This window comes from Azospirillum sp. Sh1 (genome assembly GCF_008365135.1).
In the GTDB taxonomy this organism is placed as follows: domain Bacteria; phylum Pseudomonadota; class Alphaproteobacteria; order Azospirillales; family Azospirillaceae; genus Azospirillum; species Azospirillum oryzae.
The window spans coordinates 53310-103316 of record NZ_VTTK01000022.1 but is presented as its reverse complement, the minus strand read 5'-3'; the positions used below and the strand labels follow the sequence as shown (position 1 = coordinate 103316).

At 63.0% G+C, this 50007-nt stretch carries 80 protein-coding genes (2 of these 80 running past the window's edge); 8 read left to right on the top strand and 72 right to left on the bottom strand.

Going from position 1 to position 50007, the window contains the following annotated elements:
* Together FZ029_RS21145 and FZ029_RS21140 are read left to right on the top strand one after the other, a co-directional pair.
* Positions 1-54, top strand: the 3' portion of a protein-coding gene (locus FZ029_RS21145) for a hypothetical protein (RefSeq protein ID WP_149271716.1). Its footprint begins 300 nt before the window's first position; 54 of the gene's 354 nt are visible here — the last part of the coding sequence; its start codon lies off the left edge, out of view; its stop codon occupies positions 52-54.
* 41 nt (positions 55-95) lie between these two features.
* On the top strand, positions 96-299 hold the full coding sequence (locus FZ029_RS21140; protein WP_149271714.1) for a hypothetical protein: 204 nt from the start codon (positions 96-98) through the stop codon (positions 297-299).
* Between the two features lie 68 nt (positions 300-367).
* Here the strand turns inward: FZ029_RS21140 and FZ029_RS21135 are convergent, their stop codons facing one another.
* From FZ029_RS21135 to FZ029_RS21105, 8 genes are all read right to left on the bottom strand, one after another.
* On the bottom strand, positions 368-958 hold the full coding sequence (locus FZ029_RS21135; protein WP_149271712.1) for a hypothetical protein: 591 nt from the start codon (positions 956-958) through the stop codon (positions 368-370).
* A 225-nt stretch (positions 959-1183) separates the two neighbouring features.
* Positions 1184-1375, bottom strand: a complete 192-nt coding sequence (locus FZ029_RS21130) for a hypothetical protein (protein ID WP_149271710.1) — start codon at positions 1373-1375, stop codon at positions 1184-1186.
* A gap of 369 nt (positions 1376-1744) precedes the next feature.
* Positions 1745-2317, bottom strand: coding sequence for a hypothetical protein (locus FZ029_RS21125; RefSeq protein WP_149271708.1), 573 nt, complete (start codon positions 2315-2317; stop codon positions 1745-1747).
* 633 nt (positions 2318-2950) lie between these two features.
* Positions 2951-3088 carry a hypothetical protein gene (locus tag FZ029_RS33095; RefSeq protein WP_188052010.1) on the bottom strand — a complete coding sequence of 46 codons (138 nt, stop codon included), beginning with the start codon at positions 3086-3088 and terminating at the stop codon, positions 2951-2953.
* Positions 3088-3270, bottom strand: coding sequence for a hypothetical protein (locus FZ029_RS21120; RefSeq protein ID WP_149271706.1), 183 nt, complete (start codon positions 3268-3270; stop codon positions 3088-3090). The genes FZ029_RS33095 and FZ029_RS21120 overlap by 1 nt, the downstream gene beginning before the upstream one ends.
* Positions 3271-3348: 78 nt before the next feature.
* The gene (locus FZ029_RS21115; protein ID WP_149271704.1) at positions 3349-3723 is read right to left on the bottom strand and encodes a hypothetical protein; all 375 of its coding nucleotides are present in this window, start codon (positions 3721-3723) and stop codon (positions 3349-3351) included.
* Positions 3724-3836: 113 nt separating this feature from the next.
* Positions 3837-4025 (bottom strand): hypothetical protein, encoded by a 189-nt coding sequence (locus FZ029_RS21110; protein WP_149271702.1) that lies wholly within the window; start codon positions 4023-4025, stop codon positions 3837-3839.
* Between the two features lie 8 nt (positions 4026-4033).
* Entirely contained in the window at positions 4034-4240 is a 207-nt protein-coding gene (locus FZ029_RS21105) for a hypothetical protein (RefSeq protein ID WP_149271700.1), read from the bottom strand.
* A gap of 724 nt (positions 4241-4964) precedes the next feature.
* On the opposite strand from FZ029_RS21105, the gene FZ029_RS21100 reads away from it, so the two are divergent.
* Positions 4965-5156, top strand: a complete 192-nt coding sequence (locus tag FZ029_RS21100) for a DUF2158 domain-containing protein (protein ID WP_149271698.1) — start codon at positions 4965-4967, stop codon at positions 5154-5156.
* Positions 5153-5422 carry a hypothetical protein gene (locus tag FZ029_RS21095; protein WP_211104186.1) on the top strand — a complete coding sequence of 90 codons (270 nt, stop codon included), beginning with the start codon at positions 5153-5155 and terminating at the stop codon, positions 5420-5422. The genes FZ029_RS21100 and FZ029_RS21095 overlap by 4 nt, the downstream gene beginning before the upstream one ends.
* A gap of 827 nt (positions 5423-6249) precedes the next feature.
* Here the strand turns inward: FZ029_RS21095 and FZ029_RS33090 are convergent.
* The 20 genes from FZ029_RS33090 to FZ029_RS21005 form a co-directional block, all read right to left on the bottom strand.
* A complete protein-coding gene (locus FZ029_RS33090) occupies positions 6250-6411 on the bottom strand; it encodes a hypothetical protein (RefSeq protein WP_188052009.1) in 162 nt (53 codons plus the stop codon).
* Between the two features lie 309 nt (positions 6412-6720).
* The gene (locus tag FZ029_RS21090) at positions 6721-7191 is read right to left on the bottom strand and encodes a hypothetical protein (RefSeq protein WP_149271696.1); all 471 of its coding nucleotides are present in this window, start codon (positions 7189-7191) and stop codon (positions 6721-6723) included.
* Positions 7192-7359: 168 nt separating this feature from the next.
* Positions 7360-8259, bottom strand: a complete 900-nt coding sequence (locus FZ029_RS21085; RefSeq protein WP_149271695.1) for a restriction endonuclease — start codon at positions 8257-8259, stop codon at positions 7360-7362.
* A 109-nt stretch (positions 8260-8368) separates the two neighbouring features.
* Positions 8369-8626, bottom strand: coding sequence for a hypothetical protein (locus FZ029_RS21080; RefSeq protein ID WP_149271693.1), 258 nt, complete (start codon positions 8624-8626; stop codon positions 8369-8371).
* Positions 8627-8630: 4 nt separating this feature from the next.
* Entirely contained in the window at positions 8631-8861 is a 231-nt protein-coding gene (locus tag FZ029_RS21075; protein WP_149271691.1) for a hypothetical protein, read from the bottom strand.
* Positions 8839-9015: a hypothetical protein gene (locus FZ029_RS33085; RefSeq protein ID WP_188052008.1), complete on the bottom strand. Its 177-nt coding sequence runs from the start codon at positions 9013-9015 to the stop codon at positions 8839-8841. Before FZ029_RS33085 ends, FZ029_RS21075 begins: the two co-directional genes overlap by 23 nt.
* A 90-nt stretch (positions 9016-9105) precedes the next feature.
* Positions 9106-9348 (bottom strand): hypothetical protein, encoded by a 243-nt coding sequence (locus FZ029_RS21070; protein WP_149271688.1) that lies wholly within the window; start codon positions 9346-9348, stop codon positions 9106-9108.
* Positions 9345-9581 (bottom strand): hypothetical protein, encoded by a 237-nt coding sequence (locus FZ029_RS21065; RefSeq protein WP_149271686.1) that lies wholly within the window; start codon positions 9579-9581, stop codon positions 9345-9347. Before FZ029_RS21065 ends, FZ029_RS21070 begins: the two co-directional genes overlap by 4 nt.
* Positions 9582-9583: 2 nt before the next feature.
* The gene (locus FZ029_RS21060; protein ID WP_149271684.1) at positions 9584-9814 is read right to left on the bottom strand and encodes a hypothetical protein; all 231 of its coding nucleotides are present in this window, start codon (positions 9812-9814) and stop codon (positions 9584-9586) included.
* Between the two features lie 23 nt (positions 9815-9837).
* A complete protein-coding gene (locus FZ029_RS21055) occupies positions 9838-10116 on the bottom strand; it encodes a hypothetical protein (RefSeq protein ID WP_188052007.1) in 279 nt (92 codons plus the stop codon).
* A 480-nt stretch (positions 10117-10596) separates the two neighbouring features.
* Positions 10597-11679, bottom strand: coding sequence for a BsuBI/PstI family type II restriction endonuclease (locus FZ029_RS21050; RefSeq protein WP_149271682.1), 1083 nt, complete (start codon positions 11677-11679; stop codon positions 10597-10599).
* Positions 11676-13493: an N-6 DNA methylase gene (locus FZ029_RS21045; RefSeq protein WP_247892419.1), complete on the bottom strand. Its 1818-nt coding sequence runs from the start codon at positions 13491-13493 to the stop codon at positions 11676-11678. Before FZ029_RS21045 ends, FZ029_RS21050 begins: the two co-directional genes overlap by 4 nt.
* Positions 13494-13571: 78 nt before the next feature.
* The gene (locus FZ029_RS21040) at positions 13572-14126 is read right to left on the bottom strand and encodes a phosphohydrolase (RefSeq protein WP_149271680.1); all 555 of its coding nucleotides are present in this window, start codon (positions 14124-14126) and stop codon (positions 13572-13574) included.
* 5 nt (positions 14127-14131) lie between these two features.
* The gene (locus FZ029_RS21035) at positions 14132-14461 is read right to left on the bottom strand and encodes a hypothetical protein (protein ID WP_149271678.1); all 330 of its coding nucleotides are present in this window, start codon (positions 14459-14461) and stop codon (positions 14132-14134) included.
* Between the two features lie 89 nt (positions 14462-14550).
* Entirely contained in the window at positions 14551-14760 is a 210-nt protein-coding gene (locus FZ029_RS21030; protein ID WP_149271676.1) for a hypothetical protein, read from the bottom strand.
* A 122-nt stretch (positions 14761-14882) separates the two neighbouring features.
* Entirely contained in the window at positions 14883-15113 is a 231-nt protein-coding gene (locus FZ029_RS21025) for a hypothetical protein (protein ID WP_149271674.1), read from the bottom strand.
* On the bottom strand, positions 15110-15478 hold the full coding sequence (locus FZ029_RS21020) for a helix-turn-helix transcriptional regulator (protein WP_149271672.1): 369 nt from the start codon (positions 15476-15478) through the stop codon (positions 15110-15112). Before FZ029_RS21020 ends, FZ029_RS21025 begins: the two co-directional genes overlap by 4 nt.
* A 14-nt stretch (positions 15479-15492) precedes the next feature.
* Positions 15493-15780, bottom strand: coding sequence for a hypothetical protein (locus FZ029_RS21015; RefSeq protein ID WP_149271670.1), 288 nt, complete (start codon positions 15778-15780; stop codon positions 15493-15495).
* On the bottom strand, positions 15777-16166 hold the full coding sequence (locus tag FZ029_RS21010) for a hypothetical protein (RefSeq protein ID WP_149271668.1): 390 nt from the start codon (positions 16164-16166) through the stop codon (positions 15777-15779). The genes FZ029_RS21015 and FZ029_RS21010 overlap by 4 nt, the downstream gene beginning before the upstream one ends.
* Before the next feature lie 459 nt (positions 16167-16625).
* On the bottom strand, positions 16626-16931 hold the full coding sequence (locus FZ029_RS21005) for a hypothetical protein (protein ID WP_211104185.1): 306 nt from the start codon (positions 16929-16931) through the stop codon (positions 16626-16628).
* Between the two features lie 163 nt (positions 16932-17094).
* On the opposite strand from FZ029_RS21005, the gene FZ029_RS21000 reads away from it, so the two are divergent.
* A complete protein-coding gene (locus tag FZ029_RS21000; protein WP_149271664.1) occupies positions 17095-17322 on the top strand; it encodes a hypothetical protein in 228 nt (75 codons plus the stop codon).
* 16 nt (positions 17323-17338) lie between these two features.
* Here the strand turns inward: FZ029_RS21000 and FZ029_RS20995 are convergent, their stop codons facing one another.
* From FZ029_RS20995 to FZ029_RS20965, 7 genes are all read right to left on the bottom strand, one after another.
* Complete coding sequence (locus FZ029_RS20995) at positions 17339-17791, bottom strand: hypothetical protein (RefSeq protein ID WP_149271662.1); 453 nt, start codon at positions 17789-17791, stop codon at positions 17339-17341.
* Positions 17792-17814: 23 nt separating this feature from the next.
* Positions 17815-18075, bottom strand: coding sequence for a ribbon-helix-helix domain-containing protein (locus FZ029_RS20990; RefSeq protein ID WP_149271660.1), 261 nt, complete (start codon positions 18073-18075; stop codon positions 17815-17817).
* Positions 18076-18345: 270 nt separating this feature from the next.
* Entirely contained in the window at positions 18346-18666 is a 321-nt protein-coding gene (locus FZ029_RS20985; RefSeq protein WP_149271658.1) for a hypothetical protein, read from the bottom strand.
* Positions 18666-19139: a LuxR C-terminal-related transcriptional regulator gene (locus FZ029_RS20980; RefSeq protein WP_149271657.1), complete on the bottom strand. Its 474-nt coding sequence runs from the start codon at positions 19137-19139 to the stop codon at positions 18666-18668. Before FZ029_RS20980 ends, FZ029_RS20985 begins: the two co-directional genes overlap by 1 nt.
* A 28-nt stretch (positions 19140-19167) precedes the next feature.
* Complete coding sequence (locus FZ029_RS20975) at positions 19168-19350, bottom strand: hypothetical protein (RefSeq protein WP_149271655.1); 183 nt, start codon at positions 19348-19350, stop codon at positions 19168-19170.
* 112 nt (positions 19351-19462) lie between these two features.
* A complete protein-coding gene (locus tag FZ029_RS20970) occupies positions 19463-19876 on the bottom strand; it encodes a hypothetical protein (RefSeq protein WP_149271653.1) in 414 nt (137 codons plus the stop codon).
* Positions 19873-20073, bottom strand: a complete 201-nt coding sequence (locus tag FZ029_RS20965) for a hypothetical protein (RefSeq protein WP_149271651.1) — start codon at positions 20071-20073, stop codon at positions 19873-19875. Before FZ029_RS20965 ends, FZ029_RS20970 begins: the two co-directional genes overlap by 4 nt.
* Positions 20074-20247: 174 nt before the next feature.
* Between FZ029_RS20965 and FZ029_RS20960 the strand changes: the two genes are divergently transcribed.
* Positions 20248-20745, top strand: coding sequence for a hypothetical protein (locus FZ029_RS20960; RefSeq protein ID WP_149271650.1), 498 nt, complete (start codon positions 20248-20250; stop codon positions 20743-20745).
* Positions 20746-20828: 83 nt separating this feature from the next.
* Here the strand turns inward: FZ029_RS20960 and FZ029_RS20955 are convergent, their stop codons facing one another.
* A complete protein-coding gene (locus tag FZ029_RS20955; RefSeq protein WP_149271648.1) occupies positions 20829-22085 on the bottom strand; it encodes a hypothetical protein in 1257 nt (418 codons plus the stop codon).
* 377 nt (positions 22086-22462) lie between these two features.
* On the opposite strand from FZ029_RS20955, the gene FZ029_RS20950 reads away from it, so the two are divergent.
* Entirely contained in the window at positions 22463-23131 is a 669-nt protein-coding gene (locus FZ029_RS20950; RefSeq protein ID WP_149271646.1) for a hypothetical protein, read from the top strand.
* Positions 23131-23688, top strand: a complete 558-nt coding sequence (locus FZ029_RS20945) for a PIN domain-containing protein (RefSeq protein WP_149271644.1) — start codon at positions 23131-23133, stop codon at positions 23686-23688. Before FZ029_RS20950 ends, FZ029_RS20945 begins: the two co-directional genes overlap by 1 nt.
* 120 nt (positions 23689-23808) lie before the next feature.
* On the opposite strand, the gene FZ029_RS20940 is transcribed toward FZ029_RS20945, so the two are convergent.
* The 36 genes from FZ029_RS20940 to FZ029_RS20775 form a co-directional block, all read right to left on the bottom strand.
* Positions 23809-24141, bottom strand: coding sequence for an HU family DNA-binding protein (locus tag FZ029_RS20940; protein ID WP_188052006.1), 333 nt, complete (start codon positions 24139-24141; stop codon positions 23809-23811).
* Positions 24089-24736, bottom strand: a complete 648-nt coding sequence (locus tag FZ029_RS20935; RefSeq protein WP_149271640.1) for an AAA family ATPase — start codon at positions 24734-24736, stop codon at positions 24089-24091. The genes FZ029_RS20940 and FZ029_RS20935 overlap by 53 nt, the downstream gene beginning before the upstream one ends.
* A complete protein-coding gene (locus FZ029_RS33080) occupies positions 24736-24882 on the bottom strand; it encodes a hypothetical protein (RefSeq protein WP_188052005.1) in 147 nt (48 codons plus the stop codon). Before FZ029_RS33080 ends, FZ029_RS20935 begins: the two co-directional genes overlap by 1 nt.
* Complete coding sequence (locus tag FZ029_RS20930) at positions 24882-25064, bottom strand: hypothetical protein (RefSeq protein ID WP_149271638.1); 183 nt, start codon at positions 25062-25064, stop codon at positions 24882-24884. Before FZ029_RS20930 ends, FZ029_RS33080 begins: the two co-directional genes overlap by 1 nt.
* On the bottom strand, positions 25064-25453 hold the full coding sequence (locus FZ029_RS20925) for a hypothetical protein (RefSeq protein ID WP_149271636.1): 390 nt from the start codon (positions 25451-25453) through the stop codon (positions 25064-25066). The genes FZ029_RS20930 and FZ029_RS20925 overlap by 1 nt, the downstream gene beginning before the upstream one ends.
* Positions 25454-25465: 12 nt before the next feature.
* Positions 25466-25714 (bottom strand): hypothetical protein, encoded by a 249-nt coding sequence (locus FZ029_RS20920; RefSeq protein WP_149271634.1) that lies wholly within the window; start codon positions 25712-25714, stop codon positions 25466-25468.
* Positions 25711-26217 carry a dihydrofolate reductase gene (locus FZ029_RS20915; RefSeq protein ID WP_149271632.1) on the bottom strand — a complete coding sequence of 169 codons (507 nt, stop codon included), beginning with the start codon at positions 26215-26217 and terminating at the stop codon, positions 25711-25713. Before FZ029_RS20915 ends, FZ029_RS20920 begins: the two co-directional genes overlap by 4 nt.
* Positions 26217-27257: a thymidylate synthase gene (gene thyA / locus FZ029_RS20910; RefSeq protein ID WP_149271630.1), complete on the bottom strand. Its 1041-nt coding sequence runs from the start codon at positions 27255-27257 to the stop codon at positions 26217-26219. The genes FZ029_RS20915 and thyA overlap by 1 nt, the downstream gene beginning before the upstream one ends.
* The gene (locus tag FZ029_RS20905; protein ID WP_149271628.1) at positions 27257-27520 is read right to left on the bottom strand and encodes a hypothetical protein; all 264 of its coding nucleotides are present in this window, start codon (positions 27518-27520) and stop codon (positions 27257-27259) included. The genes thyA and FZ029_RS20905 overlap by 1 nt, the downstream gene beginning before the upstream one ends.
* Positions 27517-28059 (bottom strand): hypothetical protein, encoded by a 543-nt coding sequence (locus FZ029_RS20900; protein WP_149271627.1) that lies wholly within the window; start codon positions 28057-28059, stop codon positions 27517-27519. Before FZ029_RS20900 ends, FZ029_RS20905 begins: the two co-directional genes overlap by 4 nt.
* Positions 28060-28208: 149 nt before the next feature.
* Entirely contained in the window at positions 28209-28484 is a 276-nt protein-coding gene (locus tag FZ029_RS20895; RefSeq protein ID WP_149271625.1) for a hypothetical protein, read from the bottom strand.
* A gap of 122 nt (positions 28485-28606) precedes the next feature.
* Positions 28607-29827 carry a ribonucleotide-diphosphate reductase subunit beta gene (locus FZ029_RS20890; RefSeq protein WP_188052004.1) on the bottom strand — a complete coding sequence of 407 codons (1221 nt, stop codon included), beginning with the start codon at positions 29825-29827 and terminating at the stop codon, positions 28607-28609.
* 7 nt (positions 29828-29834) lie between these two features.
* Entirely contained in the window at positions 29835-31616 is a 1782-nt protein-coding gene (locus tag FZ029_RS20885) for a ribonucleoside-diphosphate reductase subunit alpha (RefSeq protein WP_149271623.1), read from the bottom strand.
* Between the two features lie 87 nt (positions 31617-31703).
* Positions 31704-32294, bottom strand: a complete 591-nt coding sequence (locus tag FZ029_RS20880) for a crossover junction endodeoxyribonuclease RuvC (protein WP_149271621.1) — start codon at positions 32292-32294, stop codon at positions 31704-31706.
* A 76-nt stretch (positions 32295-32370) separates the two neighbouring features.
* Positions 32371-32565: a hypothetical protein gene (locus tag FZ029_RS20875; protein WP_149271619.1), complete on the bottom strand. Its 195-nt coding sequence runs from the start codon at positions 32563-32565 to the stop codon at positions 32371-32373.
* 216 nt (positions 32566-32781) lie between these two features.
* A complete protein-coding gene (locus FZ029_RS20870; protein ID WP_149271617.1) occupies positions 32782-33087 on the bottom strand; it encodes a hypothetical protein in 306 nt (101 codons plus the stop codon).
* 1 nt (position 33088) lies between these two features.
* Positions 33089-35212 carry an SMC family ATPase gene (locus tag FZ029_RS20865; protein ID WP_149271615.1) on the bottom strand — a complete coding sequence of 708 codons (2124 nt, stop codon included), beginning with the start codon at positions 35210-35212 and terminating at the stop codon, positions 33089-33091.
* Positions 35213-35264: 52 nt separating this feature from the next.
* Positions 35265-35606: a hypothetical protein gene (locus FZ029_RS20860; RefSeq protein WP_149271613.1), complete on the bottom strand. Its 342-nt coding sequence runs from the start codon at positions 35604-35606 to the stop codon at positions 35265-35267.
* A gap of 20 nt (positions 35607-35626) precedes the next feature.
* Positions 35627-35785 carry a hypothetical protein gene (locus tag FZ029_RS33075; RefSeq protein ID WP_188052003.1) on the bottom strand — a complete coding sequence of 53 codons (159 nt, stop codon included), beginning with the start codon at positions 35783-35785 and terminating at the stop codon, positions 35627-35629.
* A 101-nt stretch (positions 35786-35886) separates the two neighbouring features.
* Complete coding sequence (locus FZ029_RS20855; protein WP_188052002.1) at positions 35887-36339, bottom strand: NADAR family protein; 453 nt, start codon at positions 36337-36339, stop codon at positions 35887-35889.
* Positions 36333-36641, bottom strand: a complete 309-nt coding sequence (locus FZ029_RS20850) for a hypothetical protein (RefSeq protein ID WP_149271609.1) — start codon at positions 36639-36641, stop codon at positions 36333-36335. The genes FZ029_RS20855 and FZ029_RS20850 overlap by 7 nt, the downstream gene beginning before the upstream one ends.
* The gene (locus FZ029_RS20845) at positions 36641-37108 is read right to left on the bottom strand and encodes a hypothetical protein (RefSeq protein ID WP_149271607.1); all 468 of its coding nucleotides are present in this window, start codon (positions 37106-37108) and stop codon (positions 36641-36643) included. The genes FZ029_RS20850 and FZ029_RS20845 overlap by 1 nt, the downstream gene beginning before the upstream one ends.
* A 60-nt stretch (positions 37109-37168) precedes the next feature.
* Positions 37169-38290 carry a metallophosphoesterase gene (locus FZ029_RS20840; RefSeq protein ID WP_149271605.1) on the bottom strand — a complete coding sequence of 374 codons (1122 nt, stop codon included), beginning with the start codon at positions 38288-38290 and terminating at the stop codon, positions 37169-37171.
* A gap of 11 nt (positions 38291-38301) precedes the next feature.
* Positions 38302-38670 carry a hypothetical protein gene (locus FZ029_RS20835; RefSeq protein WP_149271603.1) on the bottom strand — a complete coding sequence of 123 codons (369 nt, stop codon included), beginning with the start codon at positions 38668-38670 and terminating at the stop codon, positions 38302-38304.
* A 73-nt stretch (positions 38671-38743) separates the two neighbouring features.
* Positions 38744-39733: a hypothetical protein gene (locus tag FZ029_RS20830; protein WP_149271601.1), complete on the bottom strand. Its 990-nt coding sequence runs from the start codon at positions 39731-39733 to the stop codon at positions 38744-38746.
* A 143-nt stretch (positions 39734-39876) separates the two neighbouring features.
* Positions 39877-41076 (bottom strand): hypothetical protein, encoded by a 1200-nt coding sequence (locus tag FZ029_RS20825; protein WP_149271599.1) that lies wholly within the window; start codon positions 41074-41076, stop codon positions 39877-39879.
* 31 nt (positions 41077-41107) lie between these two features.
* Positions 41108-42034 carry a hypothetical protein gene (locus FZ029_RS20820; RefSeq protein ID WP_149271597.1) on the bottom strand — a complete coding sequence of 309 codons (927 nt, stop codon included), beginning with the start codon at positions 42032-42034 and terminating at the stop codon, positions 41108-41110.
* A 66-nt stretch (positions 42035-42100) separates the two neighbouring features.
* Positions 42101-43330 (bottom strand): hypothetical protein, encoded by a 1230-nt coding sequence (locus tag FZ029_RS20815; protein ID WP_149271594.1) that lies wholly within the window; start codon positions 43328-43330, stop codon positions 42101-42103.
* A 156-nt stretch (positions 43331-43486) separates the two neighbouring features.
* A complete protein-coding gene (locus tag FZ029_RS20810; protein WP_149271592.1) occupies positions 43487-43954 on the bottom strand; it encodes a hypothetical protein in 468 nt (155 codons plus the stop codon).
* A 235-nt stretch (positions 43955-44189) separates the two neighbouring features.
* Positions 44190-44432 (bottom strand): hypothetical protein, encoded by a 243-nt coding sequence (locus tag FZ029_RS20805; protein ID WP_149271590.1) that lies wholly within the window; start codon positions 44430-44432, stop codon positions 44190-44192.
* Positions 44432-44926 carry a hypothetical protein gene (locus FZ029_RS20800; protein WP_149271588.1) on the bottom strand — a complete coding sequence of 165 codons (495 nt, stop codon included), beginning with the start codon at positions 44924-44926 and terminating at the stop codon, positions 44432-44434. The genes FZ029_RS20805 and FZ029_RS20800 overlap by 1 nt, the downstream gene beginning before the upstream one ends.
* Before the next feature lie 2 nt (positions 44927-44928).
* Complete coding sequence (locus FZ029_RS20795) at positions 44929-45315, bottom strand: hypothetical protein (RefSeq protein ID WP_149271586.1); 387 nt, start codon at positions 45313-45315, stop codon at positions 44929-44931.
* Complete coding sequence (locus FZ029_RS20790) at positions 45312-45731, bottom strand: hypothetical protein (RefSeq protein WP_149271585.1); 420 nt, start codon at positions 45729-45731, stop codon at positions 45312-45314. The genes FZ029_RS20795 and FZ029_RS20790 overlap by 4 nt, the downstream gene beginning before the upstream one ends.
* A 3-nt stretch (positions 45732-45734) precedes the next feature.
* On the bottom strand, positions 45735-46025 hold the full coding sequence (locus FZ029_RS20785) for a hypothetical protein (protein WP_149271583.1): 291 nt from the start codon (positions 46023-46025) through the stop codon (positions 45735-45737).
* A gap of 41 nt (positions 46026-46066) precedes the next feature.
* The gene (gene dnaE / locus FZ029_RS20780) at positions 46067-49447 is read right to left on the bottom strand and encodes a DNA polymerase III subunit alpha (protein WP_149271581.1); all 3381 of its coding nucleotides are present in this window, start codon (positions 49445-49447) and stop codon (positions 46067-46069) included.
* 234 nt (positions 49448-49681) lie between these two features.
* A protein-coding gene (locus FZ029_RS20775) for a hypothetical protein (RefSeq protein ID WP_149271579.1) crosses the window boundary here: on the bottom strand, positions 49682-50007 show its end. Its footprint extends 505 nt past the window's final position; only the last 326 of its 831 coding nucleotides appear in the window; the start codon falls outside the window, past its right edge; the stop codon is at positions 49682-49684.

Genomic DNA, 50007 nt, shown 5'->3' with positions numbered 1-50007 from the left:
GTTCGCGGAGATGAGATCTATGATCTTCAGCCTGTGGATCCCCGTCAGAAATAGCCGGCAAAAGAAACTTCAGATTATCATTGAGGAGAAGCGCTATGAACGTTCCCGGATATACGACGCAGTCTTTGTTGATGATGCATGGCGCTATCGCTAATGCACTGGCGGTCGATGACAACACGCCGGCAGGGCAGGACAAGCCGTTTATGGTCCGCACGTTTCCTGATTGGAAGCTGCAAGCTGATGAAATCGAGGCTGAACTGACCAAGCGCGGTGTGAGTTACACAAAGATCGGTCTTTAAGGATCCATGAAGGGCATGTGAAATGTATGTCGAAATGGGGCGTCCATGATGGACGCCCCATTTCGATGTCAGCCCTTCTTCTTGGTCTTAACGACGAAGAGCTTCTTAGCTGCGATCCGCTGCTGGCGCTCTTCCCTTTGCTTGTTCAGCGCTGCCCTTGCCATTCTCTGAGGCTCAAACATACGATCGGCGGCAGCCTTCATTGCCTGAGCGTGCGGGCTGTCGACATTGGCGAAGAAGTCGCCGCTGCCATAGCCCCTGTTCATCTCATCAATGAATTCTTGGGATTCTGCCGTGCCGAGAAGATTAAATGTTCCTGGAGCTAGATCCCCATTTTCCAGCACGAGAGGGCGGCGAATCAGCGGTGGTTTCTTGTATCCTGAGCCGCAGAACTTTATCATCACCGGCGCAAGCTGCTCATCAGGAAGAGAGTCAGAGAGAATCGTCATAAGCGATGTCTGGAATTGATAGTTGTCAACCTCCAGACGCTCGTCGTTCTTGAGGGCCTGTACCAGTTCATGCCAGCCCGAGAACTTCGGGTTGGCCGCCTGAGCGATTACGTCCAGGCAATCGCTATGCGGTGCCTCGACGCCTATAGCGTCAAGAGCCTTGCCAAGTGCTTTAGCTCGCGCCTTGGCTCCTTTAAGATTGCAGAACATGCCGAACCTCCGGCGTGGCCATGCTTGTGTAATGCGCTGCTCATTACCTTCGGCCACGTTGGGATTGGCGTGGTTAAGGTGTTTCAACCATAACTATTGATGCTACTGGATCTAGCGATCCTTTGAGCAATACGCGGACTGCGCGATAAGCGTCAGGGTGCGTATGGCAGCGACAAGTGCCCGTAGCGAAAGCAAGTATGGCTATGCCACGATCAATCTAAGGAGTCAACAGGCCATTGCAGCGTCACCGTTGATGGTCATCACCAACCCTCCGCCCAGCCTCCGGCCGCTGTCAGCACGTCCTCCCAGCGCACCGCCGCCAGCCGTTCCGTTCCGTCCGTAGTGCTGAATCTCCACCGCGCCGGCCGCCCGCATCTGTACGAACCACTGCCTGACCCTGTCCGCGATCACGTCCATCGGCCACCTCTTGCCAGTCCACACGGGGCAAAGGCCCTGGCTTCACCCCACCAGGCCCCACCCAGCGGTCAGCACCCACCCTGCCACCTTCCACACGGCCACCCTCCCACCTGCCACACTGCGCAGCGAACGGCGGGGTATTGCGCACGGAGTAAAGGCCTTAATTAAATCCGCCGCGCGGGGAAACGACCGCATCCCACTTCGACAGCACCCCCGCTTTTTTTTACCGCTCCCAAGATTACGTGCCGTGTCAACAAGAAAAATCTCTTGACAATCGAGTGGAAAAACTTGAGTTGCGCTTGTGCAACATTGTCTGTGAAGTGAAGCGCGAGACGCTAACTCACGTCTCGCGCTCACTGTCAAGAGATTTTACGCTTTCGCGACAATCTCAATTGCCTTCGGGTCAGTTGCCTGGAAACGAGTGCGGCTCACGTTGACTTTCACAGTGTCACGCTTTGCCAGTCCAAACATGCACAGATCAATGAGCGTTGAACGGACAGCTTCGTTAAACCACTTCAACTTGCTCATGTCCGCGTTCTTCTTAGCCACAGCCTGCATAATTTCACAAGCCAGAAGCGGAGTTTTGGACTTGCTCAGGACTTCCCAAACTTGCGGCGCAACGGGCAGGAGATGGCGATAGCTTTCCAGGGTAACGACAGTGTCGGTATTGCTGATATCAGCATACGGGTTCTTTCCGCTCTTAGCCAACTCCACATTGGGCATGCGACCAATGTAGGAAGACTTTGCCTTGCCACCGACTTGATGATTGTAGAGAAATTCGTCATCAATTTCCGTGCCGTGCGGCAGATATTGCTCGGCAGTGTCAAAGTAGAAGTAAACAGGCTTGGGCAGCTTGTTCATGCGCGGCTGCATGGCAACTTTGGCGCTTTCGACGGCGACCAGCTCGACGGCCTTAAATTCAACGCTCTTGACGTCCGACATAGTGTGCTCCGTTGGAAAGAGTGGATCAGGGAGGGAGTTCCCTGACCGTCAACGCAACGCGCTAACAACGTCTTTATACTAAGCGCTTACTGATAACACAAGAGATTTATTCCAGAGGAATTTCACTAGGGACTGACAATTTTGTCTTGACAGGAAAGCCATGCTATGATCTCGCAAAAGTGATTTGAAAGATGCCTAGTGTTAAAGATTATCTTTGAAACTGACAATTACGAGTGAAACACGTTTTTTCGATAAGAAGAAACATTAGGAAATCAATAGGAAAGTATTCAGGATCCAAGTTCGACAGCTTCACAGATAAGAGCCTCCTGTCAAGAGGAATCGTCGCCGCCGGCGCAGCCACACCCCCTCCTCCCCATAGGCCCGCCGGCGGGCCACCGACAGGACCACGGGCCGGCCGGAGGCCGGGCGGGCAGGGCCGCCGGGGCGAGGGAGCGCCGGGGTGGGGCGGCCGGAGGGCCGTGGGCAGGGGGAGGGCCTCCCGCGGCCCGGCTATTCCCGCGCGCGTCCACCCGCCCGTCTATTCCCAGCCCTCGGGGGCGGGCCAGCTATTCCCGTGCGCAGGCAGGCGGGCCAGCGATTCCCAGCCCCACCACACCGGCCGCTATTCCCGTGTCAGCGCCGGCCAGCGAACAGCGCCAGACAGATGCCGACGAAGACGGAGACGGGATCAGGGACGGTTAGGCCGCGCACGATGCCCATGACGATGCCGAGCGCACAGACGCCGGCCCACAGCTCGATCAGCAAATCCATTACTGGACCAGCTCCAGCGGCATGGTGGCGATCAGCCGGCGCACGGCCTGGTCGAGGCGGCGGCGCAGCATTAGGGCACGGTTCTGCCGGGGCCGGTGATGGGTCTTGGAGGCGAGCCGGAGGCGACGGTCGTTGACGCGGTCGAGGTCGATCAGGATGTCGAGGGGAATGGTCTTCTTCATGCTCCGCTCCGTGAGAGACAGTTGCGGGGCGGACGCCATCACAGCGCCGCCCCGCTCGGATCAGCTACGCGGCCGGAATCAGGTCGGCAGGATGCCGAACTCGTCGCCGAAGTCGATGTCGACGCGCTGCTCGGGTTGCTGGAGGGGCTGCTGCGGCTCGTCGACGACGCGGGTCATCGTCCGGATCGTGATGCCGCCGCCCGTCTTCGCCGCCGCCAGCGCCTGCTTGCGCCCTGCGCCGATCTGCTCCATTACCGCCTGGATGTAGTCGCCGGAGTAGGCGGCGAGCTGGACGCCGTGGCGCTTGGCCAGCTCGGAAGCGTCGCGGCAGCGATCGGCGATCACGCTGGCGAGCTTGTTGGCGAGGCTCGGCTTGGCATGGCGGGCGTTCTCCCAAGCCCGGCCCATCTCGGCGATCTCGGCAAGGGCGATGGCGATCTTGTCGTTGGTCATGATGCTGTGCTCCAGAGTTGAGGTTGCGTGTTGATGTCAGTCACTGCTGACAGATGAAGACTCGCACGACGCGCTGCCGATCGGCGAGAGAAAGCGCGCCGTGCCGGTGTCGATCAGCGCTCCGTCCAGTCGATATGCTCGGCCAGCCCGAGCTGGGTCAGCCGGGCCTTCAGCGTCTCGCGGGCCTCGTCGAAGGCCCGGGCGCGGTGCATCGCGTTCAGGCTGGTGACGATCCGGGCACTCTCGCCCTGGAACGCGGCAAAGGCAGCGAAGACGTCCTCGATGTTGGGCTTGGCGGTCATGGCGATCCTCATGCGGCGCAGGCGTAGGCGCTGGTCAGGTTGCGCTGCTCGATGAACAGGTCGTAGGAGATCAGCTCGCGGCAGTCGGCATGGCCGAGTAGCTCATGCGGGACGGTGCGGCCGTCCGGCTCGGTGATCGTGTAGCGGTAGCTGATGCCCTCGCGGGTCACGCTGAAGCGGCGGCCGGTCGGGCTGGTGATCGTCATCTCGGACATTGCTCTGTGCTCCGGGCTGTCGTTGTCGATGACTCATCATCGCTCGATGACAGCGCACGGAAAAGCAACTTTGTCCATTACCTTCACTGATTACTTGAATCAGGCGAGCCGTCTGCATATGCTCCCACCCGTCCCCCTGGGAGCGAAGCTGGCAGCGCCCTTGGGGACCGAGTTCCCGGTCTTGCCCTAGGCTCGTGTCGGGTTCCGGTAAAAAGCCAGGCCTACCTCTTGCCCCGCGGAGGTGAAATGCGGGGCCGGCGCGGGCATCTTCACCAGACCGGAGGGTCTGGGCTTCCGTGCCTCCCGACGGCCGGGCTGGGCCTGGGGAGTAGGTGGGACTTTGAACCGTGGACGTGGGTGCTCCACCCTGCCGGCGATCCTTGCGAGGACCGGCCAAACGAAGACGGGACGGTGTGGCGAGCCGGTGAAAATCGCATCCCACCGATACGCGCCTGAGACAGCCCCTCCCAGTTCCGCTTCCAATGGCCCGGCCGATGGTTCGGGCCTACGGGGAGATAGCGGAAGGCGGAGCTTTGCCTACACCTCCCCTGCGGCCCAGCGAGTCCCTGCTCGGGGCGGGTATTGCGGTTTCCATTTGAAACCGCAATACGGAGCTGGACGCGGCGATTCTTCCCGACTGGATGGTCGGGAAGACGCTTCTCCCCCTTATTGTAGCGACATTTGGTATAGTGCAGGCACCAACCTTCAAAAAGGAATATGGAAAATGAGCAATAGCAAACAATTTCCGGTCGGCACAATTGTCAAGCTGAAGTCGGGCGGCCCAGAAATGACAGTAAGGACCAAGACGGACGGTGGCTTCCTTTACGCCCAGTGGTTTGCGGGCAAGAAGTTGGAGCAGGGCCATTTTCCGGTCGACTCGTTGGAGGAAATTAAGCCGACGCCCAAGGCCGAATGATGACGCCCGCCACGGTCGCGGCTTGGATGCTTGCGCAGATCGAGCGCGAAGGCTGCATCTACCAGGATGACGTGGTGGACTACCTCGTGAAGGCAAAGAGGGAGGACTTGCTGACCGAAAACGCTGACGGCAATCAGGTTGTCGGCAAGGCGGTTCTTGCTGCCTTTCAGGCGCTGACGCCAACCACGGTGGTTTGGGTTAAGCCCGAGCGGTATTGGCGTTGGCGGGTCGACGAGGATGAACCAGGGCGCACGGCTCGTGGATAGCCTTGGTGTTGGCCACGGCTCGGCAGGAGGCCGAACAGCAGCCTCCTGTCCCAGCGGCTGAGGCCCACCGGCGGCAAGTCCCAGGGCCTCCACCCGCCCGGCTATTCCCTGCTCCGGCCGCCTCAATGAACAGGACCGCAGCCCCCGGGCGAGCGCGGCTCACAAAAAGACGCGATACCCCTCTCGCCTATCGAGTAGTTCCGTCCCCCTGTCGCATCCCTCATATCTCACCTCTCGGGTAGCCTCGTGTCCTCGTATCGCGCCTCCTGGACGACCCTGTGTTTTCTATGTCCCGAGCCTCTATACGAGCCGCTCCCTATGCGCTGTGCCCTCCCCCGCGCTATTCCCGGCAGCTCATAGGCGCGTCGTGGAGATGCCCGGTCGATCATGCTGCTCTCGCGTTGATGCGCTTGCGTTTCCGGGCTTATCCAGCGCGATCCTGCGAGCGCCTTGCACGTATCTGCAAAAGCGTTCTGCGTGTCGTCGAGCGGCTATGCGCTGTGATCTCTCCTGGCGCTCACCGGGCGTCTACATAGACGGAATCGGCTGTCTTCTGCGGGGTGATCCATAGGCGGAATCGACAGATCGGGCTAGGGCGATAGCCTGTTTCTGCGGAGCGTGGGCTAACGCATTGATCCACAATGGGTTTGCGAGGTTGTTTGCCTGGGAGTGATCGGAAATGCCATCACGATAACCGGAAGATGGCCGTCTATGGGGCTGGAAGCGTTGATTTGCCTGGAGTTTGCGGGCTTCCGGGTGGGCAATGAAAAAGGCCGGGAGCGGTTATCGCTCACCGGCCTCGAATGGGGCTTCGGTTAAGGCGACGATCACTTGGCGAGGAGTTGCTCACGCAGGCGGAAGAAGGCTTCGCGGCAGGATGCGTTGACGGCGCTGCGGAGTGGTTCCGGCAGACGGCCATCATGTGCAGCCACGTAGTCCATCAGGCTTTCGCGCTCGCCCGCCTGGGGCTTACGTTGCGCGTTGGCCATGTTCGCCTCCTCGTGTTCAGCAGCCAGCATGACGGCTGCGGTATCATCGCTATGACGATCCGTCATAAGATACATTGGTCAACACGCGAGCGCTAGGGTTGTTCACGAGACTTGCTTGGTTTAGCGGATTTTCTCGCCGATATCAGCAATGCGGGCGTTATGGGAAATCGGGGAATTGGTTGATTCTCAAGCCGATATCAGGGGCACGTGAGGTTGTTGCCTTTGCCAAGTTCCTCGCTGATATCAGGTTGCCATTGCCAAGTTCCTCGCTGATATCAGCAATACGGGCGTTATGGGAAATCAGTGTTATTACGGAAGTTCCTGCCGTTCGCATTCCCAGTGCCAGCGATCCTCTTCGTCTTGATAGAGGAATTGCCGCTTATAGCCCTGGCTCTCCAGGAAGCGGATCGTCTCCTGGAAGCGCGCGGGCAATTCGCCGAGGGGCGTCGGCTCTTCAGTGCGGCAGACGACCTGCTGGGGCTTGTAGCGCTCCAGCAACAGCCGTGTGCCCTCGTGCAGAAGATCGAGCACTGCAGGCTTCACGTCGGGATGATACGCATCCTTTGCCCTTCGCCGGTCGTAGTGCGTCCAGCCGTCATCGAGGTCCACGTCGTAGACGTGAATGCCGTGGAGCAGCTCGCTGGTCCGGGAATCGAGGAGCGCCGCCGCCGAGATGATCTGGTTGAGTTCCAGGTCGATCGAGATGTCCGTCATGCACATGCGGTACGGATCTTTGTCGATGAATCGGAACTCGTAAGGAGGCGGCAGCGGCTGGACCACGGGCGGTTCTCTCGGTTGTGTTTACCCCGATCAACTTACCCCAACAGGAGCGGGGGCGGGAGTGAACAATTGGGTCTCCTCCAAAAGGGCAGCGATACAACCCTGTAATTTCCCCATTATATCAATGCCTTATTTAGTCGACAAAGCAACAATATGTTGATTCTTCCTCTAAATGTGGTCGGCGATCTGCGGCAGATCGTCATGGTGCAACAGCACGACGCCGGTGCTCGCGGCCAGGTCACGGGCTGCTGGGGTGAAGCCGAGCGGGGCGACGACGACGGCATGGGTGGCGCGGTAGTGGGTGCGGGCAGCAGCGGCTTCCTGGACAGCCTTGTTGCCGACCGGGCGCTTGTAGAGCTTGCACTGGACGACCAGCGTCTCGCCGCCGAGCGTGGCGATGACGTCGGCACCCTGGTCGCCGGACGCGCCGGTCACGCTCGTATCCCAGCCGGCCTCGTCCAGCAGGCGGGCGCACAGGCGCTCATACTCGGCCGGGGTGATGTTCTCGATGCTGGCCGCGCCATTCTTCAGTGCGACGACCTCGGCCAGAACGATTTCGTCGAAGGCCTCCAGGAACACGTCCTTCAGCGTCACCCCGTCGGCCCGGTTGAGCAGCTCCAGCTCCTCGTCGGACAGCCGCGGAGACAGCACGCGCGCCACGAAATGATCCTCTTCCTTGAACCAGGCGGAGAAGTCATTCGCCCCATAGGCGTCCACCTTGGTTTTCGTCAGGTACTGCCGGGCGAGCGCCTTGGCATGCGTGCGGACGATCTCGTTGACGTGGGCGATGGCAGCTTCGGTCCTGGCGGCGCGGTCGCGTTCCCACTCCATCCGTTCCCGCATCTCGCGCTCTTTGCGGCGCTGGCGGAGGATTGCCCGGATCACCACGATGACGATCGGCGTCGCGGCACCGATGAGCATTCCGAAAAGCCCGCCCAGGCCGGAGCCGGCCGGATTCTCCTTCCCGCCGCCCATATTCACGCCGATCCCCGTACCGACGACGGCCGAGACGGCGACCACGACAACGAACAGCACCAGCTTCCGCACGAATTTCAGGAAGTCACGCATACCTCGCTCCTCCAAGCGATTTCGAGTTGCTCTACCACCAACGGAACGTGGCAGAAGCCTTCATCCCCGCGGCCTGTCAAGGGCTTCGCTTGCACACATCTGCCAGCGCCTACCAGCCGTCGGCGAAGAAGGCCGCCTCGGCGATCTCCCGGAGGATCATTGCCCGCTCCGGCCGATCCAGATCGCCGAAGCGATAGCTCGACCACGGCCCGCCCTCGGCCATCAAGCGCTGCATCTTCACGGCCGGCGGGAGGGCGACGAAGCCGGCGTCGCTCGCCGCATCGGCAAGCCCAGGCCAGCGCCGGAGCCGCGCCTGGGCGATCGCCCGGAACGCCCGTAGGCGCTCCTCCTGCGGAACGACCGCCATCGGCTCAGCTCGCGAGCACTTTGCCGTCGCCGGCGGCGTCGCCGCGGCGGTTGTCCCATTTCATGCTGTCCCGGCTGACCAGCGGAATGTGCTGCAGGACCATGTCGGTGATCCGGTCGGCCATGTAGGAACGGACGGCGAACTGGCGCTCGTTGAGCGGCTTCTCCGGGTAGAAGGCAGCCTGAACGCGGTCGGCGAGCTGGTCCGGAATCTCAATCAGCGGCATGAAGAGCATCGGTGAACTTCTCCCATTCGCTCCAGAGGTTGTCGATCGGCCGGCCGAGGCCGCGGGCATAGCGCACGCAATTCGCAGTGCCGCCCTGCGAGCCATCCCACAGCGCCAGCAGCCGGTCGCTGTGATCGACCATCCATTCGTTGCGGGTGTTCATCTTCCAGCCCTCGTAGGGGCCGGGGCTGATGACGTGAAACTCGGCGGCGCGGTGCAGCAGGATCCGATAGAAGGCGCGGCTCTCGGCCGGCTAGGTCGCATCCTGGGCGTCGCAGGGGACGGCCGCCACCAGCGGGATGCCGGCGGCGATCGCCGCGATCGCCATTGCCTGATCCCAGCCCAGCGCCATGCCGGAGATGATCTTGTCGGGCCGGCCGTGGGTCTGGATGAAGTGACGGAGCCGGAACGACGCGAAGACGGCGAGCTTGCGGCGTAGCGCCGGCGAGTGGCCGCCCAGCTTCTCGGGTCGGTGCCCGGTGACGGCGAGGATCATGGCGATAGCGGCGTATTCAGGAGGATCGAGAACGGGACGTGAATGCCGCCCCGCAGCGGATACCAGCGGCCCTCGAACTGCACCTTCCAGCCGTTGTCTTCGAGCGGCCGTGGCCGGGCGGTGAAGAACTTCGCGTCAGGCTTCGGCTGGAAGGAGGCGTCCCAGGGCTTGTCGTCCAGGCTCTTCCGGACGTAGCCGGTGATGGCCTTGCCGGGCCAGGGGGCGCGGCTCATGGTCAGTCCACCGCCCAGCCGGCCGCGATCAGCTCGTCGACCGTATCGAAGCGCAGCGGCGCGCGGCCGGGACCGAGGTGGATGAAGAACGGGGCGGTGGAACTGCGGATATCGCCGAACTCCACGATGCAGCCCTCCTCGATGCGCTTCATCGCAAGGACGGTGCCGGGCCAGGTTGTCTTGTCGGGGAGCATGCGACGGACGCGGGCTGCGCGAACAGGATCGAGTGCCATTGCTCTATTGCTCCATTGGCTCATTACGCGAAGACGGCATCGAGCGCCCGGGCGCTGGCCGGGCGGGCGGGAGCCGTGGGTTTGGCGCGCTGGGAGACGAGGACGTCGACATAGGCATCGAGCGCGGCCAGGCACTCCGGGATGCTGCCGCTCGCGACCGCCGTGCAGTCCTCGAAGAGGTCGGCCGCGGGGCGGGTCCAGTGGGTGACGTATGCGCCGGTGCCGGTCAGGGTGAGGTGAAAGTCGTCGCCAGTCAGGCGGATCGCGCGCTGAAGGGCGGCTTGCAGGGCTTCGACGTTCATCGCTCATTCCTCGTCGTTGTCGATCAGCGATGAATGATAGTCGCATGCGGCGCGCTTCCGCGGAAATGAAAGCGCGCCGCTTACGGAGAAGAAATCAGATGCGCTTTGCCAGGAGCCTGCGGCACATGCCCAGCTCTTCGGCGATTTTGCGCAGCGACTTGACTTGTACCTTCTCCACGCAGACCGAATCGAAGTTACGCTCACACTAGAAACGCGCAGTGGGCACTCACAAACAACGCTAGCTGTGAACTGAACCAGAAAGATGGCTTGCGGGCGGCATTCAGCCTAACTAGCCAGAAAGAATATTTTCAATATTATCTTGAGTTGCCAGGAAGCATTCCATAAGCGGAGGTTTCCTGACAACTCAAGATGATGGAGATTTATTTTATAAGCTCGATAAAGGATAGTGATATTGGCCAGCCTTATTTTAGCTTTCTCATTTCATTACCACCGCATCTGCTCCAAAGTCGGTTATCTCTATTATGTTTTTATCACCGCATCCAAGAGTCGAAAACTCGTCTCGCCGTCACGCATGTGAATAATACCTTTCGGCTCGGAGACTAACCAAGCAAATGACCCCCACGCAAGCCCCGCCACCGTCTTCTTGAATCCAGCGGACTCCCGGTCCTGGTAGGCTGTTAAAAAGGCGATCTGGGTGCGCGGAAAGCCGGCTGCATCCGTCAACTCTAGCATAGCTTCCTTTCGCCTTTTGGTCATTGCGCCGTCTGTTGCCACCACTTCGACAAATACAATGAGCGGGTCGGCCGGTCCAAGATCCGCCAGAATCAGATCTGGAAGATTTTTGTCAGCCTCTATCTTCAAACCAATGGCTGCTGCAAGTTTATCGTCTTTAGCAACCACCTTATTTCCGCTTTCGCTCAACCAAAGCACGGCAGGCTTATCAAGGAAGTGCGCGGAAAATACTTCGATAACGTCTTTAGAGATAATTGAGCTTGGCCCCGGAGCCAGCGTTCTTGTCTCCTTGTTGGGAAAGGTGACAAGAACTCCACCCTCTTTCCCAGCAGCTCCAGCAAGAATGATGGATATCCTCGCTAAAGCGCTTTTGCTGAGGTGCGTTGCTTGGAAATTAGCAATGGCCTTCTCCAGACCTTCTCCCTCGAGAGCTGGATCAAAAAGCCCAGCAAAACTTCCCTTGAGTTGATAACGCGGCAACCCGGACGTGGTCGGCAGATCCTCACGGCGCAGAACCGCTCCGACGGCGACCAATCCATCCCTTAGAGTTTCGTCACGGATCGGCTCACGGGTGTTATCGGCGTACCAACGTTCGCCGGGCACACGGAATTTCTTCTTCAGGATTCCTGCTGCGTAAGCCTCGCGGCTCCCCGAATCGGCCAACGCTGCCTGCTGTTCTGTCATCCGATAGACGTGTACCGGCCCAAGATAGCGCGCCGCACCTTCAACTGCTCCTATGTATATAGCAGTAAAGACTGCGCTTGCAGCCAACTCCCGAATACAGTAGGTCCTGTTTGGAGTGCCTTCCGGAAATATCAGCGGGAGGCGTTCAGAAACAATGCTACGCGACACATAAGGAGGTAAACTCATTCACTGTCTTCCGTCTTTCTGTTATAAAGTCGATTGCACTCATCTTCGATGGCCTTTCTTCCGGCCCGACGGCGCACTAGTTCGGCGAGCGATTTGAGCGATGCCGGATCAGGGAGGGGCAAAGCCTCGAGTTCATAGGCTGATACTGCGACGCTGCCGCTGACGCAGCGGAAAGCCTTGTCTGCGGCATCGCTGTTCAGGAAAGCAGCTAGAACAGCAGCCGACACTTTGGGTTTTGCACCCATTGGGCGCAGCATATTGAGGTGGTTCTCAATCACCACGGCTCCGCCGTGCTTTTTCAGAAAGGACGCCGGCAGAGCGGCGGCAATCAACCGCCGGCTCTGTTCTTTTGCAGTCGTACGCTGCAACAAAACGCAAGGCGTGCGCGTAATTAGCCAATCATCTGCCGGCAACGGCTTAAAGTAAGGCTCATGGTTCTTTTTCTCTGCGCGGAAAATGAACTTCCCATCAGCCGTGATTGCTTCGGCCCAGATAAGTGGAAGCTGTCCGGAGCCCTTCGCACTGCAGAGTTGTTCCTTGTGTCGATTCCAGACGAGAGGCCCCGTACTGACACCATAGCCCCAGTCAGCCAGCCGGTGTGGCATGACCTGAAGTTGCTCAACGAGAGGGGCCTGATCTGGAGTTCTCGGCAGCCTCCAGGGCTGAGATTGGTCTTCAGGTAGGGAGAAGCTGCCGGCGCGGATTGCCCGGATTCCCTGCTCCCCATTCGGCATAACCTCGAATACCTCAGCACCAGTGGCCTTCCCGTCCCGGCGATAGGTAGCGAGGAGAGTTTCTTGAAGAACGTCCTCAAATACGCCCTTACGCACGGCGATAAAGTCCACCGTCACAGGTGGAGCATTGGAGCCGAGCAGAGAACGCAAATTCTTGAAGTATTCTCCAGCCAGAAAACTCGTTGGCGTGACATAGGCGATGACGCCTCCAGCCCGCACATGTTGAAGGGCTATGTCGGTGAAAAGCCCGTAAAGATTGGCATGGCCATAAAGGCTGCGCTGGAAGCGGGCGCGCTCGTCTTGAGAGAGCTTCACCCTGCCGTAGGGTGGGTTGCCAATAACTAGGTCGAACCTCTCACGCGGCGGACGGCTTTTAAGGCTGTCGCAAACTGTCACCACCAACGGCATGTGCCGCTTTGCCTGTCGGCACATCGGCAGCATCACGGCGTCAAGAGTGACCTGCGAAAGCCAAGCTCCGAACGGGTCAATCTCATAGCCACGCAACCGGCCTGACACATTTTTAATCGCGATGGCCGGGGTAACGCCTTCAAGCTCTGAGAGCATCCTCCGAGCAACAGGAGCCAGGAACGCCCCTCCACCACAGGCTGGATCCAAGACCCTGCAGCGCGCCCAATCCGTTCCAGCGACAGTCGCCTGCTCGATCAGACGGGCTGTCAATTCCGGCGGCGTATAGTACATGCCGTGACTAGCCCGAAAGGCTTGTGGCAGCATGCCCGTGTAGATGAGGCCGATAGCGTAGGCCGCACGCTCTGGATCGTAAGTCGCCGCTGCCATGCCGATGCTGTCGGCCGACGCGGCGGCAGGCTCTGGAAGATCCGATAGCTCTTCGTGCTCAAACAAAGGGCGAAGCTCAAGGTCATGAGCAGGAGACGTCAGAGCCCTCCACCAAGCCGAGACAAGCCGGTGGCAAAAAGAACGCGCCAGAGATCCCCGATCACTCTCCGGCGTCGCTTCAGAAAGCGCACGCGCCATTACTCGGGCAGCATTCAAACTTTCTGCCGGGCTTGCTGCTTTCGACGCAGATTGACGCTTACTATACTGGATAACTTCCATTTTCATTCCAGACGAGTCCCTGAGGTTGGAGCATAGCTCATTAAAAGGGTTTCTTGAAGGCTCTCCTTCGTCCGCGATCTACTGTTAGGGGCGACAAAGCTCGTTGAAACGCTTGAGGAATTTCCACTCGGCATAGCCCGGCTGCCAGCCCGTCACCTCGACGTCAGCCGGCAGCTCGGCACACTCGTGTGCCCAGGGTGTCGCCGGCCGGATCTCCAGGATCTCCCGGGCCAGCACCGCGTTGTCGGCGCGCTTGACGTCCGGATGCCAGGGGAAGGGCAGGCCGAAGCGCTCGGAGATGACGCGCTCGACGCCCTCCTCGATCGGCGTCCAGACCGCGCGCAGCTCCGGCAGCACCTTCATCGGCCGGACCAAATCGCCAATGTAGGCTTCTGCGGCATCATGGAGCAGGGCCTGCAGCGCGATCTCCTCGTCGACGACCAGCGAGCAGAGGACGCTGTGCTCGGCAACCGAGTAGTGGCCGGCCCTGACATGGCCGTTGTAGCGGCACTGCCGGGCGAGCGAGTGGGCGATGTCGTTGATGCAGATGTCCTCGACGCGCGGGTCGAGCGGGAAGAAGCGGCGGCCGGAGACGGTGGTCACGAAGCTACCGGTGCGGGTGTCGAGTAAGCCGTCCATGGCCGTCACGCCGTGAAGGGGGTGATGACGCAGACGTATTCCCGGCCATCGACCGGGACGGTGCGGAAGGGTTCGCCGGTGCTCTCGAAGTCCTGCAGCGCCTGGAACCGGCTGGAGTGCTCATGCGCCGGGGCCTGGTCGCCGAAGGTCGTGTCGAAGCTCTCGACATCCTCGCCGGCCGAGTCCTCCTCGGCGGCAGCCAGATCGACGACCTGCATCAGCGTGACGTGATGATCGACGCCGTTGATCCGGACATGGCCGATCAACTGGCGGTTCTCCGGGTCGAGCCTGGGCGGCTCGACGACCTCGAAGGTAAGGGGCATCGTGATGGTCATAAACACACCTGCTTTGTGTTTGTCAGCGATGAATGATCTTCGCGCATAAGCTGCCGCCGCGCACGATCATTCATCGCCGGTGGTGTAGATCAACTCTGAGGGGTGATGTTGCAGACGAGAATCAGTTGGCGGGCCAGTTCCGGCAGACCGCCGGGGAAGAGATCCAACGCAATGTGCTCCGCTGTCTCAATGTCGTAGCTCAGACCATGCTCAGCGGCGAACTTCGCCAGGGCCGCGCTGATGTCGTCGGCCGCGGCGCGCGAATCAATGAACACGGAATCAGCCGTCATTTGGATCATGATCTCTCGCTGGGTTGGGTTGGCCGGACTTCTCCAGATTGCTCTCCGGATTAGCCCGGAAGGGAATCGAAGCTAACCTACCAGCTTAGCTAAGCATCTTCAAGGGAAGATGTCAGCGCTTACTAGAAATTGGAAACGTAGCTTCTCCCCTTCTCGGTTGGACGGTAAATCATGCGGCCAAGGCGCTGGGTGCCCTGCAGGTAGCCGGCCTGGTGCAGGGAGGACATGACCTTCCCGATCGAGACGATGGCGTAGCCGCCCTGCATATTGAGCCGGCCGGCGATGTCGGCCGGGCTGGCGGGGAACTGGCGCACGACCTCGCGCAGGACATCCTCCGGGTTGACGACGCTCATGCGGACAGGGCCTCCGGCTGCCGGGCCGGGCGGTTGCGCGTCGCCCACATGGCGAGCTGGGTGCGGTTGGCCGAGCCGGTCTTGCGGTAGAGGTTGTTGAGATGGCACTTCACCGTGCCTTCGGACATGCCGAGCCGGCGGGCCATCGCCTTGCCGCTCAACCCCTCGACCACGCAATCGAGCACCTGCGCCTCGCGCGGGGTCAGGCCGCGTTCGAGGACGCCCGGCGGCGCTTCGACGAACTCGATGGCCGACTTGATCGGCAGATCGTTGATGCGGCCGACGGCCGCGCGCAGCTCGCCCAGGGCGGTGCCGAGGGCATCCTCGGTCAGCGAACGGACGGCGAGGGTGATGATGCGCTCCATTGAGCGAACCTCCTTTACTTCCGGCTCCAGGGCCGGCCCATAATCGTATCGAGCGTGTCCTGGTAGTGGCGCTCGGCAGGGTCGGTGGTGGTGCGGGTATCGACGCGCTCGCGCGGAACCAGCACCTCATACTTCTCACGGCCGCGGGTGTCCTCGATCACGACCCGGCCATCCGGCCGCTCGACGATATGCCCCTGGACGCGGCCTGCGCGGTCCCGGATCGTGGCGCGCTCGTTGGCGACGGCCGGCCAGGCAGCGGCGATCAGGAAGACGATGAGGAACGGGCGCAGCATGGCGATCACGCGGCGATGGGCTTGGTCAGCAGCGTCACGAACTGCGAGCGAAGCATGGCGCGATCGGCCTCGTCTTTGAAGGCGCATTCGACATACGGCTCGACGATGACGGGATCGCCGCCCAGCAGCTTGCCGGAGAAGACCTCGGCGTCGGCCTCGGTGGCGAACATCAGCGAGGCGGTGATGACGACGCCGCGATCGGTCATGCTGGCGTCGCTGCAATGAAAGCCGCGAATCGCCGGGAAAATCGGCTTCAGCCGCTTGGCGAACTCGATGATCGGCTCGTGGCCCTCGGTCAGGAACAGGAAGGGGCCAACCGGGCAGCAGCCCTTGAGGAAATCGGGAATGGTGTCGCTGGTGATCGGGTCGGCGACACGGGCATGCGGAGTGCTCATGTTCTCCTCTTATCGTTAAGCGCTCACTGATAATGCGATAGATGTACTCCGTTTGTCACGAAGAATCTATAGGAAGATAGAAACCTCGACCCTTGCCCAGTCCGGCCTGCGCCAGTTCGTCCAGCGCGCTGCCGGCCCGTCGTTGCGCCACTTCTCGCGCAGCGTGGCCCGGTAGGCGTCGAACACCGGCAGCTCTTTGAAGGGCGTGCAGTTGGCGAAGGGCCGCAACCCGCCGGCCGCCAGCAGCGACTCGGAGCGCTCCAGCTCGGGTATCAGGACTTCTGTCTTATGCCGCCTGCCGGGGAAACGCCACCGGTACTCTTTGCACAAGGCGCGCAGATGATTGAGCGGTCGTCATTTTGCCGCGATGGCTGCGCGGAGAGCCGAACAAAAAGCCTCCGCACAGCCAACCAGTTCTACAGGGTCTATATCTAAGCTTCCGCCACTCGGCGAAAGAGATCACAGCTCCGACTGAACCGTTCCCAGGGGACGCATCGAAGTTGGACACGCGATGGTACTATCAACATCACCGGCGAATGTCTTTCTTTTGGCCTTCGTCCTGGGGAGATGGCCGCTGGAATTGCCCTTGTTACCACCCCACGACTCATAGATCACGGTGTCGTCGGCGCTGTCGCCAGAGCTGCTCTTTTCGATCTTCACCACCCTCCGGTATTGGTCGCCTGGAGTCTTATAGCAAAGCCCTTCTTGCACATCGTTCAGAGGTATGGGCACGGTGTCCTCCCTAGGTTGGCCGATACTGGCCATCACCCCGTCTTGTAGCACGAACAGGCAAAAGTAGTGAAGGGACAGCGGAACGAGCAGGCACAGGCCTCGGCGTCAGCGGAGGTGGCAAAGACGTTCGTTGGCATACACGGGATTTAAGGTTGTCATGGAAAGGCATACGGGAAGATGTTAAAGGAGCCACACCATGACCGATGATGGAAAACCGAAGCGGCGGCGCAGCCGGGCCGTCTGGAGCTGGGCGGACGTCGAGCGCGCCGCCAGAGCAGTCCCGCCTGCAGCGAGCGCACCCCGCCCGGCACCGAAACCGACGCCAGGACGCGCCACCGAGTCAGGGATCGTGCAGAAGACGCCGGCGATCGACCGACGCCGTATCGACTTCGCAGAGCTGCCCTGGGGCGTGAAGGACTTCTAATTACCGCCAGTAGCGGCTATTGCTTCTTCTTCCAGGCACTTTGATCGCAGGCTATATCTGAAGCAGCGAAGATAATAAATGGTCCGGGCTGGTCGTTCTCGTGCTGATAGGCCATAGTATCGCGCACGGCCATCGCAAACTTCGCAACATATTCGTTGCGACTTTGCCACGACAGGCAGGCTGAAGGATCTTTCCCAGTGGCCGAATACAGCATTCCAATAGCGAAGCCTTGAAATTCGGCAGCATGAATTGCGTAAACGACTTTATGTCTGTCCTGTAGCTTATCATAAGCGGGACTATTGAGGACCATATAGTGGTCAACCAGCTCCCGGAGCTTGGCTCCCGAATAATAGGGGCTCTCAACTGAAGCGCCTGTTGGCTTGCCAGCGGCTAACAGCGAAGATGGGATAAAACAGTGGGAGGCGGCAGCGATTGCCACGCAGAGGCCGGTTTTGAATGCGCGTGCCATGGCTGGTTTTCCTGGGCGTATCGTCAGTTAATGCGAGGCGTCGTGGCCGCGCCGGTCTCTTGGGCGCTCACGGCCGAACGGTAGTAGGAGACCGCATAGACGCGCAAGGCCGTCGTCAGCGTGTTGTCGCCCCGGCGCTGATCGAGCCGGCCGGCCAGTTCGTCCAGGCCGATGTTCTGTCGACCGGCAATTTCGTAAAGAGCATCCCAGAACTCGTCCTCCATCTCGATCGTGGTCCGGCGATCTGGAAGTCTAACACTGCGCGCGGTCTTGGTTGTTTTCATCGAAGCCTCCGGGAGCGGTGCCCATCCTTTAGAATGGAGTAAGGGAAAGGGCAACTGCGAAGCCCTTTCTTCCAATCATTATTCTATTATAAGTATATATATTAGTTAGCTTTTAAGGCTTTTGAAAAGCACCGCAAAGACGGGAGAAATTTACCGTTATATCCGTAGGAATATTTCCATAATGGCACTTATGTGCGGCGGCCATCCTCCCGGGCCAGGGTCGCTGACCGGGAGGATTTTGAATTTCAGGAGGGAAAAGCGGCCGGGCGATCACTCGTCGATCGGCTTCCAGCCGGTTATTTGATACCCGATCCGCCGGGCCGCCGCAATGATTCCAGCGAAGGCCAACGCCCGGTCGTGCGCGCTGCTGCTGGCGTCGATCCCGTCGAGCACGCCGGCCGCGACCATGCCGGCCGCCGTCTGCAGGGTTTCGGCATAGACGACGCCGCTGTTCACCGTCACGTCGTCGAGCGTCAGACAGCGAGCATGCAGCGCAGACGCAATAGCGTCTTCAAGCGCTTCTGGAGAGCGCAGGGAGAACTCCAGACGCAGTGCGTCGCGCGTGATGACTGCGCAGTAGAACGTCTGCATCAGGCGCACTCCTGCATGCTCTGGAACTTCGTCGCGTTCGCCGCCCACCAGCGGGCCAGCTCCGTGCGGTTGCGCACGCCGGCCCGGCGGATCAGGATGCGCACGCGGTTCTTCGCCGTCGGCAGCGACACCCTGACTCCCCGGGCGACGGCCTGGTTGGAGCTGCCGGCCGCGACCAGCGCGACGATGTTGCGGTCGGTCTCGTCGTCGATCACCCGGTCGACCGGAACGGCGTTCGCGACCGGATCCGACAGGTCGATGATGTCGCGGCCGGAGCGCGCACGCGGCGGGAACAGGCCGACCAGCTCGGTTCGGCGGTCGATGCCGAGGAGCGCATAGGCGTTCTTCAGGTGGACCTTCACCGTGTGCTCGGTGATGTCCAGATCGCGGGCGATCTCCTTGTTCGATTTGCCCTGGGCGGCAAGCTCGCAGAGCTGGCGCTGCCGGCTGCTCAACACGTCGATGGGATTCATGGTCGTCGCTCGATGATGGAGGGCTGGATCAGGCAGCCTGCAGGACGGGCTGCGCCGGCATCAGCTCGATGCGGTACTTCGTCACCTGCCCCACCGTGATCGCCTTGATCCGGCGGTCCAGGCCGTCTTCCTGCATCATCCGGCTCGCGGCCCGGTGGGCGTCCAGGATGTTGTAGAACTCAAGCGGGGAGGTCAGCCGCGGGGACGGCATCGAAGTCTCCTGTCATTGAATGGGCTGGGGCGGCAAGGCTGCGGCGCGCTATCTGTCAGCGCTTAGTGATAATACATGAGGATATGATGGGCTGTCACTCTTTTTCGTCGCCTCACCAGTCGCCGTCGAGCTGCTCGATCTCGCCGTCGGCGAGCGCGCGGCAGCCCGCCTTGAACTCGTCCGTCGTCAATTGCTCCATTGAGCCATCGGGCAATTGGGCAATGAGCGGGCGCTCGCCGAAGTCAGCGCCGACCAGCTTCGCCACCCTGCCCTTCCAGGCGAAGCGCCGGCCGAGATCCTCGCGGTCCAGGCCGAGCTGACGGTGGGTGCCGAGGAAGACGCCGGCCATGCCGTCGAGCTTCGGCTCGGTGAGATGCGCCTTCATCGTCAGGGTCAGCGTCGCGCCGCGGCTGGGCGCGATCGGCTTCATCGTGACGTGAATGCCGTGCCGCTCGGCGACCTTGCGGACAGCCTCATGCGCTTCGTCGGCAAAGTCGCGGGCATGCTCTGACCAACTCCGGATCATTCGGGAACCTGCACCCAATGCCGGCCATTGACCTCGACCGTCCTGATCGCCTTCCCGCCGCCGGCCTCGGCCAGCTTCAACAGGTCGCGAAGCAGGTCGGGATGGTCGAGCAGACGCTCGGGGATGGTGAAGGCCAGATCGCCGGTGTCCTTGCAGATTTCCAGCGCTCCGAAGCCTGGGATCTTCTCGATCTTCATTCCTGGGGAATCCATTGTCGTGTCGTCGGCGGGCATTATGCCTGGAAGGGGCGACACCATAGAACGGCCGAAAAACTACGCTAAACGCGGCCAGGAGCCTCCGCCATGAATCTTTGACGGATTGACTATAATTTTATAAGATCAATCCGATAGAAGTATTCCCGAGGAATAATCATGTTTAACTGGATTATAAACAAGGTTTCTGAGATCACTTCGGAATTTGGAGATGCGCTGAGGGAGGAAAGACTTAAATCTATCAAAGGGTTTAAGGAAATAAAGAACGGCGTTAAATGCTTTGCAGATGAGTCTGCCCTGATCGCCCATGTTCCTGTCAAGTGGCTATTTGAGGATCATTTTACAGAACATGCCATAACAAGAGCGGCTGTTCATAGCAGGGTGCGCAGTGCTGTCATTGCTGATTCTAATGCAAACAATCCAATAGCAAAATACAAAAGCGTGTATGGATTGTTATACAAAAATATTGACGGCGTATATTTTTTGTGCGTCCAGAACTACAAAGGCGAAGAAAATGAAACCCATGATGTAATAAAGAGGGGTTCATTATTTGCAACCAGGAAATGGGTTCCTCACACTTTTTATTCGGCCGAAGAATTTCGTTCATGGTGCGAAGATCATTTGTCCGTCGATGAGTATGTGAAGATATTTGGCTGACAGGGGATGACGCACAAAGGGCTGCGGCCTGCTCACCTCGTCGATGAGCAGGCCGCACCAAGCCGTTGATATTGCGGGGAGGCTCACTCCTCGGCGATGCGGAAGATGCGGGTGCGGCCCTCCAGGAACTGCACCGCATAGCCGCAGCAGGCGAGATCGCGCAGGGCGTCGACGACGGAGGCCTCGGCGTATTTGGTGTCCTGCGGCAGGCCGGCGCGCTTCAGCACCTCGCCGATGAACTTGCCGTCGCGCGCCTTCACCTCGGTCTGCTCCTTCAGCAGCTCGAAGACCGCGTGCCCGATCTTCACGTATTTCGCCCAGTCGCCGAAGGTGACGATCGTCGGGTGCGCCGGGTCGTTCGGGTACGGGTTGCCGGTGTCGTCCATCAGCAGGGCGTTAGGCATCACCGGCATGCAGCTCGCGGCGCGCGACGGGTCGATCTGGTGCCCCTTGCGCTTGGTGATCTTCGCCGGGTCGGCGTCGAGATACAGCCAGGTCGGCAGCACCACCTTCGCCGTGCGCTCTTCCGGCAGCGCCACGTTGGCCAGCGCTACCTTGAAGACCTCGGCCGCGACACGCTCCGGCTGCTTCTTCTCCTTCGGTTGCTTCTGGGCCTTCTCGCCGGCCTGCTTCTTCTGCTTGACCGGCTTACCGGAGAACAGGCCGGTCGTGATGGCGATGGCGCGCTCGAAAAAGGGCGCGAAGGCCAGCGCCTGCTCGTCGTCGTCCGGCACGACGAAGCTGCGGCCGGTGCCCTGGTTGAAGAAGGCGATCGCCTTCTTGAAGCTGCCGGCCGTCCAGCTCGCCGGCGGATTCTGCATCGTCGGGTGCTCGGTGTAGCTGGCGATGCTGCCGGCGTCGATCATCTTCTTGATCGCGCCGTGCAGGAACTCGCCGAGCGCCGTGACGTCGTCGTCGCTCATCAGCGGGGCCGGCTCGGCGCTGCCGGAGGCCTGCTCGTCGGCCTTGATCTCGTTCGTGATCGCCTCGATCAGGCTCTGCCCATCCTGGGCCGGCTGTTCGGCCGGGGTTTCGGCGACGGGCTGCTCGGCCACCGGCTCGGCCGGCTGCGACGCTGCATCGGCGATCGGCTGTGGGACAGGCTCGGGCGCTGGGGCCGGTTCGGCGACGGGCGCACCCAGGATTTCGCGCAGCTCCGCTTCGATCGAGGTGACTTCGTCGGACGCGGCGGGCTGCGGGGTGGCCTCGCCCGGCTCCGGCGCGCGGAAGGCCGACAGATCGGCACTGGCGGGCTGCACGGGGCTGGAGGTCTCGGTCGCGGCGTTGATGACCTGCTCGATCTCGTCGAGGCTCATGGCGGCAGCGGGAATAGCGTTCATCGGACACCCACACAATCGCTATTGGAACGACGTTCAGCATCATCGCTGACTGACAAGACAATAGACGAGTTGATGCCCACCATCGAGCAAATGCGTCCCTTGCGAATATGCGACGGCGCATAAAGCATAAGCGTTATATGCTTGTAAAACGCAAACCGGAACGGCACCATACAGCCAGCGAGAAGATCTTATCTTCTTCGCTCTTTCGGCCCAAATTTCCAGGGCAACGAGGTCGATTTTGTGGAGCATGGAATCGTCGGCCGCACTGGCCCTGAATAAGGAGGCTTAAAGGCAACATGCCTAAAGGTCGCGAGTATACATTCAGGATCAGTGCATATACTCCTGACACCATCCCTATGTCTCGGCTCGCCGAGTATATGACTGACCTTGCCACGTTTCTTGGCGAGAACGGGAGCGTGCATTTCGTGCGCCTGGAAGAGGGCAGCACCAAACTAGCTTACGTTATCGAAGATGAAGCTGTTCCCAAAGTTGATGAGCGGATCGACCGCGTTCGCACGGGTGATGGCCCGACCGATGCGCTGAAGGCATTTGGTGCGATCAATCGCCGCCTCGCCGAGGACAACGGCGTTGCAGAAATTACTGAGTTGGGGCGTGGCGCTCAAATTATTCAGTTTCCTGGTAAGGCGGCCATCGAAGAGAAGGGGTATTCGCACGTCACCCAGGAAGGAAGTCTGGATGGCGAAGTGATTATGGTAGGAGGGCCTAAGGATCTCGTTCCAGTTCACTTGCAGGCTGGCGCGAACCGATATAATTGCGTGGCCGCCAGACCAACAGCGAAAGCCTTGGCCGAATATCTGTTCACGGGGCAGGTGAGAGTGTTCGGTACTGGAAAGTGGATTCGCGGCGAAACTGGTACATGGAGCCTTGATCGTTTCCAAATTCGTCGTTTCGAGCCTTTGGACGACCGGCCACTTAGCCAGGTTCTGGAAGAACTGAGGGCCATGCCTGACACCGAGTGGCATACGTCCGAAGACATTTGGGCTGAATTGGATATACTCCGCAACGGACCGAGCGAGCTACACTGATGGTCGTATTTGATGCAACCATGATGATGTTGGCCCTCTGGCCTGACGCCCCCACGCCCAAAGATCCTGTAACTCAGCAACCAATTGACTTCGCCTCAGAGCGCGTTCAGTTAGTTGTTGCGTCTCTTGAGAAGAACAAGACAAAAATTATTATACCAGCCCCTGCGCTGAGTGAAGTTCTAGTTAGAGCTGGTAAGGCTGGCCCTAAGATTGTCTCTGCAATACAGAGGTCAAGCGCCTTCAGGATCGAGGATTTTGGCGCTGCCGCTGCTGTTGAGGTTGCAATTATGACACGATATGCGCTGGACTCCGGCAGCAAGCGCGATGGTGACGGGACTTGGGCCAAGATCAAGTATGATCGGCAGATCGCGGCGATAGCCAAGGTATCAGGTGCAAAGGTAATCTATAGTGATGATAAAAATGTGAGAAGCTTTTGTGAGCGGGCGGACATTTCAGTAATTGGGCTGGCAAGCTGCCCTCTTCCAGAAAAGCCGCCTATGCCTCCTCTTTTACGTTTGCTTGAGGCAAAGAGCGACGAAAACACCCCGGCCGAATAGGCATGTTCATATAGGTTAGGATGCTTGGCATCTCGCATATATGTTTGGACGTAAGCCAAACAGGGAATTTAAGGGGCAGATGCAAAAAAGGCCGGGACGGTGCCCGGCCTTCTCCTTCTGTTACAGCTTTTTCTTGAACGCCCCTGCCAGAGCGATGTTGACCCGTGTCGACGGGCCGCGCTCGATGTAATCTTCCTTGGGCGGGACGTAGTATTTTCGGCTCTGGTAATCGCGGATCGTCATCTTCATGAAACCGCGAAGGTCGATCTCCTCGCCGTTCGCCAAGCGGCTGGCGCAGGCATCGTAGAGCGCGGTCAAGACCTTGCCGATCTCTCCGCGCTCAATGCCTGTCGCCTTGTGGATGTCCTCGATGATCTCTCGGGTCTGGACGACCGGGCGCTCAGTGGAAGTGCCGGTCTGCTCCTGCTCCTGTGAGACGGTCGACGATGACACGGTTGGCCTCCTTATCGAATCCCTCATCGACAAGGCCGGTCGCCGCCTCAAGCCTGCTCTCCAGCTCATCCGGTTCGAGGACAGCGTGCGGGATCGCGTGCTCCGCGAGGAAGCCGGCGATCAGCATGTGGATATGCAGGCCATAGGCAACATTGGCGGCGCTCGCCTTGTCGCGTCCTCGATCTTCTATCACGGCCGGCAGGGGTTTGCACAGAATGATTTGACCTACATCATCGGTTAACGATAGGCATAGACGAACATATTGAGCCGCAACCCGGCTCGCCTGCTCGCTCATCTCCCGATTTACGTCGGCCAGCATATAGGCGGCGAAGTCGACCGGGCAGCGGTCGAAGACGCCGCCGGTGTGCTCGGCCTGCTCCCGGTCGCTGCGCCACGCCTCCAGGATCGCTTCCTGGATGGCGAGGCGCAGGTTGATGTCGATCTGCTCGTCTGCGTGAACGCCGTAGAGGCGATGAATCTCGCCGGCGCGGCTGCCAAAGAACGGCAGGCCCAGGCGCTGCGCCAGCTCGCGGGCGACGGTCGTCTTGCCCGACCCCTGGGTGCCCGTGAAGAGGATGACGGGGCGACGGGTCATCACAGCGCTCCTGCGATCAGGCCGGTGGCGGCACAGGCACAGCCCAGCGCCAACAGGACGCCAGCGCCGCCGACATGGCGGGAGAACATGGCCGCAGCCGGCACCAGCCAGATGCCGAGGATGGCGATTCCGGATCCAATGCTCATCAGTTGCCTCCACGGGTGGCCGAGACGCCGGTGGCGACCGCACAGGCGACCGATCCGATCACGCCGACGAAGCCGGCAGCAGTGGCCGCGCCTTCGACGGCGGCCTGTGCTGCCGCGCTCAGCGCGATCACCGACGCCGCGACAGAAATCCATCCAACGATGCAGGGGAGTGCGTATCGCATCACAGGGCCTCGAACTCTTCGCGGGTGACAACGCGGCCGGTCGGATTGTCATCGGCCAGCTCGATGCGCATGCCGTCGGCGTTGTGGGTGAATTTGAAGCCGCTCTTCTTCATTGCCGCGGCCAGCACCTCCGGGTTCTGTTCCTGCAGCGCCATGACGCGCTTCTCCAGGTCGGCCAGCGGCAGCGTCTTCAGCTCCGAACGGAACTTCTCGGCGGCGCTGGGATCGAGGAAGCGAGCGGCGGGATGCTGCATGCAGAGCTTCCAGACCTCGATCAGCGTCTCGATCAGCGAGCGCCGGTAGGCCGCGGGATCGACAGCGCCGATTGCCGCCAACTCCGGCGCAGCGCCTTCGCGGATTTCGTCGAGGGTGGGCTTCGTTAGGTTCATTGTCGTCGTCTCTCAGCGATGAATGATAGCACCGACCGGGCCGAAATCGTCCTTGCCGGCGGCTTGGGTGACGGGCTGCCGCTTGGTGCGGCTGCCGGGCAGAATGGAGAGGTGCTCGCTGCCGTCGGCGATGACGGTGCGTAGCGTATCGGCCGCCGGCGCTGCGGCCTGGGCGGCGTAGAGGATGGGCGCGGTGCCGGCGCAGGCGTACCCGGCCGGCGTCAGCACGCTCAGCAGCACGACGAAGATCGCGGGATTCATGCGGTCTCCTTCAGGTAGAGTTCGTAGCGGAACTGGATGCCGTTCTCGATCAGCCAGCCGCTTTCCAGCGTCTGCTTGAAGCCGGGCATCCAGGGGGAGATTGGGAAGGTCGCATCGCCCTCCGGGTGAAGGCTGACGCGGGTCAGATGGACGCGGTCGGCAAGCGGCAGGGCCTGCTTGTAGATCTCGCCGCCGCCGATGATGCAGGCCTCCCCCTCCCCTGCCCTGCGCACCAGATCGAGCGCCGCTTCGAGCGACGGCATGACGAAATCGGGGGCGGGTATGAAGGCGGCTCGGTGTGCCTGGCTGCTGACCACGATGTTGGTGCGGAACGGGAGCCGGCCATCGGGCAGGCTCTCCCAGGTCTTGCGCCCCATGATGATTGGCTTCCCGATCGTCAGCTCGCGGAAGCGCTTGAGATCGGACGGCAAATGCCAGGGCAGCTTGCCCTTACTGCCGATCACGCCGTTGAGCGCCACGGCAGCGATGATGGAGACGATCATCAGACGGCCACCGGAGCTTTGATCGCCGGATGCGGATCGTAGCCGACCAGCTCGATGTCGCCGATCTTGAACTGGCCGATCTCCCGAACCTCCGGGTTCAGCCGCAGGGCCGGGAGGGGGCGAGGCTCGCGCCGGAGCTGCTCGCGCACCTGCTCGAAATGGTTCTGATAGATATGGACGTCGCCGCCGGTCCAGACGACTTCGCCCGGCGCGTGGCCGGTGATCTGGGCGACCATGTGGGTCAGCAGCGCATAGGACGCGATGTTAAAGGGCAGCCCCAGGAAGACGTCGACCGACCGCATGTAGAATTGGAGGTCGAGGGCGCGCTTAGGAACGCCGATCTCGTCCATATAGGCGTCGACCCTGCCGCCGGAGACCCAATCGTCGGGGTCGACCCAGCCTCGGATTTTGGCGTGGGTGGTCGAGAAGTCGGCGTTCATCCGCTCGGCGGCGAAGCGCAGACGGCGACCAAAATCGAGCGGCCGGCTGTTGAACTGAAACATCATGTGGCAGGGCGGCAGCGCGGCGGCCTCAACCTCGGCGGCGTTCCAGGCGTTGACGATAATGCGCCGGCTGTCGGGTTTGGTGCGCAGCGTCTCGATCGCCTCGGCCAGCTGATCGACGCCGTCGCCACCCAGCTCCTCGCCGAAGTTGCGCCACTGATGACCGTAGACCGGCCCAAGCTCGCCCCACTGCCGGGCAAACCCGTCGTCGGCGAGGATCTTCGCTTCAAACTCGCTGCGCGTCATCATCTGACCGACCGGGCACCGCTTGTTGTAGTCGGCCAGCGGCCAGTCGGTCCAGATCGAGACGCCCTGCTCCACCAGCGGCTTGATGTTGGTATCGCCGGAGATGAACCAGAGCAGCTCGGCCGCGACGCCCTTGAAGAACACCTTCTTGGTGGTCATCAGCGGGAAGCCGTCGGCCAGGTTGAAGCGCATCTGCCGGCCGAACACCGAGCGCGTGCCGACGCCGGTACGGTCGGCCTTGTCGGTGCCGGTGTTGATGATGTCCTGGAGAAGGTCGAGGTACTGTCTCATCAAAACACCCCAAACATTTTGAGGAGGCCGGCGACGAGGCCGGCCGTCAGGAGCCACTGGATCGCGGCCAGACGATGCTCGACGCGCAACAGCGTCGCGTTGATGACCACTTGGCTGCCGATCAGGTTTGCCGTCGCCGTCTCGACCGTGTTGAGCTTACGGCCGGCCGACCGGCGCGTGCCCTCGACCATCATGTTGGCCACGGTGCCCATTTCGCCGGCCGATGCGCTCATGGACGGCGTGTTGCGCGTCGCGACCATCATGCCGCCTCGGCGTTGCCTTCGAGCGCCGCGCGCTCGGCGTCCAGGTTGCGCACCAGCGCCCGGTCCTCCGAGAACTTGTCGCCGTAGCGCTTGACCAGCTTGGCGATCACCCGGGCGCGGGCGTCGTCGACGGCGATGCCGGTGCCGCGCGCCAGCAGCTCCTGATACCAGTCGATGTCGCCGGTCTCCTCGGCGGCGTTGACCAGATCGAGCGGCTGCTTGCCGAGAACCGCCTTCAGCCACGCCTCGGCCAGCTCGCCGGCTTCGGTGACGATGCCGAGAATGGCGTGGGTGACGTCGGCCGGGACGGCATCGAGGTTGATACGGTCCTCGTCCTCTTCGGTGAAGGGGGCGGTATCCTCGTTGACAACCTCATAGAGGGCGTTCGCGAAGCCGTCGGCGTCGATGTCCTTGCCGTAGACCAAGCCCTTCTTCAGTAGATCGAGGGCGCGGGCCAGCCCAATGATGCCGGCCATGCCGGCACACAGCTTGGTCAGCTCGATCTTCTCGGGATGCAGGTTCGAGGCTGCGGTACGCATTGTCAGTCGATGGAACTCAGCTCCGGTGAAGGGAGTGCTCATATGCTCACCTCGTTGTGTTCTATGACGCGACTATACGATATTATCAGTGAGTGGTGAATATAAAAGAGCGCCGCAGGAAAGCCCCGGTGCAAGCCGGGGCTGGGTGCTCACTTCTGGGCAGGCGTGTCGTACTTGTCAAAGTGGTTGGGCGGAGGCACCTCGACTCCAACGCATCCTCTCGTGACGCCGTCCTTGCCAGAGAGAATGTAGCAGGCATTAAGCTCGCCTGTCGTTGTGTCGAGACGCCAAACTCCCGTCTCGCCGTTCTTCATCATCTGGAAGCGGCCGATCGCGCTATCGCGCGGCTTTGGCATCTGGGCGATGTAGACGGCCCCGCCGGTCACGATGGCGGCTGCAACGGCCGCGGCGATCACGTTCTGCACGACTGGCTCCCTGGTAGCTCGGGCGCGGACACTAGGGCCAGCACCCGAGAAGATCCAGCGCAGGTTGGCAGCCGCGCATAGGGCAATAGCTACATGGCTCCATGTAGCTATTGCGCCATTGCTCAAGCGACTTCTGGCGACAGCAGCGCGTGCGTCTCCGTGAAGCCACCGATCAGCGTCTCGCCGCCGACCGCGTCCAGCTCGTAGATCTTCGGCACCGAGCGCTCGCGGCCCTGGAAGCCGCGCTCGTCGTAGAAGGCCTGGCGCTCGGCGTCGTCGCTCAGATCGACGATCTCCAGCGCATGCCCCTGCCCTGCCAGGAAATCCTTTGCCCGGCGGCAGAACGGGCAGCCGTCCTTGCTGTAGACGCGGAAGCGCCGCGGCGGCGCGAAGCTCCAGTCGCCGCTCAGCGAGCCGACCTCGTAATCGGCAACCTTGTTCTCGAAGAAGTTGGTCAGGTCCGGGGCGTTCAGCACCACGTCCACCCACGGCAGCGGATTCTTGCCGCCCACCGAGAAGTTCGGCTTCAGCCCGAGCTGGACGAGCCGCCGGTCGGTGATGAAGCGGATGTAAGCCTTCACCTCCTCCGGTGCGAGGCCCTCGACCGCGCCCTGCGCATAGGCCAAGTCGATGAAGCGATCCTCCAGCTCGACCGCCTGCCGGGCCATGCTGTAGATCGCGCGCTTGAAGGCGTCGGTGACGATCCGGGGATGCTCGTCGCAGAGCGCCCGGAACAGCCGGGCAATGCCTTCGACGTGCTTGCTCTCGTCCTTCGTGCTCCACTCCACAACCTTGCCCATGCCCTTCATCAGGCCGCGGCGCTGGAAGTTCAGGAGCATGACGAAGCTGGCGAACAGCGAGACGCCTTCATTGAACACCGACTTCGCCAGCGTCAGCCCCAGGCCGCCGTGGCTGCTGGGGTCGGCGTCGAGCATGAAGTCCGACTTGTCGGCCATCTCCCGGATTTCCATGAAGGCGGTGTAGTCGCTCTCCGGGAAGCCCAGTGTGTCGTTCAGCAGTGCATAGGCGCGCTGATGGGTGCCCTCGCGTGCCGCGAACGAGGCCAGCATGTTGCGGATCTCGTTGTTCTTGAAGCGCGGCACGAGGTAGTCGAGGTAGAAGCGGCCGACGTTCACGTCGCTCTGGGTGAACATCCGCAGAATCTGGCTGATGAAGTTCTTCTCGGCCGGCGTCAGGCGGCCCGGCGTCTTCCAGTCCGCGACATCGTCGGCAAGATCGACCTCCTCCTCCGTCCAGTGCATGCGCTCGTGCTCGACCGCCAGCTCGACGGCCCAGGGAAAGAGGAACGGCTTGTAGGCGGTGCTGTACTCGAACAGGCTCATCGGTGGATCACCCCTGGCAGGAGATGCAGTCGTCGCCGGCGACGGCGTCCTTCAGCGCGACGCGCTCGATGGACTTGGAGACGGTGTCGGCTTTGTTGCGGGCCTCCGTGCGGTAGTAGTAGAGGCCCTTGCAGCCGAGCGCCCAGGCGGCAATGTGGACGTTCGCGACGTGCTTGCGGTCGGTGCCGGGCGCGAAGAACAGGTTCAGCGACTGGCCCTGGCAGATATGCTTCTGGCGGGCTGCCGCGTGCTGCACCACCCACATCTGATCCAACTCGATCGCCGTCTTGAACACGGCCCGGTCCCGCTCGGTCAGGAAGTCCAGATGCTGCACCGATCCCCGGTTCAGCATGATGTCTTGCCAAACCTCGTCGGTGTTGCGGCCGAGCTGCTCAAGCCGGGCTTCCAGGTGCCGGTTCTTGACGAGGTGGGTGCCGACGCGCGTCCGGTGGGCGAAGGCGTTCGCCTTCCACGGGTCGATGCCCGGGCTGGTGCCGACGATGGAGGCATTGTTCGCGGTCGGCGCGATGGAAAGCAGATGCGAGTTGCGCCGGCCGGTGCCGACCATGTCCGGGGCCTCGCCGCGCTCAGCGCCCAGCTCCAGCGAGCGCTTCTCGGCCGCGGCCTTGATCTCGGCATGGATGCGCTCATCCAGCTCGACCGCTTCCCAGCTCTCCCACGGGATGCCCTTGGATTGCAGGTAGGCGTGAATGCCCATCGTGCCCAGGCCCAGCGCACGCTCGCGCATGGCGCTGTAGCGGGCGGTGGCGATGGTGTCGGGCGCGTGCTCGATGAAATACTCGATGATGTTGTCGAGGGCGGTGATGAGGTCGCCGACGAACTGCCAGATCACCGGCAGCCATTCGTCGCGCTTCTCGATGTTCAGGCTCGACAGGCAACAGACGAGCGTTCGCATCTTGCCGAAGATGTCGCGCCCGGTCGCCAGATGAATCTCGTCGCAGAGGTTCGAGCCGAGAATCTTCAGGCCCAGCTTCTTCTGCGCCTCTGGCAGATGCCGGTTGGCCGTGTCGATGAAGTTCAGATACGGCTCGCCGGTGCGCGCACGGGTTTCGAGGATCTGGGCGAACAGCTCGGCGGCATCGACAGTCTCACGCACGTCGCCGTGATGCGGGTCGATCAGATCCCAGCTCTTGCCCTCGATCACCGCGCGCATGAAGTCGTCGGTGATGTTGACGGCATGGTGGAAGCCGGTGGACAGGCACTTGCGGTTGCTGTCGCCGGCGGCCGCCGGCAGGCGCAGGCCGATGAACTCACGGATGTCGGGATGGCTGACCGACAGGTAGGCCGCATAGCTGCCGCGCCGGATCGCACCCTGCTTGTAGGCGCGCACCGTCGCATCGGCCGTCACGATGAACGGAATCGGGCCGGGAGCCTTGCGGTCGACCGAGCGCACGAGATCCCAGTGCCCGCCGACGCCGCCACCCATGATCGACAGCCACTTCAGCTCGTTGTCGTGGGCGACCAGGCTCTCCAGCGTGTCTTCCACCGCGCCGGCGAAGCACGAGATCGGCAGAGCCTTGGTCGGCTTGCCGGCGCGCGGGGCGTTCGACAGTGGCGGCGAGGCCCAGCCGAACCAGCCCTTGCTGGCATAGTCGTAGAGGCGCTGGGCGAGCGCCCAATCGGTGACGCCGCGGAAGGTGGCCCAGGCGATCGCCGCCGCGGCAAAGCCGTCCTGCGGGCGCTCGCCGGGGTGCAGGTAATGCTCGGCCAGGAGCTTCAGGGACTGCTCGCTCAGCAGAGCGTCCCGGCTATAGTCGATCTGGATCATAGGGAGGGTCTCCGGTGAAGAGTCCCGCTCGATGTCGGGAGGTATATTCTAGTCATCGGTTACTGATACCGCAAACCAAGGCAAGGCTCACGCCGCCCGCGCCATGCCGAAGGCCAGCGCGACGGCCTGCTGAAACTGCGCCGTCTCGATGCCGGCATGCACGACGGCGACGGCGTCGGCCATATGCTCGTTGTCGGCGGTCAGCTTGTGCGGATGCTTCGACGCGCGATGCGTCAGCCAGGGCAGGTCCGGGAACTTGTCGTAGGCCCAGTCGATGATCTGCTGCTTGGTCGCGGTCTTCGAGCCGACCGATGCCAGCTTCGTCTCGTTCGGCTGCACCTGGATCAGCGGCACGCGGAGCAGCTTCAGCGACGCCAGCGTCGCGACCGCCATGCCGAGCATCCAGGCCGCACGCGCCGACTGCGCGCCGGTCGGCACTTCGGAGATGGCGAAGGCGACCTTGTGCTTCACGATCCGGGCCTCGATCTGCGTGATGATCTCCTCGGCCCGGCGCAGATCGTCCGAGTTCTGCCGCACGTCCTTGCCCGAGCGCTTCTCCGTGTCGATCAGCGCCAGGTCGTCGATGATGATGCGGCGCTGCGGCAGGATCAGCCGGCCGACGCAGATGCCGGTGTGGCGGATCGACGGGTCGAGGCCCATCACCGTGATTTCGCTCATGTTTCGGTCCTTGCTGTATTGGGCTATGACCCAATAGGTCAATTGCGCTATTGCCGTATTACCCAATGGGCCGGCACTACTTCACGCCCATCTGCTGGAGCTTCGCGCTCAGCCGGCCGGCGACGCGCGCATAGGCATCGGCATAAACCTGGTTCGGATCGTCGCCCGGCTCCAGCTCGACGACCTCCGCATCGTCGAAGCGGATCGAGCCGTAGTTGGGCAGCCCAACCGTGCGACCGACAGACACATGGATTTCCTTGACGCGGGCCATAATTCCTCGCTTCGTGTCAGTACTTACTGATAATAATACAACATCTATGCACGGCAAGGCGAAATCTGCCTTGTCCAGCTCAAGATGTTGTGATACCAAAATGGCGTCCGGTATCCCGGGCGCGGGACGTGAGGCCGTGCTACTGTGCTATGCGCCGCCTGCCGTTGAGCCTCACGTTCTCACGGGATCAGACCCAACCTCCTCCATTCTCGCCGGTCATGCGGCCAGCCAGACCTTCGCCGGGTTTCCCGACGTGGTCGGCCGCGTGAATCCGGCCGCCCTCACCTTCCCCATGTCGTACAGCTCGCGGGTGCGGGTGCGCACGGACTGCGGCTTGTACTGGCCGGCGAAGACCTGCTCCAGCTCCTCCTGGGTCGCCCCCTGCTCGCCGCAGAGGGTGAGGTGCTCCAGAATCTTCTCCTGAAGGATCGTCGTGGTGGCCCGCCCCGGCCGGGCGGCTGCGCTGGTCGCGGCAGCGCCGGTGAAGGCAGGGTGGGACCAGGGCGTGCGGGTGCGCGGCATCTCACCACCCTCCCGTGATCGCGCCGTCGATGATCTGCGAGCCGGCCGCCGTCTTCTGCACCGTGACGATGTCCGGGATCAGGTCGCGCATGTCGGCGTGGCTGATGCAGAGGATCGTGCCGCGCTCCTTGGCCTTGTCCTGCAGCAGCCCGACGACGCGCTCCACCGCGGTCGGATCCAGGCTCTCGGCGATCTCGTCGGCGACGAACAGGTCGATCGGTTTGGACGCACGGGCGGCGACGAGATCGGACATGGCGAGCGCGATGGCGAGGTCGATCTTGCGGCTCTCGCCGGACGACTGGCCGTGATAGGCCCCTGCCCCTTCGTCATTCTCGACATTCACCGAGAAGCGCTCGGCCAGCGTGCCGTCCTTGAGCCGGGTGACGGTCGCGAACTCGATCTTCACCTTGCCGTCGGCCAGGCGCTGGGCATAGTCGTTGGCGCGGTCGTTCAGCACCGGCGTCACCGTCTCCAGGATATGCGCCTTCAGCCCCGTCCGGCCGTAGGCGTCGTCGAGCACCTTGAGCTGGCCGATCTCCTTCTCGTAGCCGGCCGCCCGCTCCTCCAGCCCGGTCATCTGCGCTGCCAGCTCGTCCATGCGCGTCTTCCAACGGCCGGCATCCTCGACATAGGGGTTGGGCTTGGCGCGCACGTCTGCGATCCGGGCGCGCAGGGCTTCGATGGATGCGTTCGCGCGCTCTGCTGCGTGTCGCTCGTCAGCGAGACGAGAACGCGCTCCTGAAAGCTCCGCGAGCACCCGCTGCATGTCCGTGCGCAGCGTCGCGAAGCTGTCGAGCTTCGCTTTCGTCTCGCCCAGCGCCGTAAGCCGGGCGTTCGCCGCCCCCAGCTCGCCCTCGGCCGTCGCGATCCGCGCGGCGATGGCCTGGCGCTGGGTCTGCTCGTCGGCGGCGATCCGGGCATCGACGTCGGCCAGCTTCGGCTTCAGGTCGGCGTGCTGGCGGCCAAGATCGTTCAGCCTGCCCTTCTGCGCCGCGACGAAGCCCTCGACGTCGCCCTGCTCCACCGGCTTGCCGCATTCCGAACAGGCCGTCCCTACCCTGCCCTCGGCATGCTGGATGTCATGCTGCACCCGGCCGATCTCGCGCGCCAGCCGGTCCATCTCGCCGGCGATCTGCTGGCGCTCCATCAGCAGCGCCGTCGGCGGCACCGGGTTCTGGGCGCGCAGATGATTGAGCGTCGCCGCGGCCGTCGCCCGGCTGCTCTGTGCGGCGGCATGGTCATTGCTCCATTGAGCAATAGCGTCATCGAGGCGCTGGAGCTTGCCGAGCTTCGCATGCGCCTCGGCCTCCCGAGCGGCCAGCGCGTCGTCATCGGCCTGGATCGCGGCGGCATCGCGCTGACTGGTGCCGGCCAGCGTGGCGATCTCCCGCTCGGCCTGCTCGACCTCCGCGGCGCGCTCGGCCTCGAACGTCGCCTGCCGCCCCTCGGCGACCTGCTGCTCGACCAGCGCGGTGGAGTGCTGGGCCTGCGCGAGGCGCAGATCGTTCTGGACGCCGGACAGGTTGGCATTGGCGAGGCGCAGCTTGTCCTTCACGACCTGGGCGACCTTCGACAGATCGTCCAGCCCCAGGACGCGCTCGAAGACGTCCTTGATCTCCTTGTCGGTCAGGGTTGGGAACGGGACGATCTTCGAGCCGTCGAAATAGACCGAGCGCACGAACGCATTGAAGTCCAGTCCGAGCAGCTCCTCGATCAGCCGGTCGGTCTCCTTCATCGTGCCGCGGGTCATGTCGTTGCCGTCGACCGACACCATCACGACGTTCTTGAGGGCCTTGTCTTTGCGGGTGCGCAGGATCTCGACCTTCCGGCCGTCGATGTCCCAGGTGCAGGTCACGCGGCAGTTCTTCCCCGGCGTCGGGCCGAAGCGGTTGTTGACGTACTCGTCGCCGGTCGGCTTGCCGCGCAGGTCGTAGCGCATCGTGCGGCCGAAGTTGGCCCACAAGATCGCCTCCAGCAGCGACGACTTGCCCGAGCCGTTGCTGTCGGCCGAGCTGGAGAGCTGGTTGTCGCCCTGCACCAGCAGCAGGCCGCGGTCGTCGAGACGAAGGCCGGCTTCGACGAAGGGGCCGAAATTCTCGGCCTTCACAGACACAAGTTTCATCATGCACCTATTGGTCTATCGTTCAATGACTCGATGGCTCAATCGCTCTATCGGCCTACCAGCCGTCCGCCCATTGCAGCGCCTCCCAGCACGCGGCGTCCGGATAGACCCAGTCGCCGTTCGGAAGATGGTCGACCCGCAGAGCGCCGGCGGCGATCAGCTCCAGGGCGGCGCGATGGAGGTCGTAGTCGCGCTGATAGAGCAGCTCCCTGCGAAGCTCCCCGTCCGGCCCCGGCCGCGTCGTGTACCGGCGCTCCGCCGGAAGATCGAGGCCAAGGCCCACGTCATGCCAGCGCCAGATCATCCGGCCGCGCGAGAGCGGCGACTGCATGGCCGAGAGCGTGCGCCAGACCTCGACATACCGGCCCATGTGGTCGGCATTCAGCAATGCAGCCATGGGGCAATGCTTCAATGGAGCTATCGGGTTGGCGGGTCGGTCACGACATGCAGGGAGGAGTCGGTGGGCGACTGGAGGATGACGTCGCCCCAGTCGATGTCCCAGAGCTTGCCGTCGCTGTGGACGCGGATGACCCTGCCGCGCCGGCTCAGCAGATCGTTCATGCCGGCCGTGGTCATGCTCGTTTCACAGAACTCCTGGGTTTAGCGCACCCAGTCGCTTTCTTTCAGGATCGCCATCGGCCACCTGCTGAGGGCTAGAGAGCTATTGCTCAATGGAGCTATTGGGGCATTGCTGTATGCGGCAAGCATCCGGCTGCGGCCAGATCGCGGGCGTACATCAGGATCTTGCCGAGATTGTTCTCGCCGACCCCGCCGCAGACGCCCCAGAAGCGATCGCCCCAGGTGTTGCCTTCGATCAGGGTAGCCGGCGCGGTAGCGACGAGCCGGCGCTGCAGGTCGACATGGGTGCAGAATTTCAGCAGGACGAGCGTGGTCATCACGGCCACGCGCACCTCGCTCCAGTTCGACCGCAGCGCCAGCCCGCGGCCAGCGCGCTTCGCCAGCCCCGGCGTCGGCAGCATAGCGATTTTCTCCCAGTCGCTCCGGCTCGTCGATTTGAGCGCCTGGAAGGCGTGCTCAACGGTCGGAAAGCGGATGCCCACGGCGACGATCGGGGAGGGCGCGAAGTTGCTGAGAAAGCGGTATCGGCCGCTGAAGGTGTCGATCACCATCCCTGGCTCCATGCCCGGTTCCAGGCGAGCGGCATGAAGCGCATGTGCTCGCCGGCGAAGCGGAACCGGCCGCTGCTGACGGCCGCCTCGCAGAACGCTGCGCGCGACATCCGCGTTCGCAGCAAGTCGCCCTCCAGCACCAGCTCGACCTCGTCGCCGTCCTCGGTGACGACCAGATCGCAGGCCGAGCGGTCGGCCCGGCGGACAAGATCCTCGACCGTGTCCTCGGCCTGCGCCAGGATACCGAAGACGGCGCGGGCCGCCTCGATGTCCTCGGCGCTGAGCGAAACCAGATCGACCATCACCAGCCCTCGGTGAGCTGGAGTTGCCGCGACCACTCTGCCTCCCGCAGGATCGTCGCCTGATGCGCCTTGATCTCATCGGGCAGCTTCTCGGGATCGAGCATGTCGACCGCGTCGCCGACCAGCTCGAACTTCGCGATCACGTCGGCCGGGACGAGGCCGAACACGGTGCCCTGCGCGTAGCCCTCGCCGACGATATGGATGAGGTCTTCGAGCGGCCGGCCGCCCTTGCCTTTGCGGCCCGTCTCGATCTTGGTGATCGTGTAGGTGTCGCGCTTGGAGCCGGGGAGGTCTTCCCACTTCCGGCCGCTGGGGGCGGCCGGGTTGACGGTGAAGCTCGGCAGCAGCCAGTTGCCGAGCTTGTTGCCCTTGTTCTTCAGGAAGGGCGTGGCGAACGGAACGTCGTCGCCCTTGTAGCGCAGCGCCATGCCGACACGGAGCTGGTCGGCCGTGAAGGTCGTCGCCATCTGATCCACTCCTATGGGCTTTAGTTCTGTCATCGTTGAATGATACGACAGAACGAGCCTTCACGCGACCCCGGCTTCTACCAGGCAGGCATCGTTCAGTGCTGCCAGCGCTGCCGCATCCTGCCCGGCGTATTGACCGGCCTTCATCTGGCCGTCGAGCCAGGTGCGGAACAGGTCGCTCGTCTTCATCTTCAGCGAGACGCTGGTCCGGGTGATCTGCGCCATCGAGCGCACCAGCTCGTCCTGCACCGCGAGCGCCCCGGCATCCTCGGCGATCTTGCGCATACGGGCGAGCGCGTCCTTGTCGTCGGCGCGGACCCGGACGAAGTTGCCGGCGGCGTCACGGGGCATCGCGTCGCCGGCGTCCCAGGTTACGAACTTCGGCACGCCCGGCACTTCGACCAGCTCCAGCGCCGGCGGCCGGCCCGGCACCAGCTCGATCACCGAGTAGCCGCGCGTCTGGCCGGCGTCGCCGAATGTGTGCTGGAGCGGAGCGCCGAGCATCCAGGCGTTCGGGGCGAGCTGCTTGTGGGTATGGTAGTCGCCGCACAGCACCAGGTCGAAGTCGGCGGTCGGCAGATGCTGCGGGCCGAAGCCCATGTCCGGAATGCCGGCCATCGAGCCGTCGACGCCGTGATGGATCAGGCAGATCGTGTGGGTCGGCTGGCGGGCGTGGGTGCGCCGCTTGGCGGCGACCTGATCGACACGGCGGATCAGCTCGGGCACGTCCGGGGCGTATTGAATCCAGCCCAGGCCGACGGACAGGCCGGCAACGCGGTTGAGATCCAGCACCTCGTAGCCGAAGCCCTCGAAGATCGAGATGCCGGGGATCGGCTTCAGCGCATCGAGGGCGTGCTCGCCGTCGGCGCGGCCCTCCATGTCGTGATTGCCCGGAATCATCCAGTCGATCAGATCATAGCCGGGTGCCCAATTCTCGCTATGGACGCCCCGGAAATGCTCCAAGACTGGGTTCAGCTCGGTCGGGCGCAGATGGCCCCGGACATGGAACAGGTCGCCGCAGAAGACGCGCAGATCGGCATAGTGGCATGCGGCGGCCTTGGCCGTCACGTCGAGCACGTCCAGGCAGTGCTGGAGGCGCGAGTGCCGGCCGGTCTTCGCATCGACGCTCGCGCCGAAGCGGTGCCGATGCACATGCAGATCGGAGAAGGCGATCAGTTTCATCGGCCGCGCCCTCAATGGACAGTTGCGGCCGCCGGCCGGCTTGCGCCGGCGGCCATGGCAGCGACCGTCTCGCGCATCGTCTGGGCGGTGAAGTAGACGCTCAGGAATCGGCTCAGCATCGCGAAGGCCAGGTTGTTGCTCAGCACCAGCTCTTCGCCCGGCACCACGGTCACGAGCGGCAGGAAGTCTTCCGGCCCCTGATCCTCCTTAAAGTGCAGCAGCGTCATCGTGCGGTCGGCGTAGCGTAGACCAACGTCGATCCGATCGCCGGCCTCATTGGCGAGGGCCTGCGCCTCCGGGATCAGCTTGCTCAGCTTCTCGGTCAGCTCGGGGCCGAAGGTGTCGCGGTCGAGTGCGATGGTCTGGGAAGCGGTGGACATCTAACACACCTCGTTGTTTGCTATGTCGTTAGTTTATGTCATCGCTTACTGATAGCGCAAGAAAAAGACGACTTTACTCAGCAGCAATCGAAAACGGCATGATGACGGGTTTCAGGGCCGCGGCCGGCTGCACATACGGCACGGCGTCGATAAGGAGGCCGGCCGGCACACGGGACAGGTCGACATCGTAGATCGGAGCGCCATTGCGAGGCGAGCCGGTAAAGGGGCGGGGCAGGGAATCGCGCCAGGCGTTCCAGCCCGCCAGCATGCCACTGATGACCGCCTGTCGGGTATGGTGGCCGCCCGCGGTGAGGTTATGGCGAATGCGCGCCTCCCGCGTCTCCTGCTCGTACATTGAGCGGCGGGCGTGCTTGTTCAGCACGTTCTCCCAGAAGCGCGTCGCCTCGACCTTGATCGAGGACGGCAGCAGGGTCGGCATCATGACGGCCAGCACCGATGCAATCTCCCAATTCTTCGCCTCGCTGCCGGCCGCGGCGCGGATGAGCTTGAACGCTTCCTGTCCGGCAGCGCTCCAGTTCTCGAACATGCCCGACAGCAGCTCGGGGTCCAGCTTGCCCTTGCTGGCGCTGACGTTGAAATTTCGGTAGATGATCCGGCCCGCACCCAGCACCAGCTTCGTCTCGGACGGCGTCAGGCCAGCGCCGGACATCTGGGCCGGGGAGACGGCATCGGTGGCAGACGGCGTCGACCCGCGATAGAACTCTAGGAAGGCTTTGCGGGCTGTCGCTTCGTCCGGCATTTCCATGACCACAAAGAAAACCTCGACCACGACCCCGGCATTGGCGATGGCGCTCATGCGGTGCTGGCCGTCGACCAGCAGCAGCCGGTTTATGCCGCGGATCTTGAAGAAAACGAACGGCACGACGCCCATGTAGGTGCCGGCCTTGATTGTCTTCTCGATGTCCTTGGCCTTGCTCGGCTTGAAGATGCGCTGAACGAAGTGCCGGTCGACATGGTTGTCGTACAGCTCGCGGGCGTCATTCGGGGACAGCATGCGCTTCTGCATCGGCAAAGCAATGATAGAGGAAACGAGAGAAGACATCTGGCATTCTCCACTGATGCAACACAAATCAGCGTCGCTGTGTCGCGACACGAGAAATATACTTCAGCAATTAATGACAGGAGAAATGAAAGAAGCCCGCGGAGTTTTCCGCGGGCTTCATTTTGCAGTCAGTCGTTTTCGATTTACGAGAAGGCGTTGGACAGGTCGACGCTGCCAGCGCCGCCCGGTGCCGGCGTGCTCTCGTCATCGGACTGGACCGGGCCGTCCTCGACCGGGTTGATCGACGACATGACGTGGTCGGTCAGGCGCTTGGCGAGGTCTGGGTCTTTGCGGCAGGCTTCGTCGAAGTCGTTCACGTTCCAGCGCTTCTTGCCCTCGAACTCGACCGTGACGCCGCCGACCGGGCCGAGCACGCCGGCCTCCTTGCCGAGCAGGATCATCGTGCCGATCGGGTCCAGGCCGACCGGATCCACGGTGCGGAAGACGTACTTGGTCTTCTTGAAGGGCCGGAAGACCTTGTTCTTGCGGGTATACAACTCCACGACGTCGCCGATCACCTCGGACGTCTTGTCGTCGTAGTTCCGATACCACTTGTCGACCCGGCGCAGGCGCAGCATTACCGACGCATAGAATTTCGGCGCGTTGCCGCCCGGCTCCGTCGAGTTGTCGCCGAACATGACGCCGGGGTTGGTGCGGAGCTGGTTCAGCAGGATCATGGTCGCGCCGGTGACGTCGGCGTCGCGCGCCAGCCGCTTCAGTTCGATGCTGAGCAGGGCAGCGTGCTCCATGTTCTTGGTCTTCATGTTCTGCTTGGTGTAGTCGACGTCCTGCGCCTCCGGGATCATCGAGGCGATGGAGTCCATGCCCAGCACCATTGGCACCAGCTTCGACAGATCGACGCCGCGCATCGCGTCATAGAGGGCCTCGGCCGACGCCCGCGGCTTCTTGTCGGTGTCCTTCGGCAGCGTGAAGCCCAGCTCCACCGACCGGACGTACCGCATGATCTTGTAGACGCGGGCGAAGCCCTCCTCCGCCGTCGCCGGCTTGCGGTAGTACCAGTTCTTATCGGTGTCGTCGCAGGCCAGCCCCAGGCGCTTGGCATGGACATGGGCGAAGGCGTGCTCGAAATCCTCCAGTGCCGAGAAGCCGCCCATGCGCTGCGCCTTCGTCATCAGCTCGGTCATCAGCGCGGTCTTGCCGCAGCTTTCCGGGCCGGCGATGGTGATGATGCGCCCACCGGGGAAGCCGAGGTTCGGATCGCCGGAGATCGCCATGTTGACGTTGGGCAGGCTGGTAGGCAGCCAGTAGGGCACGGAGCCGGAGAAGCTGTCGCGGCTGCCGACGGCGTCCGCCAGCCCTTCCATGATCTTGTCGAAGTCCATTGAGCTATTCCTCTATTGATGCAGCGCCCTGTCAGGAGACGGCAGCCAGCTTGAAGGGGACAATCCAGGTCGGAAGGTCGTTGTAGATGCTGTCGAAGGAGTGGGTCATGCAGACATCGACGAAGGCGCTCTCGTCGAACGCGCCGCGCTCCAGCGTCACCGCCTCGGCCGGGATCTGCATGTCGCGCAGATCGACCAGTTTGAGCGAGCGCTCGTAGCCCATTGGATCATTGAGCCATTGAACAATGGCTTGCTCCTTGGCCGTCTGCGTGCCGTCCTTCTTCTTCGCCAGCTCGCCCAGGATATACTTGCCGGCCGTCTTGGTGCCGATACCCGGTGCGCCCGGCACGTCGTCGCCGTCATCGCCGGCGATCGCCTTCATGCGCACATACTGGTCGGGGTTGGTCAGGGGCACGCCGTAGCGGGCCTGGACGATGTCGGCGAAGTTGAGCGGGGTGACGAGCTGGGCCTTGCTGACGATCCAGCACGACACGGTCGGGCTGACGAGCTGGAGCCAGTCATAGTCGCCGCTCATCAGCACGAAACGGGTCTGCGGCCAGCGCCGGGTCAGCCAGCCGGCCAGATCGTCGGCCTCGAAGCGCTCGGCTCGGATTTGCGTGATGCCGAGGCAGGGCAGGATTTGGCGGATGCGCTTCACCTGATCGCCGAAGTCGGCCAGCCTCGCCAGATCCTCCGGCGTCTTCTCGGTGTCGCGGCTCGCCTTGTAGTCGGGGTATACGTCGCGCCGCCACAGGCTCTCGCGGCTGCTGTCCCAGGCGATCATCACCTTGACCGTGTCGCCGGTCAGCTCGGATATCTGGTCGGCCGCCGCGCGCACCATGCGCAGAAAGCCGAAGATCGCGCCGGTCGGCCGGCCAAGATGGTCGATCAGCGTCTCGCCGACATAGAACGCCGCCCAGGCGATGTTGCTGCCGTCGACCAGCAGAGTCGTTGTCATGGGGTTGCTCCCGATAAAAGGAGAGGGGCGCGAAGGCCCCTCTCATTCGTCAGCGATCGCAGGCGATCACAGGCCGCCCAGGATGCTGTCCAGCTCGGCGGCCAGCGCTTCGGCCGAGGTGGCGGCCGGCTGGACCGGGGCGGGCTGGGCAGCGGCCGGCTGCACGGCGGCGGGAGCTGCCGCCGGCTGCGGGGCAGGGGAGGGCGCGACCGGCTGGGCCGGCACGTCGATCACGGTCGGCTGCGGAGCAGCGGCCGGCTGGGGCTGCGCGACGGCCGCGGCCGGAGCTGCACCCGGGAAGCCAGCCGGAGCGACGGCCGGGGCAGCAGCGCCGGGGAAGGCGGGAGCGGCCGGCGAAGCGGCGGCACCCGGGAAGCCGGGCATCGCCTGGGCCGGCTGCTGGACCGACTGCATGAACTGCGCACCGGCAGCGTAGCCCGGCGTCGCAGCGCCCGGGAAGCCGGCCGGAGCAGCCGACGGCGGGGGCAGGGCACCGGGGAAGCCGTTCGGCGCACCGACGGCCGCGAAGCCACCGGCGGAGCGCTGCCCGGGCTGCTGGGCGAGCGGACGCAGCAGATCGCCGGTGAAGGACGCGACCGCGGCGTTCTTCTCGATGATGTCGGCCCGGACGATCTCTTCCAGGTCGAGCAGATCGTCGTCGGTGATGCCGGTGTCGAACGGCGAGGCGTCGGAGACGGCGATCTCCATACCCTGGCCCTGCGAGCGCGGCGTCGCGACGACCTTGAAGACGTAGCCGCCCTGCAGCGCGAAGAACGTCTTCGACACCAGCAGCAGACCCTTGATCTTCTCGAACTGGGTCTTCGCCAGCTCGATCGGCACGACCGGGTTGAAGGTGCGGGTGACGGGGTCGAAGAACTGACCGCTCACCAGATACCGGCGCGACGCATACGCCTCGTCGGCGATCTCGGCCACCATCGGGTTATTCTTGCCGGTGGCGACGGCGGCGCACAGCGGGCAGGCCTGGCCGTAGGTGTGATGCAGACAGCCGAACCAGACCTTCTTCTCATACCCCGGCGGCTTGAAGGCGTGGGTGCCAAAGCTGTGGAACCAGCGGGTGTTCCAGGTGCCGTCGGGCTTCTGCGTGCCGAAACCCTTCGACGGAACAAGGCGCAGGTAGTATTCCCCGGCGTCCTTGAAGCGGAAGCGGTCGGCGCTCTTGGAAGCCGCGGCCTTGGCGTCGGCATCGACGTCGGCCATCAGGGCGGCGGTGAACGGGTCGAGCTGACCAAACGGCATCGGGGCGGCAGCGGCAGCGGTCGGAGCGAGAGCGTTCATGGAAAAACCTCAGTTTCTATCAGGAATGAATGATAACTGTGGAACGATGCACTACGGCGTTGGACGTTCATCACGTCACGAGATACAAACTAGCTTTGTTTCTGTCATCGGTCAATGATAGTTGCCCACGCAAAGGTGTGATTCTCACCTCGTCGATCAGCCGAACGGCGTCTGCGGCTGATTGCGGATGGCGAAGCTCTGCTGGCGCTCGGCCCGGATGTTCGTCGCGAGCGTGACCAGCATGTCCTTCTTCTGGGCGAACGCCCTGACCAGGCCCTCCAACTGCGACACCGCGGCCTCGAGCTCGTTGACGCGCTGCACGCGCACCTTCCAGTCCGGATGCAGCATGACCTGCATTTCGACCTGCTTCTCGGTCAGCTTCTGGCCGCGAGCCAGCGCCTGGTCGCGGAGCTGCTTGTCCAGCGCGGCCGTGAAGACGTCCCGCTCCAGCTTGGCCTGACGCAGCCGGCCCTCGGCCTCGGCATGGGCAGAGACGTAGTAGGCGTACAGGCCGGCCTGCCGGATGATGGCGTCGTCCATGTTGGTCGGGTTGATCTGCAGGTCCATCGCAAGATCTTCCGGGCGGATGCTGAAGGCCCGTGCGATGCCGTCGGTGGGGATCATGGAAAGGCGGTCTCCGTGATGATGGGTGGGTTCTGATCGGTCGGCCAGAGCTTCATGCGGGGATCGAGCCGATCGGTGAAGCTGCCGGAGCAGCTAAGAAAGGTGGCCGTGCCGTTCGCGTTCGGCCTGACCCACCACCCGCACTCATCGACGTACCAGCGGCCGGGAAGGGAGCGGGAGGCGGGCCTGGGACGGTTGCTGCGCCGGCGGGGAATCTTGGGGCAGCGCAATTCGGTCACTCCCAGCCGGAGGCGATGCCCCGCGTCTTGCTGGCGACGGGGAAGTGGGCCTCCTCGGTCATGCGGATGATGCCGTCGGCGATCTTGAGCGCGCGGGCGAGGCGCGGATGTCCCTTTTCCGCCCGGTCGATCAGCTCCTCGTCGGTCCCCTCGAACTCGTGACCGCTCGTCTCGCGCATCACGAGCCGCGCGGCCTTGGCGCGGATGCTGATCGCCTCGAACAGGCCGATGTCGCGCATCAGACGGTCTCCCTCTGCTGCGCGCCGACGGCCTCCAGGGCGGCCCGGACCTGGCGCATGTTGCTCTCGATGGCCGAGACATGGGCGAGGGTGCTCGCCACGAACTCGGCGACCCTCTCCTCGCGCAGGGCCGCGACGTTGCTGTCGCACCAGCGCGCGATCGCCTCGCGAACGTCCGCCATGCCGTTGAGGTGCGCGCGGGCGGCGTCGGTGAGCTGCTTGCCGTTGGCAAGCCCGAACCACCAGAGCTTCCACTCGCCGGCGCGGAAATCCGTCTCGGCCGTCAGCGCATAGCGCACGCGGTTGATCGACAGCGGGGCGATGATGGCGATCTTGATGCCCGAGCTGGCGCGGATCGCCGCGGCCTTCTCCGCGATCTCCTCGGCCAACCGCTCGCCCCGGAAGGTGCTGACGATGCGATGGTCGAAGTTGACGCTCTCATGCCGCGTGAGCTGGGCGTTCGCCATCCCGAGCGTCGGAAGCATCAGCTCCATCGTCAGGCCTCCCCGCCCTCGGCGACGGGCGCAGAGCGCTCGATCGCCAGTTCGTTCTCGACCCACTCCCAGTAGCCGAGGTTCGTGTCGCCGTTCTCGACCTGATAGCGCCAGTCGGCACGCGGGTAGCCGGGGTGCTCGCCCCAAACGCCGCGGTCGCCGCCGAACTCTTCGATCAGCGCCCCGATCGGATCCGGCCCCTCCTGCTCGACATTCAGGCGCTCGCACAGGGCGTCGATGCCGGCGTCGTCCAGGCTGATGCCGTCGCCGCCGTTAGTGGCGATGTCGTGGATGTCGTCGGGACGGTTGAAGGGATCGCCCATGCCCTTGCTCTGGTAGAAGCGCAGCGCGGCGAGGATGGTGTCGCGCTCCTGGTTGGTGATCTTCACTGCTCGTCCTCCTCGATCATCTGGCGCACCGCCTCGAAGCCTTCGACGGCGATCAGATAGGCGATCTGATCCTCGACGCCGCCGTTGTTGATCTGCGAGGCTTCGGCGAACTTGGCGTCATGGACATGGCCATCCAGGAAGTCGTCCGGGCGGCCCTTCTCGCCGAAGAGGTCGACCAGCTCGCGGACCATCTGCTGCTCTGCGGCTTTTCTGAAGTCGCTCACGGTGCCGCCGTGACCGCAGGCACCGCAGCAGCAGCGGCTGTCATCGTCCCATTCATGGCTGCCGTCGAAGCTCAAATCGGCGTCACTGCCGCTACCCGTCAGGCGAACATGAACAAGCGCGGCAACGTCGATGCAGTCATCCTGGCCGCACTTCGGGCAGAGCATGCCGTGGGCGTCGCGAACAATCGTCATCGCTCACGCCCTCCCGGCCTGCTCGCCGAGCATCGCGGCGCTGATCTCGCGGGCGCGGGGGTGCTGAAGCACCGCCCGCCCGAAGTCAGTCAGGAGCGCCGCGCCCCGATCGTCCTTCACGGCCATGCCGAGTTCGACCAGCGTCGCGAGCGAGCGCTCGACCAGGCCCTTCGTCAGCTCCTCGTTCGCGACGATGCCGGCCATCGGCCCCAGCTCCTCAAGATGCCGGGTGTTCGCGGCGATCAGCGCCTTTACGGCGTCCTCGACTTGCTGTTCAGAAACAGACACATTCATATCATCACCTTTATATTTGTAATTAGTGACTGATAGAGAAGTTAGACAAGAAGCTCAGAGATGGCGAGCGAAACTTGCCGGAGATCGTCCGGGCCAACACCGTCCAGCATCGGCGACTTGCAGAACACCACCGGGAAGTCCTTGAAGCGCTCGGTCTTGGCGTGCAGGCGCATGACGCTGGCATCCTCGCCCATCAGCGCCTTGGTGACGTCCGAGCCGATGGCGATGATGAGTGGCGGCTTCACGATGTCAATCTCATGGTGCAATAGCTCAATTGACCTATCGCGCCATTGGTCAAAGCCGAGCGGCGGCTTGCGGAAGCGGTACAGGCTGGTGAAGTAGAAGTCGGACGGCTTGAGCGACAGCTCCGGCCGCAGCACGTCGAGCAGCTTCTCGAAGGCGGGGTTCTGGCCCATCGTGCCGGCCTTCTCCTCCTGCCAGCCCGGCGCACCCAGGATCGCCATGATGCGCGCCGACTTGCCGGTCATGCCGGGGTAGACCGCCTTCATCTTCGTCTCCTGCTCGAACACGGGCAGGACCGTAAAGATGCGCTGCAACGCCGCCACCGTCGAGTTGTCGATCAGCAGCGTTGCCCCGGTGTCGACCGTCAGCACGTCGACCGCGAGATCCTTCATCAGTTCGCGTCGCTTCGCTGTCAGCACGTCGTCATGCGGACGTGCCCAAGGGAACGCTCCAACGCTCTGTAGGGCGTCTGTCACGCGCTTGTTGACGACACGCGCATAGATGCGATTGGCGAAATCCTGGGCGCTTGTAAACGCTCCTGCGACTGTCCGGCTCGCGTCGAATTGCACGATGCCCTTCTTCTCTTGCCGAGCTTCGCCGCGGGCCAGGCCCTGGTTGTCGATGCGCCCTTCGCGAGCGCCGGCGATCAGCTCGGCCGCCTTCTCGCCGACGCCGTGGATCGCGGTCAGCGGCGCTGCGATCATCACGTCGGAGATCGGTACGAAGCGCGTGGCGTGGGAGGTGTTAACGTTCGGCCAGTCGATCTGCATGCCGGCCTTCACCACGTCCTTCATCGCCAGCTTCAGCTTCTCGGACGATTCGGTGCAGGACAGATGCGCTGCCCAGAACTCGGCCGGGAAGTTGGCCTTCATGTAGGCCGTCCAATAGGCGATGGTGGCGTAGGCGTAGGCGTGGGACTTGTTGAACGAGTAGATGCCGAACTCGGCCATCGTCGCGAAGATCGCCTCGGCCTCCTGCTCGGTCAGCCCGTTCCGCTTCGCGCCCTCGATGAAGGGCGGTGCATGCTTGGCGAACTCGGCCGGCCCCAGCTTCTTGCCGCAGATTTTGCGCATCTTGTCGGCTTCAGTGAAGTCGAAGCCGCCGACCTGCACGAACACCTCCATCATCTGCTCCTGATAGATCAGGGTGCCGAAGGTCGGCTCCAGGATCGGCTGCAGGAGCGGGTGCATGTAGGTCGCCGGAATCTGCCCGGTCTGGACCTGCTGGTATTTCGGGATCTCCTTCATCGGACCGGGCCGGTAGAGCGAGATCACGTCGGCGATGATCGAGAAGCGGTCGACCTTGCAGCCCTTGAAGACCTCGCGCATGCCGTGGCTCTCGCACTGGAACACGCCGGTCGTATCGCCCTTGTCGAACAGCTCCAGGGTGCGGGGATCGTCGAGGGACAGGTCTTCGTAGACGATGCGGCGGCCGGTGCGCTGGAGCACATACTCGGCGGCGTGGCGCAGGATCGTCATCGTGCGCAGGCCGAGAATGTCGAGCTTCATCTGCCCCATGTTCTCGATCTGCCACTTGTCCCAGCACGACACGCGCCGGCCGTCCTTGCCGCGCAGCAGCGCGCACAGGTCGGCGACGGGCACGCCGGAGATCACGACGCCGGCGGCATGCTGGCCGGTGCCGCGCATCCAGCCGGTCAGCGCGCGGACATGCGGCTCGACGACCGGGTACTTGCGGAAGAAGCCGGCGACGGCGGGGTCGGCGAAGATCTCCTCGGCATGCGCCTTCTCGGCCTCCGGATCGTCGACCTGGATGTCGGGCACCTTGATCGCGCCCGTGACCTGGTTGATCTCGACGTGGTTGATCTCGAAGACGCGGCCGACGTCCTTCATCGCGCCGCGGGGCTTGAGCATGGTGTAGCTCGCCACGCCGCAGACATGGTCCTTGCCGTATTTGCGCTCGATGTAGTCGAGCACCTCGTCGCGGCGCTCGTCCTCGAAATCGGTGTCGATGTCGGGCAGGTCGAGGCGGCCGGGACGGAAGAAGCGCTCGAAGATCAGGCCGTGCCGGATCGGGTCGATCGTGGTGATGCCGATCAGATAGCACAGCAGCGAGCCGCCGGCCGAGCCGCGGCCGGGGCCGACCGCGATGCCGTTGCGCTTCGCCCAGGCGATGATGTCGGCCAGGATCAGGAAATAGTCGAGGAAGCCGGCCTCGGTCAGCACGTTCATCTCATGGACGAGGCGCTTCACATAGCGCTCGTCGCCGGCCAGCCCCTTGCGCTTGAGCGCCTCGCCGGCCATCACCAGCAGCGTCTTGCGGCTGTCGTCGGACATCTTCGGCAGGGAGATCGCGCGGTTGGTCAGCTCGAAGCCGAGCCGGTCGGCGATGATCGCCGTGCTCTCGAACGCCTCCAGCACATGCGCCTTGTCGAGCGCGCCCGACTTGATCCAGGGCGCGAAGGCCTGGAGCATCTCGGTGCCGGACTTCACATAGAGGTCGTCGACCGGGTAGCGCCAGCGCTCCGGGTTCGACCAGACGTCCTGGCTACCGACGGCCAGCAGCACCTCATGGCCGACATTGTCGCCGGGGTTGGCGTAGTGGAAATCCTGGGTGGCAACGAGGCGCAGGCCGAGCTGGTCGCGCAGATGCACCGCCCGCGCGTTGACCAGGCGCTGGCCCTCGTCCTGATGGGGCTGGATCTCCAGGTAGACGCGCTCCGGCCCGACGGCCGCCACCAGCTCGCGCAGCACGCAGTCGGCGTCGCCGCGCTTGAGCACGCCGCCGGCGCAGGCAGTGGTGAAGATCAGGTTCTTCGTCTCATAGAGGTCGGCGAAGGCATTGCGCGGCTTGCCGTAGAAGTTCGGTTCGCCGGAGGCCTTCGACAGCAGCCGGCACAGCTCGGTGAAGCCATCCTGGTTCTGCGCGAGCGCGACGACATGGCTGTAGTCGCGCCGGCCCTCCTCCTTGCTGGCCGGCCGCCATGCGGGGTCGGTCGTGCAGTAAAGCTCGGATCCGACGATGCCCTTCAGCCCGTGCTTCTTTGCCGCCTTCAGCAGCGCCGGCACGCCGGCGATCGACGCATGATCGGTCACGCAGATCGAGGACAGACCGACGCTGGCCGCGCGCTTGGCGAGGTCGTCCGGAGACGAGAGCGCGTCAGGCTGCAGGAGATTGCTGAAAAAGCTGTGGCCGTGCAGGTGGTGAAAGGGAATGCTCATCTCGCCCTCACAAAACAGCGTCTGCGTATACTTCACTAATTACTGACATATGGTCAAACGAATAGTGCCGGGGCTTCCCACCTTCACCATGGTCTACATCAACGACGTCGATTGCGGGGAACACATGGTCGGCGCTCGCGCGCAGGATAGGCTTGGAAGAGCCGGCGCTTGAAGTCGCCTGCCCCGGCAGTGGCTCTTGGAGCACAGTCCCGCTCTGTGACTGGCGGGAGATTATCACCTCTCGATGATAAAAACCAGATGTCCGTTGTCGATGCGCCGGCAGCGGCGCAGGATTCCGAACAGCGCCATGTCGCGCAGGGCGTCGCGCACGCAGGCCTTGTTGTAGGCCGTCCCGCGCATGCCCGACGCCGACAGCACCCGGTCGGTGATGTCCTGCGGCGCGACCGGCACCGTCTCGGCCATGCCGCCGGCAATCTCCCAGGTCCAGTAGGCGATCGAGCCGCCAATGACGTGGCTCTGACCGGCATAGGGGTTGCCGAGATTGGCGAACTGGTCGAGGTCGGGCATCACGGCGACGCAGCTTCCCGCGCGATACCAGT

Coding starts and splice junctions, on each gene's coding strand:
- FZ029_RS21140 (WP_149271714.1), top strand. CDS start 96: ATGAACGTTCCCGGATATACGACGCAGTCTTTGTTGATGATGCATGGC.
- FZ029_RS33095 (WP_188052010.1), bottom strand. CDS start 3,088: ATGGATTTGCTGATCGAGCTGTGGGCCGGCGTCTGTGCGCTCGGCATC.
- FZ029_RS21105 (WP_149271700.1), bottom strand. CDS start 4,240: ATGTCCGAGATGACGATCACCAGCCCGACCGGCCGCCGCTTCAGCGTG.
- FZ029_RS20990 (WP_149271660.1), bottom strand. CDS start 18,075: ATGAAAACAACCAAGACCGCGCGCAGTGTTAGACTTCCAGATCGCCGG.
- FZ029_RS20835 (WP_149271603.1), bottom strand. CDS start 38,670: ATGTCCACCGCTTCCCAGACCATCGCACTCGACCGCGACACCTTCGGC.
- FZ029_RS21030 (WP_149271676.1), bottom strand. CDS start 14,760: ATGATCCAAATGACGGCTGATTCCGTGTTCATTGATTCGCGCGCCGCG.
- FZ029_RS20905 (WP_149271628.1), bottom strand. CDS start 27,520: ATGATGGTCGCGACGCGCAACACGCCGTCCATGAGCGCATCGGCCGGC.
- FZ029_RS21120 (WP_149271706.1), bottom strand. CDS start 3,270: ATGAAGAAGACCATTCCCCTCGACATCCTGATCGACCTCGACCGCGTC.
- FZ029_RS21100 (WP_149271698.1), top strand. CDS start 4,965: ATGAGCAATAGCAAACAATTTCCGGTCGGCACAATTGTCAAGCTGAAG.
- FZ029_RS20900 (WP_149271627.1), bottom strand. CDS start 28,059: ATGCGTACCGCAGCCTCGAACCTGCATCCCGAGAAGATCGAGCTGACC.
- FZ029_RS21005 (WP_211104185.1), bottom strand. CDS start 16,931: ATGGCCAGTATCGGCCAACCTAGGGAGGACACCGTGCCCATACCTCTG.
- FZ029_RS20870 (WP_149271617.1), bottom strand. CDS start 33,087: ATGCCGCGCACCCGCACGCCCTGGTCCCACCCTGCCTTCACCGGCGCT.
- FZ029_RS20800 (WP_149271588.1), bottom strand. CDS start 44,926: ATGGAGCTGATGCTTCCGACGCTCGGGATGGCGAACGCCCAGCTCACG.
- FZ029_RS20935 (WP_149271640.1), bottom strand. CDS start 24,736: ATGACCCGTCGCCCCGTCATCCTCTTCACGGGCACCCAGGGGTCGGGC.
- FZ029_RS21080 (WP_149271693.1), bottom strand. CDS start 8,626: ATGGCGGTCGTTCCGCAGGAGGAGCGCCTACGGGCGTTCCGGGCGATC.
- FZ029_RS21115 (WP_149271704.1), bottom strand. CDS start 3,723: ATGACCAACGACAAGATCGCCATCGCCCTTGCCGAGATCGCCGAGATG.
- FZ029_RS20920 (WP_149271634.1), bottom strand. CDS start 25,714: ATGAATCCCGCGATCTTCGTCGTGCTGCTGAGCGTGCTGACGCCGGCC.
- FZ029_RS20815 (WP_149271594.1), bottom strand. CDS start 43,330: ATGAACGCTCTCGCTCCGACCGCTGCCGCTGCCGCCCCGATGCCGTTT.
- FZ029_RS21060 (WP_149271684.1), bottom strand. CDS start 9,814: ATGGCACTCGATCCTGTTCGCGCAGCCCGCGTCCGTCGCATGCTCCCC.
- FZ029_RS21000 (WP_149271664.1), top strand. CDS start 17,095: ATGACCGATGATGGAAAACCGAAGCGGCGGCGCAGCCGGGCCGTCTGG.
- FZ029_RS20860 (WP_149271613.1), bottom strand. CDS start 35,606: ATGGCTGCATTGCTGAATGCCGACCACATGGGCCGGTATGTCGAGGTC.
- FZ029_RS20925 (WP_149271636.1), bottom strand. CDS start 25,453: ATGAACCTAACGAAGCCCACCCTCGACGAAATCCGCGAAGGCGCTGCG.
- FZ029_RS21055 (WP_188052007.1), bottom strand. CDS start 10,116: ATGAACGTCGAAGCCCTGCAAGCCGCCCTTCAGCGCGCGATCCGCCTG.
- FZ029_RS21035 (WP_149271678.1), bottom strand. CDS start 14,461: ATGACCATCACGATGCCCCTTACCTTCGAGGTCGTCGAGCCGCCCAGG.
- FZ029_RS21020 (WP_149271672.1), bottom strand. CDS start 15,478: ATGGAGCGCATCATCACCCTCGCCGTCCGTTCGCTGACCGAGGATGCC.
- FZ029_RS21065 (WP_149271686.1), bottom strand. CDS start 9,581: ATGAGCCGCGCCCCCTGGCCCGGCAAGGCCATCACCGGCTACGTCCGG.
- FZ029_RS20850 (WP_149271609.1), bottom strand. CDS start 36,641: ATGGTCGATCTGGTTTCGCTCAGCGCCGAGGACATCGAGGCGGCCCGC.
- FZ029_RS21045 (WP_247892419.1), bottom strand. CDS start 13,493: ATGAAAATGGAAGTTATCCAGTATAGTAAGCGTCAATCTGCGTCGAAA.
- FZ029_RS21130 (WP_149271710.1), bottom strand. CDS start 1,375: ATGGACGTGATCGCGGACAGGGTCAGGCAGTGGTTCGTACAGATGCGG.
- FZ029_RS20965 (WP_149271651.1), bottom strand. CDS start 20,073: ATGAAGATCGAGAAGATCCCAGGCTTCGGAGCGCTGGAAATCTGCAAG.
- FZ029_RS20980 (WP_149271657.1), bottom strand. CDS start 19,139: ATGAATCCCATCGACGTGTTGAGCAGCCGGCAGCGCCAGCTCTGCGAG.
- FZ029_RS20840 (WP_149271605.1), bottom strand. CDS start 38,290: ATGAAACTGATCGCCTTCTCCGATCTGCATGTGCATCGGCACCGCTTC.
- FZ029_RS21110 (WP_149271702.1), bottom strand. CDS start 4,025: ATGACCGCCAAGCCCAACATCGAGGACGTCTTCGCTGCCTTTGCCGCG.
- FZ029_RS20890 (WP_188052004.1), bottom strand. CDS start 29,827: ATGAGCCTGTTCGAGTACAGCACCGCCTACAAGCCGTTCCTCTTTCCC.
- FZ029_RS20885 (WP_149271623.1), bottom strand. CDS start 31,616: ATGATCCAGATCGACTATAGCCGGGACGCTCTGCTGAGCGAGCAGTCC.
- FZ029_RS20915 (WP_149271632.1), bottom strand. CDS start 26,217: ATGATCGTCTCCATCATCGCTGCCGTGGCGCTCAACGGCGTGATCGGC.
- FZ029_RS20810 (WP_149271592.1), bottom strand. CDS start 43,954: ATGATCCCCACCGACGGCATCGCACGGGCCTTCAGCATCCGCCCGGAA.
- FZ029_RS21040 (WP_149271680.1), bottom strand. CDS start 14,126: ATGGACGGCTTACTCGACACCCGCACCGGTAGCTTCGTGACCACCGTC.
- FZ029_RS20970 (WP_149271653.1), bottom strand. CDS start 19,876: ATGATCCGGAGTTGGTCAGAGCATGCCCGCGACTTTGCCGACGAAGCG.
- FZ029_RS20880 (WP_149271621.1), bottom strand. CDS start 32,294: ATGAGCGAAATCACGGTGATGGGCCTCGACCCGTCGATCCGCCACACC.
- FZ029_RS33075 (WP_188052003.1), bottom strand. CDS start 35,785: ATGACCACGGCCGGCATGAACGATCTGCTGAGCCGGCGCGGCAGGGTC.
- FZ029_RS20830 (WP_149271601.1), bottom strand. CDS start 39,733: ATGTCTTCTCTCGTTTCCTCTATCATTGCTTTGCCGATGCAGAAGCGC.
- FZ029_RS20865 (WP_149271615.1), bottom strand. CDS start 35,212: ATGATGAAACTTGTGTCTGTGAAGGCCGAGAATTTCGGCCCCTTCGTC.
- FZ029_RS20825 (WP_149271599.1), bottom strand. CDS start 41,076: ATGGACTTCGACAAGATCATGGAAGGGCTGGCGGACGCCGTCGGCAGC.
- FZ029_RS20955 (WP_149271648.1), bottom strand. CDS start 22,085: ATGAACGCTATTCCCGCTGCCGCCATGAGCCTCGACGAGATCGAGCAG.
- FZ029_RS20785 (WP_149271583.1), bottom strand. CDS start 46,025: ATGAATGTGTCTGTTTCTGAACAGCAAGTCGAGGACGCCGTAAAGGCG.
- FZ029_RS20875 (WP_149271619.1), bottom strand. CDS start 32,565: ATGGCCCGCGTCAAGGAAATCCATGTGTCTGTCGGTCGCACGGTTGGG.
- FZ029_RS21070 (WP_149271688.1), bottom strand. CDS start 9,348: ATGATCCTCGCCGTCACCGGGCACCGACCCGAGAAGCTGGGCGGCCAC.
- FZ029_RS20985 (WP_149271658.1), bottom strand. CDS start 18,666: ATGCAGACGTTCTACTGCGCAGTCATCACGCGCGACGCACTGCGTCTG.
- FZ029_RS21095 (WP_211104186.1), top strand. CDS start 5,153: ATGATGACGCCCGCCACGGTCGCGGCTTGGATGCTTGCGCAGATCGAG.
- FZ029_RS20855 (WP_188052002.1), bottom strand. CDS start 36,339: ATGGTGATCGACACCTTCAGCGGCCGATACCGCTTTCTCAGCAACTTC.
- FZ029_RS20805 (WP_149271590.1), bottom strand. CDS start 44,432: ATGCGCGACATCGGCCTGTTCGAGGCGATCAGCATCCGCGCCAAGGCC.
- FZ029_RS20930 (WP_149271638.1), bottom strand. CDS start 25,064: ATGCGATACGCACTCCCCTGCATCGTTGGATGGATTTCTGTCGCGGCG.
- FZ029_RS20975 (WP_149271655.1), bottom strand. CDS start 19,350: ATGCCGTCCCCGCGGCTGACCTCCCCGCTTGAGTTCTACAACATCCTG.
- FZ029_RS20950 (WP_149271646.1), top strand. CDS start 22,463: ATGACTGACCTTGCCACGTTTCTTGGCGAGAACGGGAGCGTGCATTTC.
- FZ029_RS21010 (WP_149271668.1), bottom strand. CDS start 16,166: ATGAGCACTCCGCATGCCCGTGTCGCCGACCCGATCACCAGCGACACC.
- FZ029_RS20995 (WP_149271662.1), bottom strand. CDS start 17,791: ATGGCACGCGCATTCAAAACCGGCCTCTGCGTGGCAATCGCTGCCGCC.
- FZ029_RS21025 (WP_149271674.1), bottom strand. CDS start 15,113: ATGAGCGTCGTCAACCCGGAGGATGTCCTGCGCGAGGTCGTGCGCCAG.
- FZ029_RS20820 (WP_149271597.1), bottom strand. CDS start 42,034: ATGACAACGACTCTGCTGGTCGACGGCAGCAACATCGCCTGGGCGGCG.
- FZ029_RS21135 (WP_149271712.1), bottom strand. CDS start 958: ATGTTCTGCAATCTTAAAGGAGCCAAGGCGCGAGCTAAAGCACTTGGC.
- FZ029_RS20845 (WP_149271607.1), bottom strand. CDS start 37,108: ATGGCGACGACCTTCACGGCCGACCAGCTCCGTGTCGGCATGGCGCTG.
- FZ029_RS33090 (WP_188052009.1), bottom strand. CDS start 6,411: ATGGCCAACGCGCAACGTAAGCCCCAGGCGGGCGAGCGCGAAAGCCTG.
- FZ029_RS20790 (WP_149271585.1), bottom strand. CDS start 45,731: ATGACGATTGTTCGCGACGCCCACGGCATGCTCTGCCCGAAGTGCGGC.
- FZ029_RS21085 (WP_149271695.1), bottom strand. CDS start 8,259: ATGCGTGACTTCCTGAAATTCGTGCGGAAGCTGGTGCTGTTCGTTGTC.
- FZ029_RS20960 (WP_149271650.1), top strand. CDS start 20,248: ATGTTTAACTGGATTATAAACAAGGTTTCTGAGATCACTTCGGAATTT.
- FZ029_RS20945 (WP_149271644.1), top strand. CDS start 23,131: ATGGTCGTATTTGATGCAACCATGATGATGTTGGCCCTCTGGCCTGAC.
- dnaE (WP_149271581.1), bottom strand. CDS start 49,447: ATGAGCATTCCCTTTCACCACCTGCACGGCCACAGCTTTTTCAGCAAT.
- FZ029_RS21075 (WP_149271691.1), bottom strand. CDS start 8,861: ATGCTCTTCATGCCGCTGATTGAGATTCCGGACCAGCTCGCCGACCGC.
- FZ029_RS21050 (WP_149271682.1), bottom strand. CDS start 11,679: ATGAGTTTACCTCCTTATGTGTCGCGTAGCATTGTTTCTGAACGCCTC.
- FZ029_RS33080 (WP_188052005.1), bottom strand. CDS start 24,882: ATGAGCATTGGATCCGGAATCGCCATCCTCGGCATCTGGCTGGTGCCG.
- FZ029_RS33085 (WP_188052008.1), bottom strand. CDS start 9,015: ATGAACACCCGCAACGAATGGATGGTCGATCACAGCGACCGGCTGCTG.
- thyA (WP_149271630.1), bottom strand. CDS start 27,257: ATGAGACAGTACCTCGACCTTCTCCAGGACATCATCAACACCGGCACC.
- FZ029_RS21125 (WP_149271708.1), bottom strand. CDS start 2,317: ATGTCGGACGTCAAGAGCGTTGAATTTAAGGCCGTCGAGCTGGTCGCC.